General features: G+C 59.1%; 62 protein-coding genes and 3 pseudogenes (1 of these 65 only partly in view). 21 read left to right on the forward strand and 44 right to left on the reverse strand.

All coding sequences use genetic code 11. The features are described 5' to 3' along the window. Positions 1–268 precede the first annotated feature (268 nt). The 8 genes from ACMV5O_RS16505 to ACMV5O_RS16540 form a co-directional block, all read right to left on the reverse strand. The gene (locus ACMV5O_RS16505) at positions 269–952 is read right to left on the reverse strand and encodes an SOS response-associated peptidase (protein ID WP_416164489.1); all 684 of its coding nucleotides are present in this window, start codon (positions 950–952) and stop codon (positions 269–271) included. A 22-nt stretch (positions 953–974) separates the two neighbouring features. After that, positions 975–1505 carry a hypothetical protein gene (locus tag ACMV5O_RS16510; RefSeq protein ID WP_416164490.1) on the reverse strand — a complete coding sequence of 177 codons (531 nt, stop codon included), beginning with the start codon at positions 1503–1505 and terminating at the stop codon, positions 975–977. A gap of 19 nt (positions 1506–1524) precedes the next feature. Continuing rightward, positions 1525–2604, reverse strand: a complete 1080-nt coding sequence (locus tag ACMV5O_RS16515) for a tetratricopeptide repeat protein (protein WP_416164491.1) — start codon at positions 2602–2604, stop codon at positions 1525–1527. Positions 2605–3258: 654 nt separating this feature from the next. Further along, entirely contained in the window at positions 3259–4275 is a 1017-nt protein-coding gene (locus ACMV5O_RS16520) for a tyrosine-type recombinase/integrase (RefSeq protein ID WP_416164492.1), read from the reverse strand. Further along, entirely contained in the window at positions 4265–5239 is a 975-nt protein-coding gene (locus tag ACMV5O_RS16525) for a tyrosine-type recombinase/integrase (RefSeq protein ID WP_416164493.1), read from the reverse strand. Before ACMV5O_RS16525 ends, ACMV5O_RS16520 begins: the two co-directional genes overlap by 11 nt. Continuing rightward, entirely contained in the window at positions 5236–6192 is a 957-nt protein-coding gene (locus ACMV5O_RS16530; RefSeq protein ID WP_416164494.1) for a site-specific integrase, read from the reverse strand. Before ACMV5O_RS16530 ends, ACMV5O_RS16525 begins: the two co-directional genes overlap by 4 nt. 270 nt (positions 6193–6462) lie before the next feature. Continuing rightward, complete coding sequence (locus tag ACMV5O_RS16535; RefSeq protein WP_416164495.1) at positions 6463–7185, reverse strand: hypothetical protein; 723 nt, start codon at positions 7183–7185, stop codon at positions 6463–6465. Further along, on the reverse strand, positions 7182–8162 hold the full coding sequence (locus ACMV5O_RS16540; protein WP_416164496.1) for an AAA family ATPase: 981 nt from the start codon (positions 8160–8162) through the stop codon (positions 7182–7184). Before ACMV5O_RS16540 ends, ACMV5O_RS16535 begins: the two co-directional genes overlap by 4 nt. A gap of 762 nt (positions 8163–8924) precedes the next feature. On the opposite strand from ACMV5O_RS16540, the pseudogene ACMV5O_RS16545 reads away from it, so the two are divergent. Continuing rightward, positions 8925–9839, forward strand: a pseudogene (locus ACMV5O_RS16545) (IS1634 family transposase); the annotation flags it as partial. 155 nt (positions 9840–9994) lie between these two features. Here the strand turns inward: ACMV5O_RS16545 and ACMV5O_RS16550 are convergent. Continuing rightward, positions 9995–10846, reverse strand: coding sequence for a hypothetical protein (locus ACMV5O_RS16550; RefSeq protein ID WP_416164497.1), 852 nt, complete (start codon positions 10844–10846; stop codon positions 9995–9997). 206 nt (positions 10847–11052) lie between these two features. Here ACMV5O_RS16550 and ACMV5O_RS16555 point away from each other — a divergent pair, with 206 nt between their 5' ends. Beyond that, entirely contained in the window at positions 11053–11187 is a 135-nt protein-coding gene (locus tag ACMV5O_RS16555) for a hypothetical protein (protein ID WP_416164591.1), read from the forward strand. Positions 11188–11712: 525 nt separating this feature from the next. Further along, positions 11713–12369, forward strand: coding sequence for a hypothetical protein (locus ACMV5O_RS16560; protein ID WP_416164498.1), 657 nt, complete (start codon positions 11713–11715; stop codon positions 12367–12369). A gap of 254 nt (positions 12370–12623) precedes the next feature. Here the strand turns inward: ACMV5O_RS16560 and ACMV5O_RS16565 are convergent, their stop codons facing one another. Beyond that, on the reverse strand, positions 12624–13244 hold the full coding sequence (locus ACMV5O_RS16565; RefSeq protein ID WP_416164499.1) for a hypothetical protein: 621 nt from the start codon (positions 13242–13244) through the stop codon (positions 12624–12626). 33 nt (positions 13245–13277) lie between these two features. Between ACMV5O_RS16565 and ACMV5O_RS16570 the strand changes: the two genes are divergently transcribed. From ACMV5O_RS16570 to ACMV5O_RS16580, 3 genes are read left to right on the forward strand one after another with little or no spacing between them, the layout of a single operon-like run. Then, positions 13278–14417 carry a hypothetical protein gene (locus ACMV5O_RS16570; RefSeq protein WP_416164500.1) on the forward strand — a complete coding sequence of 380 codons (1140 nt, stop codon included), beginning with the start codon at positions 13278–13280 and terminating at the stop codon, positions 14415–14417. A 27-nt stretch (positions 14418–14444) separates the two neighbouring features. Beyond that, on the forward strand, positions 14445–15467 hold the full coding sequence (locus tag ACMV5O_RS16575; RefSeq protein ID WP_416164501.1) for an ATP-binding protein: 1023 nt from the start codon (positions 14445–14447) through the stop codon (positions 15465–15467). A gap of 12 nt (positions 15468–15479) precedes the next feature. Beyond that, positions 15480–16796: a hypothetical protein gene (locus ACMV5O_RS16580; RefSeq protein ID WP_416164502.1), complete on the forward strand. Its 1317-nt coding sequence runs from the start codon at positions 15480–15482 to the stop codon at positions 16794–16796. 167 nt (positions 16797–16963) lie between these two features. On the opposite strand, the pseudogene ACMV5O_RS16585 reads toward ACMV5O_RS16580, so the two are convergent. After that, a pseudogene (locus ACMV5O_RS16585) lies at positions 16964–17733 on the reverse strand (IS5 family transposase); the annotation flags it as partial. 302 nt (positions 17734–18035) lie between these two features. Here ACMV5O_RS16585 and ACMV5O_RS16590 point away from each other — a divergent pair. The 5 genes from ACMV5O_RS16590 to ACMV5O_RS16610 all read left to right on the forward strand — a co-directional run bounded on the left by ACMV5O_RS16590 (position 18036) and on the right by ACMV5O_RS16610 (position 21444). Continuing rightward, positions 18036–18683 (forward strand): RNA ligase family protein, encoded by a 648-nt coding sequence (locus ACMV5O_RS16590; RefSeq protein ID WP_416164503.1) that lies wholly within the window; start codon positions 18036–18038, stop codon positions 18681–18683. Between the two features lie 61 nt (positions 18684–18744). Then, a complete protein-coding gene (locus tag ACMV5O_RS16595; RefSeq protein WP_416164504.1) occupies positions 18745–19878 on the forward strand; it encodes a DNA-binding protein in 1134 nt (377 codons plus the stop codon). 68 nt (positions 19879–19946) lie between these two features. Beyond that, positions 19947–20111 (forward strand): hypothetical protein, encoded by a 165-nt coding sequence (locus ACMV5O_RS16600; RefSeq protein ID WP_416164505.1) that lies wholly within the window; start codon positions 19947–19949, stop codon positions 20109–20111. 97 nt (positions 20112–20208) lie between these two features. After that, positions 20209–20529 (forward strand): hypothetical protein, encoded by a 321-nt coding sequence (locus ACMV5O_RS16605; protein WP_416164506.1) that lies wholly within the window; start codon positions 20209–20211, stop codon positions 20527–20529. Between the two features lie 369 nt (positions 20530–20898). Further along, entirely contained in the window at positions 20899–21444 is a 546-nt protein-coding gene (locus ACMV5O_RS16610; RefSeq protein ID WP_416164507.1) for a hypothetical protein, read from the forward strand. Here the strand turns inward: ACMV5O_RS16610 and ACMV5O_RS16615 are convergent. From ACMV5O_RS16615 to ACMV5O_RS16625, 3 genes are all read right to left on the reverse strand, one after another. Continuing rightward, complete coding sequence (locus ACMV5O_RS16615) at positions 21416–21784, reverse strand: hypothetical protein (RefSeq protein WP_416164508.1); 369 nt, start codon at positions 21782–21784, stop codon at positions 21416–21418. The genes ACMV5O_RS16610 and ACMV5O_RS16615 overlap by 29 nt on opposite strands. Before the next feature lie 178 nt (positions 21785–21962). After that, the gene (locus ACMV5O_RS16620) at positions 21963–22145 is read right to left on the reverse strand and encodes a hypothetical protein (protein ID WP_416164509.1); all 183 of its coding nucleotides are present in this window, start codon (positions 22143–22145) and stop codon (positions 21963–21965) included. Between the two features lie 45 nt (positions 22146–22190). After that, positions 22191–22733, reverse strand: coding sequence for a hypothetical protein (locus tag ACMV5O_RS16625; RefSeq protein WP_416164510.1), 543 nt, complete (start codon positions 22731–22733; stop codon positions 22191–22193). 172 nt (positions 22734–22905) lie between these two features. Here ACMV5O_RS16625 and ACMV5O_RS16630 point away from each other — a divergent pair, with 172 nt between their 5' ends. Together ACMV5O_RS16630 and ACMV5O_RS16635 are read left to right on the forward strand one after the other, a co-directional pair. Continuing rightward, a complete protein-coding gene (locus tag ACMV5O_RS16630; RefSeq protein ID WP_416164511.1) occupies positions 22906–23151 on the forward strand; it encodes a hypothetical protein in 246 nt (81 codons plus the stop codon). Then, positions 23148–23705: a hypothetical protein gene (locus ACMV5O_RS16635; protein ID WP_416164512.1), complete on the forward strand. Its 558-nt coding sequence runs from the start codon at positions 23148–23150 to the stop codon at positions 23703–23705. Before ACMV5O_RS16630 ends, ACMV5O_RS16635 begins: the two co-directional genes overlap by 4 nt. Before the next feature lie 136 nt (positions 23706–23841). Here the strand turns inward: ACMV5O_RS16635 and ACMV5O_RS16640 are convergent, their stop codons facing one another. From ACMV5O_RS16640 to ACMV5O_RS16685, 10 genes are all read right to left on the reverse strand, one after another. Continuing rightward, a complete protein-coding gene (locus tag ACMV5O_RS16640) occupies positions 23842–24549 on the reverse strand; it encodes a hypothetical protein (protein ID WP_416164513.1) in 708 nt (235 codons plus the stop codon). Between the two features lie 2 nt (positions 24550–24551). Then, the gene (locus ACMV5O_RS16645; RefSeq protein WP_416164514.1) at positions 24552–24926 is read right to left on the reverse strand and encodes a hypothetical protein; all 375 of its coding nucleotides are present in this window, start codon (positions 24924–24926) and stop codon (positions 24552–24554) included. Positions 24927–25064: 138 nt separating this feature from the next. Further along, entirely contained in the window at positions 25065–25424 is a 360-nt protein-coding gene (locus ACMV5O_RS16650) for a hypothetical protein (RefSeq protein WP_416164515.1), read from the reverse strand. Next, complete coding sequence (locus tag ACMV5O_RS16655) at positions 25421–25699, reverse strand: hypothetical protein (protein ID WP_416164516.1); 279 nt, start codon at positions 25697–25699, stop codon at positions 25421–25423. Before ACMV5O_RS16655 ends, ACMV5O_RS16650 begins: the two co-directional genes overlap by 4 nt. A 2-nt stretch (positions 25700–25701) precedes the next feature. Then, positions 25702–26631, reverse strand: coding sequence for a DUF4326 domain-containing protein (locus ACMV5O_RS16660; protein ID WP_416164517.1), 930 nt, complete (start codon positions 26629–26631; stop codon positions 25702–25704). A 74-nt stretch (positions 26632–26705) separates the two neighbouring features. Then, positions 26706–27053 (reverse strand): hypothetical protein, encoded by a 348-nt coding sequence (locus tag ACMV5O_RS16665; RefSeq protein ID WP_416164518.1) that lies wholly within the window; start codon positions 27051–27053, stop codon positions 26706–26708. An 8-nt stretch (positions 27054–27061) separates the two neighbouring features. Further along, a complete protein-coding gene (locus tag ACMV5O_RS16670) occupies positions 27062–27286 on the reverse strand; it encodes a hypothetical protein (RefSeq protein WP_416164519.1) in 225 nt (74 codons plus the stop codon). A 158-nt stretch (positions 27287–27444) separates the two neighbouring features. Continuing rightward, positions 27445–27948 (reverse strand): HD domain-containing protein, encoded by a 504-nt coding sequence (locus ACMV5O_RS16675; RefSeq protein WP_416164520.1) that lies wholly within the window; start codon positions 27946–27948, stop codon positions 27445–27447. Between the two features lies 1 nt (position 27949). After that, complete coding sequence (locus ACMV5O_RS16680) at positions 27950–28852, reverse strand: hypothetical protein (protein WP_416164521.1); 903 nt, start codon at positions 28850–28852, stop codon at positions 27950–27952. A 17-nt stretch (positions 28853–28869) separates the two neighbouring features. Beyond that, a complete protein-coding gene (locus ACMV5O_RS16685; RefSeq protein WP_416164522.1) occupies positions 28870–29091 on the reverse strand; it encodes a hypothetical protein in 222 nt (73 codons plus the stop codon). On the opposite strand from ACMV5O_RS16685, the gene ACMV5O_RS16690 reads away from it, so the two are divergent. Next, positions 29083–30123, forward strand: a complete 1041-nt coding sequence (locus ACMV5O_RS16690; RefSeq protein WP_416164523.1) for a hypothetical protein — start codon at positions 29083–29085, stop codon at positions 30121–30123. The two genes, ACMV5O_RS16685 and ACMV5O_RS16690, sit on opposite strands and share 9 nt — an antisense overlap. 94 nt (positions 30124–30217) lie before the next feature. Here the strand turns inward: ACMV5O_RS16690 and ACMV5O_RS16695 are convergent, their stop codons facing one another. Together ACMV5O_RS16695 and ACMV5O_RS16700 are read right to left on the reverse strand one after the other, a co-directional pair. Further along, positions 30218–31654, reverse strand: a complete 1437-nt coding sequence (locus ACMV5O_RS16695; RefSeq protein WP_416164524.1) for a PhoH family protein — start codon at positions 31652–31654, stop codon at positions 30218–30220. A gap of 138 nt (positions 31655–31792) precedes the next feature. Then, positions 31793–31993, reverse strand: a complete 201-nt coding sequence (locus tag ACMV5O_RS16700; RefSeq protein ID WP_416164525.1) for a hypothetical protein — start codon at positions 31991–31993, stop codon at positions 31793–31795. A gap of 54 nt (positions 31994–32047) precedes the next feature. On the opposite strand from ACMV5O_RS16700, the gene ACMV5O_RS16705 reads away from it, so the two are divergent. Then, positions 32048–32353 (forward strand): hypothetical protein, encoded by a 306-nt coding sequence (locus tag ACMV5O_RS16705; RefSeq protein WP_416164526.1) that lies wholly within the window; start codon positions 32048–32050, stop codon positions 32351–32353. On the opposite strand, the gene ACMV5O_RS16710 is transcribed toward ACMV5O_RS16705, so the two are convergent. The 3 genes from ACMV5O_RS16710 to ACMV5O_RS16720 are packed head-to-tail and all read right to left on the reverse strand — an operon-like array spanning position 32343 to position 33784. Continuing rightward, positions 32343–32846 carry a hypothetical protein gene (locus ACMV5O_RS16710; protein ID WP_416164527.1) on the reverse strand — a complete coding sequence of 168 codons (504 nt, stop codon included), beginning with the start codon at positions 32844–32846 and terminating at the stop codon, positions 32343–32345. The genes ACMV5O_RS16705 and ACMV5O_RS16710 overlap by 11 nt on opposite strands. A gap of 31 nt (positions 32847–32877) precedes the next feature. Beyond that, positions 32878–33261, reverse strand: a complete 384-nt coding sequence (locus ACMV5O_RS16715) for a hypothetical protein (protein ID WP_416164528.1) — start codon at positions 33259–33261, stop codon at positions 32878–32880. Continuing rightward, positions 33254–33784, reverse strand: coding sequence for a hypothetical protein (locus ACMV5O_RS16720; protein ID WP_416164529.1), 531 nt, complete (start codon positions 33782–33784; stop codon positions 33254–33256). The genes ACMV5O_RS16715 and ACMV5O_RS16720 overlap by 8 nt, the downstream gene beginning before the upstream one ends. A 218-nt stretch (positions 33785–34002) precedes the next feature. Between ACMV5O_RS16720 and ACMV5O_RS16725 the strand changes: the two genes are divergently transcribed. Genes ACMV5O_RS16725 through ACMV5O_RS16740 form a run of 4 tightly spaced genes read left to right on the forward strand, consistent with a single transcriptional unit; the run spans position 34003 to position 37158 of the window. Further along, on the forward strand, positions 34003–34284 hold the full coding sequence (locus ACMV5O_RS16725; protein ID WP_416164530.1) for a helix-turn-helix domain-containing protein: 282 nt from the start codon (positions 34003–34005) through the stop codon (positions 34282–34284). Further along, the gene (locus ACMV5O_RS16730; protein ID WP_416164531.1) at positions 34271–35329 is read left to right on the forward strand and encodes a tetratricopeptide repeat protein; all 1059 of its coding nucleotides are present in this window, start codon (positions 34271–34273) and stop codon (positions 35327–35329) included. Before ACMV5O_RS16725 ends, ACMV5O_RS16730 begins: the two co-directional genes overlap by 14 nt. A 23-nt stretch (positions 35330–35352) precedes the next feature. Beyond that, positions 35353–36396: an AcrVA2 family anti-CRISPR protein gene (locus tag ACMV5O_RS16735; protein WP_416164532.1), complete on the forward strand. Its 1044-nt coding sequence runs from the start codon at positions 35353–35355 to the stop codon at positions 36394–36396. A 3-nt stretch (positions 36397–36399) separates the two neighbouring features. Further along, complete coding sequence (locus tag ACMV5O_RS16740; protein WP_416164533.1) at positions 36400–37158, forward strand: hypothetical protein; 759 nt, start codon at positions 36400–36402, stop codon at positions 37156–37158. Positions 37159–37186: 28 nt separating this feature from the next. On the opposite strand, the gene ACMV5O_RS16745 is transcribed toward ACMV5O_RS16740, so the two are convergent. The 9 genes and pseudogenes from ACMV5O_RS16745 to ACMV5O_RS16785 form a co-directional block, all read right to left on the reverse strand. Beyond that, on the reverse strand, positions 37187–37435 hold the full coding sequence (locus tag ACMV5O_RS16745) for a helix-turn-helix domain-containing protein (protein ID WP_416164534.1): 249 nt from the start codon (positions 37433–37435) through the stop codon (positions 37187–37189). 82 nt (positions 37436–37517) lie between these two features. Continuing rightward, positions 37518–37727: pseudogene (locus ACMV5O_RS16750) on the reverse strand (helix-turn-helix domain-containing protein); the annotation flags it as partial. A 63-nt stretch (positions 37728–37790) separates the two neighbouring features. After that, the gene (locus tag ACMV5O_RS16755; RefSeq protein ID WP_416164535.1) at positions 37791–38030 is read right to left on the reverse strand and encodes a helix-turn-helix domain-containing protein; all 240 of its coding nucleotides are present in this window, start codon (positions 38028–38030) and stop codon (positions 37791–37793) included. Between the two features lie 184 nt (positions 38031–38214). Beyond that, a complete protein-coding gene (locus tag ACMV5O_RS16760) occupies positions 38215–38829 on the reverse strand; it encodes a hypothetical protein (protein WP_416164536.1) in 615 nt (204 codons plus the stop codon). Between the two features lie 99 nt (positions 38830–38928). Beyond that, on the reverse strand, positions 38929–39474 hold the full coding sequence (locus ACMV5O_RS16765) for a hypothetical protein (protein ID WP_416164537.1): 546 nt from the start codon (positions 39472–39474) through the stop codon (positions 38929–38931). An 11-nt stretch (positions 39475–39485) separates the two neighbouring features. Further along, positions 39486–39830, reverse strand: coding sequence for a hypothetical protein (locus tag ACMV5O_RS16770; protein ID WP_416164538.1), 345 nt, complete (start codon positions 39828–39830; stop codon positions 39486–39488). Further along, a complete protein-coding gene (locus ACMV5O_RS16775) occupies positions 39827–40270 on the reverse strand; it encodes a hypothetical protein (RefSeq protein ID WP_416164539.1) in 444 nt (147 codons plus the stop codon). The genes ACMV5O_RS16770 and ACMV5O_RS16775 overlap by 4 nt, the downstream gene beginning before the upstream one ends. 49 nt (positions 40271–40319) lie before the next feature. Beyond that, entirely contained in the window at positions 40320–41339 is a 1020-nt protein-coding gene (locus ACMV5O_RS16780) for a hypothetical protein (protein WP_416164540.1), read from the reverse strand. A gap of 234 nt (positions 41340–41573) precedes the next feature. Continuing rightward, positions 41574–42725 carry a hypothetical protein gene (locus tag ACMV5O_RS16785; RefSeq protein WP_416164541.1) on the reverse strand — a complete coding sequence of 384 codons (1152 nt, stop codon included), beginning with the start codon at positions 42723–42725 and terminating at the stop codon, positions 41574–41576. 475 nt (positions 42726–43200) lie between these two features. Here ACMV5O_RS16785 and ACMV5O_RS16790 point away from each other — a divergent pair, with 475 nt between their 5' ends. After that, positions 43201–43626 carry a helix-turn-helix transcriptional regulator gene (locus ACMV5O_RS16790; RefSeq protein ID WP_416164542.1) on the forward strand — a complete coding sequence of 142 codons (426 nt, stop codon included), beginning with the start codon at positions 43201–43203 and terminating at the stop codon, positions 43624–43626. Between the two features lie 76 nt (positions 43627–43702). Here the strand turns inward: ACMV5O_RS16790 and ACMV5O_RS16795 are convergent, their stop codons facing one another. Further along, positions 43703–43948, reverse strand: a complete 246-nt coding sequence (locus ACMV5O_RS16795) for a hypothetical protein (RefSeq protein ID WP_416164543.1) — start codon at positions 43946–43948, stop codon at positions 43703–43705. Between the two features lie 142 nt (positions 43949–44090). Here ACMV5O_RS16795 and ACMV5O_RS16800 point away from each other — a divergent pair, with 142 nt between their 5' ends. Then, entirely contained in the window at positions 44091–44492 is a 402-nt protein-coding gene (locus ACMV5O_RS16800; RefSeq protein WP_416164544.1) for a hypothetical protein, read from the forward strand. 4 nt (positions 44493–44496) lie between these two features. Here the strand turns inward: ACMV5O_RS16800 and ACMV5O_RS16805 are convergent, their stop codons facing one another. The 5 genes from ACMV5O_RS16805 to ACMV5O_RS16825 all read right to left on the reverse strand — a co-directional run. Beyond that, positions 44497–45393, reverse strand: coding sequence for a hypothetical protein (locus ACMV5O_RS16805; RefSeq protein WP_416164545.1), 897 nt, complete (start codon positions 45391–45393; stop codon positions 44497–44499). 9 nt (positions 45394–45402) lie between these two features. After that, positions 45403–45711 carry a hypothetical protein gene (locus tag ACMV5O_RS16810; RefSeq protein WP_416164546.1) on the reverse strand — a complete coding sequence of 103 codons (309 nt, stop codon included), beginning with the start codon at positions 45709–45711 and terminating at the stop codon, positions 45403–45405. Positions 45712–45778: 67 nt separating this feature from the next. Next, complete coding sequence (locus ACMV5O_RS16815; protein ID WP_416164547.1) at positions 45779–50590, reverse strand: DEAD/DEAH box helicase; 4812 nt, start codon at positions 50588–50590, stop codon at positions 45779–45781. 235 nt (positions 50591–50825) lie between these two features. Continuing rightward, a complete protein-coding gene (locus ACMV5O_RS16820) occupies positions 50826–51398 on the reverse strand; it encodes a hypothetical protein (RefSeq protein WP_416164548.1) in 573 nt (190 codons plus the stop codon). A gap of 28 nt (positions 51399–51426) precedes the next feature. After that, a protein-coding gene (locus tag ACMV5O_RS16825) for a hypothetical protein (RefSeq protein ID WP_416164549.1) crosses the window boundary here: on the reverse strand, positions 51427–52065 show its 3' portion. 105 nt of this gene lie beyond the right edge of the window; the window shows 639 of its 744 coding nt (coding positions 106–744); its start codon lies off the right edge, out of view — the gene reads right to left on this strand; the stop codon is at positions 51427–51429.

The following is a 52065-nucleotide window of genomic DNA, read 5'->3' on the forward strand; positions in this document are numbered from 1 at the left end:
TGGAAGACCTCGTAACCGCCAGGCAGCGACTGCTGCAGACGGTCCAGAACATCAAGCTCGCGGTACAGGCCGGCATCATGCCGGAGGGTCTCCAGAGCCGGGGATATTTGCGCCATCGGGTGTGCTTGTTGTTGAGGATGACGGCATGGATTCTCCCACAATGAGAACGCGCCGACGGCAGCTCGGCTGCCGCGTGACTGGCGGCCTGGATGGGGCCATTGATACTCGATAATCACGCGCAACTTGCGAGCGACGGAAAGCAGAGCAGCTAGACGAGCGGCTGGATTAACCCGGCGCCTTCGTTGCGCACGTTGCCGACCGCCCTACCCACCGCATACACCGCCAGCGCCGCCTCGGGACACGGCCGCACCAGCCCCTGCACCTGCTCGGCCGCAGTCGCCCCGTTCAACCAAGCCCACCAATCCCCCGGCGCCAGGATCACCGGTATGCGGTCATGCAACGGCCGCATCGCCGCGTTGGCCTCGGTGGTGACGATCGTGAACGTGTCGAGCTCCTCCCCGTCGGCCGGCCTCGTCCAGCGCTCCCACAGCCCGGCGAGCGCGAAGAACTCACCCCCGACCGGATGGATGTAGAACGGCTGCTTGCCGCCACCCTGCCGGTCACTGAGCTGCTGCCATTCATAGAAGCCGTTCGCCGGCACGATGCAGCGCCGGCGGCGGAACGCCTCCCGGAACGAAGGTTTCTCGGCGACCGACTCGCCGCGCGCGTTGATCAACCTGGTGGCGATCGCCTCGTCCTTCGCCCACGACGGCACCAGGCCCCAGCGCAGGCGGTGGATCACCCGCTCGCCGTTCGCCCGCTGGCGCACCACCGGCAGCCACTGCATCGGCGCCGCGTTCCAGCGCGGATCGAAGTCGAAGCCTTCGGGCACCGCGTCGAACGCCTCGCGCAGGCGGGACACCGGACCGTAGAGGGCGTAACGACCACACATGCGCGCGCCCTCCCCGGTGGCCTCAGTGTAGGGTGCCGGAAGGCCCGCCCTCGCCTTCCTTCACCGGCAGCAGATCCGTGAACCGCCCCTGCACGTCGGTGTAATGCCGGAACTCGGGAACCCCGATCGTGCGCTTCTTCTTGCTGATCCCCTTCGGCCTGATCGGCACCTGGGCGACCCACACGCCGTGGCGGGTCTCGAGCGACAGGCTCACCACGTCGATCCGCCAGCTCGCCGGGCAGTCGGCCAGCGAGCCGTACTCGTCGAGGATCTCCTCGTAGCGGGCAACCTTGTCGGCACGCAGGCTGTAGGCCTCGATCAGCACGAAGACGAAGTCGGCGTCGAGCTGCTCGGCGAGCATCTTCACCGCGCGCGCCGCTGCGTCCTTGTCGCCCGGCGAGCGCATGACGAGCGCCGTGGGGATCGTGGCCCCGGTGGTGAAGTTGCCGACGAAGGCCATCGGCACGAGTTCCTCGCCCTGCTCGAGGAGTTCGCGCGCCTTGTCGATCAGCGGCGCGATCGCCGCCCGGTAGCGTTCGGGGAGCTGGCTCATGTCGGGGTCCTCGCCGGGTTCAGCGCTCGCGGCGCATCTTCACCGCCGCCTCGTATTCGCGATCGAGCCCGGTCCCGGCGTCGCCCTTCGGGTCGAACATCCGAAAGCCCACGTGCATGTACGCCAGCAGCGCCAGGCCGGAGAACTCGCCTTCGAGGTTCTGCAGCGTGTAGCGCACCGCCGGCTTGTTGATCTCGAGCCCGTTGCGGCCGAGCAGCGCGATCTCCATCACGATCTGCCCGACCTTCGCCTGGTCGAGCTTGGCGAAGCGGTCCTGCGCTGCCTGCATGTACATCACCGCATCCATGCGCAGCCCGCCGTCGACCGCCGCGCGCAGCTCGTCGTGACCGATGCGCGTGAGCGCCTCCTCGGCCATCTCGCCCGCCTGGTGATCGGGGAAGCGCTTCACCACCGCCTTGTACTGCTCGGCCGCCTCCTTCACGTGCGACGGCCCGAGCGCCTCCAGGCACTGCGCAAGCCCGAGCTGCGCCCCCGGATCGGCCGGCGCCAGACTGGCCGCCTGGCGGAAGAACGGCAGCGCCTCGGTCGCCCGACCGGAGCGCATCAGCACCGCCGCCAGGTTGCGCTTCGCGAAGGCGTTCTCCGGCTCGACCTTGACCGCGTCGCGCAACGCGTTGACCGCCTCATCGGCGCGCCCGGTGCGCGCGAACGCTACCCCGAGCGCGATGAACGCGTTCGCGTGCGTGGGGTCGAGTTCGAGCGCCCGCTGCAGCGGGGCGACCGCCTCTGCCGGTCGCCCCAGTTCGGACAAACACAGCCCGTGGCTGTAGGCGATCTCGGCGTCGTCCAGCATGCCGTCGAGCGCCTCGAGCACCGGCAGCGCATCCTCCAGGAAGCCGTTTTGCAGCAGCCCCAGCACGTAGGCCTTGGGCTCGACCCCGCGCTCGGGGACCGCGACCACGCGCACGAACGCATCGTTGACTGCCACCACGGCCTGCCAGCCGCGCGCCGCGTAGTCGAGCGCGTAGCGCCCGATCACCGCCTGCTCGAACTCGGCCGTGCAGCGCGGCGGCAGGCCCGCCGGGTCGAGGTCGTCGAGCGGGATCTGGAAGATTTCGGGGGCTTGGCGGGTGGTCATGACGATTCAATCAACGTGCGAGGGAAATTCGGTGGCCGATTGTCGCACAGGAGGGCCAAGCGTTCCGGCCCGACGGGCCTTCTGCAATCCCTACGCTCCATCTACAGGGTAACTGCCTCAGGAATAGGCAAGCATGTAGATCTGGCTTGCCACTTGGCCTGCCATCGCTTATCCACAGGATCTCCCACATCCCTTTCCCCAGCGGTTGGGGACAAGCAAGCCCAAGAAAGCTGTGCCTGCCGCCTGGCGCGGTGAGATGACTCGAAAACTGGGACGGTCGTGCGGGACGGGCATATGGCTGAAGTTCATTCGATCCTGCACCCGGGGCCAGAACGGCCAGGGTGCAGGTTTCCGAACCGAGGTCAGCTACCGATGGGAGGGAGGCATGTAGTCGCCACCCCTGATTGCCAAGTGCAAGTCGACCGTGTCGATGCCCCGTGCCTAGGCGCGATGGATCGGCAGGCTCCCAGATCAGTTCCTCCATTCGGTAGTTCTGTCGGCCCCCAGATTTGGATGGATGGCTCCTCGTCGGCCTTATGTGGAGATCCACATAAGGCCGATTATGTAGATGCCTCGATTATGTTGAGCCGCCATGGGCGTCGTGCGCCAACCGCCCGACTGGGGCGGCAGGCGCGGATTTTGATCTCCACATAATCATAGCGTCCGCAGGAAGTCGATCAGCGAGTCGGGTGCCCGATAGCGCCTGAGCTTGGCCTCTGGCTCGTGAAGCCGGGCCAGCGCCCTCTCCTTCATCGCCAGATCAGCCTCGACGTACTGGTGCGTCGTTGCCGGGCTCTCATGGCCGAGCCAAAGCGCAATGACGCTGACGTCGACACCGGCCTGCAGCAGGTGCATTGCTGTCGTATGGCGAATCATGTGAGGCGAGATGTGACGTGCCGCCAAGTCGGGGCACGATTTCGCGGCCGCCTGGACGGCGCGCTCCAGTCGCTGCATCACGGTCCATCGCGACATCGCTTGGCCATCGCGATTTGGCAACAACGGCGAGTTCGAATCGAGCGGCGGATTTCGCCGAAGCCAAGCCCTGATCGCCCTGATGGTTGAGCGCCACAGCGGCACGCTGCGCTGCTTGCGCCCCTTGCCATGCAGATGAACACAAGCGGCGGCATCGTCGAGTACGACATCGCCGACCTTCACGCCGACGATCTCTGAAACCCGCGCACCGGTGTTGTAGAGCATCAGTAGCAACACATGATCCCGTTGGCTGAACCACGTCCCATCTGGCGTTCCGATCACCGCCAGCATCTCTTCCCGGGACAGATAGCCGAGCATCGGGCGCTCGAACCGTTTTGACGGAACGCCGAGCGCATGTTCAATCACCTGCAGCGATGACACGTCGCGGTGCGCCGCGAACTTCAGGAACGAACGCAGCGCCGCGAGACGGGCATTGCGGCTACGCACGCAGTTGTGCCGATCGCGTTCCAGATGGTCGAGGAAGGCCATAATCAGATCGGGCGTCATGTCGGGCAGCGTGAGTTGCGCTGGCGACCGGCCAAGGCGCACTTCGGCAAAGCCCAGGAAGAGCATGAAGGCATCCCGGTAAGCGGCCACAGTGCGCGGGCTGAGGGCGCGTTGTTGTGTCAGGTGCTCGACGAAGAAGGCTTGTACGAGCGCGGGAAACGATGGCGGTGGTTTGGCTTGCCTACGCATCATCGTCTCCCGCGAGATCGGCGAATTGCTCGAACCGCCCGGCTGTGATCGCCATCAACTCGGGAACGCCGGTGAGGTACCAGTACGTGTAGAAGATCTCGGCATGGCCCATGTAGGTCGCCAGGGCCAGCATCTTCTGGTCGATCTCGGCACCGTCGGCATACCAGCGGATCAACCGCCTGACGGCAAAGGTGTGGCGCAAGTCGTGCAAGCGGGGCGCCTCGTGTCCGCCACGATTGATCCAGCCGAGGCTGTCGCGCAGGCCCGTAAAGACGCGATGTGCCTGTCGATCGCCGAGCGGAAGCCCCAGTCGGCGGCCGCGACTGCTGATCAGGAACGGCATGCCGGCCGTCGTCGGAAGATGCCTCTCGCGCTGTCTTCGGTAGCAAGCCAGCGCCTTGACCGTGCTCGGATGGATCGGCAGTTGCCGGGACTTGGCGAACTTGGTCTGCCGGATCGTCAGCATCCCGCGCTTGAGGTCGACATCCGCATCGCGCAGGTGAATGGCTTCGGAAACGCGCAGTCCGGTCGAAGCCATCAGACCGAACAGGGTTTCGTAGGTGAAGGGCCGAATGCTGCCAGTGGGGCCGAGTGTGCGTGCTGCCGCGAGCAACTCGACGATCTCGTCGTCATAGTAGATGTGGGGTGCAACGCGGCCGGGTTCCGGACCGAAGAGCGATGCCTCGGGCACCTCGGTATCCGGCTCGAACTGCTGCAGGTAACAGATGAAGTGCCGCAGTCGTCCCCAGCTGCGCGCCCAGGTGCCTGCATCGCCATTGCCATCCTTGGCGGTACGCACCCATTCGGCCATGAGTTCGGCCGTCAGCGGACCACGATGGCGTTTGGCCGCCACGAAGCGGGCAAACCTGGAGAGGAAGGCGTCACCGGAGCGCAGACGGAAACCCTGACGACGGCGTTCGGCCAGATAGTCGTCGATTCTGGCCTGCAGGCTTCGGCGTCGGCTCATGATTCACTCCCCGGCCAGGGCAGCGCAACGTCGGCGAGATTTGGCGTGTCGAGCTTCGCGTAGATCCGGGAGGTTTCCAGAGACCGGTGCCGCAAGACATCAGCAACTTCCTTGAGTGAGCCGCCGTTCTCGACGAGGCGACACGCCAGCGTATGCCGCAGAACGTGCGATCCTGTACCAGGCAAGCCGGCCCGTTGGCACGCCCGGCGGATCACGTTCTGAATCGCATAGGTTGTGACCGGAACGTCCCGCGAGTCGCGGCGGCAAAGGAAGATTGCCCGGCTTGGGGTTGCCGGGCGCTCATGCTGCAAATAGTCCGCCAAGGCTTGCCCGGTGGTCATCGGCAGCGGCAGGACGTCCCGCCGTCGCGACTTCGTCCCCTTCAGCGTGACCGTGCCTTCTCGCCAGTCGATGTCGTCGATCGACAGGTTCGCGATCTCGCCAGCGCGTAGCCCCATGTCCAGTGCGCAGCGGACGATGGCATAACCTCGCCGGGGCTTGCGTCCATAAGGGAGTGCGGCGAGCAGCCGTTGAACTTCGTCCGGCTTGAGGGCGCGGGGCAGCACTGCAAGGTTCCACTGCACCGGTGAGGAGATGACTGCGCTCAGACCGGCAACCGAGTCGCCGCAGATCGTCCGATAGCGGAGGTAGCTTCGCAAGGCGGTTGCGACTTGCGCAGCGGCAGAATGCGAGGGGCTGTCTCCCAGTTGCCGAGCGATGAAGCGCTGAACATCGGCTGCGTGCAGCCTGGCCATGTCGATGACGCCGCCGGCAAACTTCTTCTGCAACAACAGACCAACGATGCGGCAATGGTTGCGGCGTGTGCTTGCCGCAAGGCCACGGACGTCATGCAAGTGGTCGTCGTACCGCCGCAGTTCGTCGGCGATGGCATCGGAGAGGGCTGCGCCTGGGCACGCAGGTTGCGTGCGCCGGGATTGGGCGGATGGGTTCATGAGCGTCTCCTGGAGTAGAAACTCCACTTCAGGAGAGCGCTGAAATTATGTCGAGCTCAGACTCCTATCCCGGCAAGCAAAAGCTCGAGCACACTGGGATCTACGGCTTGCTACCCCGGACGCTCAACATAATCGAGGCATCTACATAATCGGCCATTGCAGCCGTTCAGCCCCTCACTCATGAACGTCTGTAGTAGGTCACAGAGTTGACTGCGCAGTTTCTACACAACTCGGGCCAGTTCATATTGCCCGCTCTAATGCCCTTTCAGGTTATGGGGATGGCAAGTTTCGACGGTGCCGCAATACCCTCGCAAGCACTGCAGCAACCTCCTTTGCCTTATGTTGTTCCAGTTCTGAAATAAATCCCACTAATATTGACAGCATTCCACCTCTGGTCGCCAAACGCTCGAAGAGTGCCCTGCGCTCAATCTGAGCGAGCGCATTCAGACTTACTCCTCGAATGGTTCGACTTCCTTTGAGTGTTTTCCCAACAAATATCCACCCCTTTTCAATCTGAATGTTTTCCGAGTATTTATCCAAGTGCGGGTGCACCCAGCGATAATGCTGCGGATCGCTTGGCAAAGTAGCATTTGGCGAAAGCTCTTGGGCTAACGTCGGACAACGTGACAAGGGCGCTTTGCCTTGCCGCTCTGCTCTTTTCTTTATCAATGACAAAAGCAATTTGTTATTGCCATTCTTCTGTGTATTGCAGGTGCCACATGAAAGTGCGAGATTCCTTATCTCAAACGTGAACAAGGGGTAATGGGCCTTCTCGATAAAGTGCTCGATATGAGTAGAAATATCATCGAATAGTATCCGTCGGCAATAGCAGCACCTACCCAATTGGGCAGTACGCAGATCCGCTTTTAGAGCCGTTTTAAACTGCAATACCACCCCAGCTTTACTGCTCCAGTCGTAGGATGATAGCTGAGCCGCATTTATGCCCAATGGGTACTTTGGGGTAGGAGAAATCTTATCGAAACCAATGTTCATCGGAGATCGTCCTCACCCAACAATGCATTGATGACGTCAACGAGCGGGTCGCCAGGCCTCAACGCCAGTCGAATAGTTTTGAGCTCTGGCGTGATCGTCTCAAGTTCTGGGTTATTAAAGCCCCCGCGCTCCACAATCGACACAGCGCGTTGGACAGTGTCCACGACGACGCGATTGCGACTGGACCCAACACCGAACTGCGAAAATAGGACTTCGTCTGAAGAGGCTCCAAAGGAGGTAACCTCAATCGAAGGAACTTCGTCGGTCAAGTCAACAATAGTGCTTCCATCTAACGCGGCACTCACTATCAATGGAGAATGCGTGCAGACCAAGATATGGCCATTTTTTAGGGCTTGCGAACCGATCCCAAAAACCGAATCCATGAACTCCTGCTGCCAATGCGGATGGAGGCTATTCTCGGGTTCATCTATAAGAACGACAGAAGAACTACGCATCCCAAACCCAAGCCCAAGAATGCTGGTGTACATGTGATACTCACCAGAACTGAGGTCAAATATAGAGAATTCTGAGGAATTTAAACGGGACCGCACCTTAGCATCTGTAAGGCTTAACATGTCAGTCAAAATCCCTAGGCGGATAGCGGCAATTGATGCGGTCTCGCAAATTGCTCCATTTCCGCCAAGCAACAGGCGTATTCTTTTCCTCTTGCTGGCGAGAAGGCGTTCAAGCTCATTGAAATCTTCGTAATGAAATTCGCCCAATAGCCAATCCGCCATGGCTTTAGATACATCAGGCCAAGGTCTTTCTCGGGGAAAATCATTCCCTTTTGCTATCGCCTGAATAGTGCCCAATATATCGAGCCATTCGTTGTTGTTTTTGGATGAACCTCGCCGCGGGAGGAATTCATACTCAACATGCGGCCTAATTCCGGCAAATTTGTGAGCGCCATCGAAAAAATCCCATGAGAATCTACTTGCCTTGTCTTCGCCCAAAGCAAATGTAAGGAAGGTCTCCAATGGCCTCTTTTTGCTCAGGAGATTTGGGCCGACCCGCTGTCCAAGGTATACATAATTGGGTACGTCAAACTCCGAATGGCCTCTCCCTGGAAGCTCTTTGGAAGGGAATCTGTCAGCAACCGAACCCGATGTGCAGACTACATGAACGGGAACATCACTCCTGCCTAAGAATTGAATCGAAGACTCGTTATCTGGAATCGTCAATGCAGCAACGAGTTCTCTGAGCAGAGTGCTTTTGTGGGATCCGTTCCGTCCCGTGATAATGGTCGTTTGAAACTCTCGGGGAGATGCTTCCGTCTCCTTTGTGATGAACCTAATCACCCTAGAACGCCCATTCAGGTCCTTGAATGTCAATGATTCCAGCATTGCCATGCGTAGTTATTCCCGACCAATTTCGGAGGTTAATAGTTCACAGCGTGCCGATCGCAGGCTGGATAAGTGTCAGCATTCTGGACAATTCCGGTCATTTTGCATAGAAAACACCAACGGCAGCTGAGGCCGACAACCAGAAGTTCGCACCACCCTCGCCCTCGCCCGCTGAACTCGAGAAATCGTCAAAGCACTCGATTTTTCCTCACAACTTGTAGCTTTCGTGGCGCTCGAGTCGAAAAGCGTGAAACCCTAGCGTACCTCGGAGCCGTCCTCCAGCGTGAGCTCAAAAGACTCCCGCACCACGTCTTCAACACGGTCCAGCACGTGTGGCGGTCAGTGACACCCGGTCGGCAGCAGCCCCGAGTGCGTCAGCACGTGGTGGATGAGAACCCCCTGTTGCCCACGCTCACCAAGAGGTGCTTGAGCGCTTCCTATCGGCGCAGCGCCTGGTGCTGGTCGCCGACCGCAGGCTGGTCAGCCTGGATCACCTCGAGGCGCTGAAGGCCGTGCGGCTAGCCAGCGACGAGTCGCTCGAATTCATCGATGCGGCGCCGGGCCGGGGCTACAGCGAGTTCGAACCCTTCTACGAACAACGGCACCACCGCCCACCCAGGAAGTGATCGCGGAGCACCCCTGGAGCGGGCTGCGGTTGGTGGTCGCGCACGATCCAATGGCTTCGGCCACCAAGGCCGAGCAGCGCAATGCGCGTCTCGACCGCTGAGCCGCTAGGCAGACCAATGGTCGGGCTAGCTCACCGAGAGCAGGACGAAGGTGTGACGCTCCGCGGGCGCGGCACTCGGACAGCGGCTCCAAGGCGCGCTTCTACCACGCGATCAGCGAAGCACACCGGTCGCTCATTCTCAAGGTTGATCTGGGCTAAGAACTCTTCAGCTACCACATCGACGATAGGGCGAAGCGTCTTACCGAAATGATGGACGGCAAGTTGCTGCTGTTGATCAACGGCGAGGGCATGTCCGCGCAGAACGTGCTTCAGTGCTACAGGTTGCTGGCCGACATCGAGCGCGGATTCAGGGTGCTCAAGTCCGAGATCGAGATCGGCCCGGTGTATCACCGCATACCCGAGCGGATCCGCGGGCATGCGTTGGTCTGTTTCATGGCGCTAATCCATGATCGGGTCATAGTATTCGACTCAAGGGAGCGGACGCGGGATGCACGTCCGAGCGGGCAATAGAGTAAGTACTACAGTGCATCCAGCAGCACCGGGTGCCCCTGAACAGCGGCGAACCGGTGGTCGGGGCGTCGACGCTCAGCACGGAGCAGGGCGAGGTGCCTCATGGATTATGACTCGAGAACCCAGCGGCGCCGGAGCAGTTGGCGCTGTTGTAGTGGAACTTTTTTGAAGGTGCCCTCTAGCGAAAAAAATCACTTGCGCGCGTGACTGTCGAACTCGGGTGACACTATTCATCAAGAAGCAAACGGATGTTACCCAGGGCCTCTACCTACCCTGCCCCAGAACTTCGTGTCTTGATGAACAACTCGAGTTCAGGATCATTGGCCGGCAAGAGAATTCCAATTGGCCGACCGGGCAATCGCTGAGGGGCATATGGATTCATCGCACGGCTCGCATCACCCGCCTCCTTCCCGTAGAGCACGCGGCCCACCACGAAATCAAGGAAGCCGTCTTGTAGGCCATCCAGGCGTGGATTGGAAACATACTCCTCCAACAGTACCCAGAACCAGGTGCCAAGCTTCTGCGCCGTCTCGAGTTCAAACGTCAAGTACGCTTCCCTGTATAGGGCACCAAGCAAGGCCAAGGTTGCCAACTTGACAGGCCTCTGCCCGAGGAGGGGCGTCAAGGATTGCCACGCGGAGGACACCTCGACAGGTCGGTCCTCGTCCGATGTCGATTGATACTGTTCGGGATGTGCCGACATCCACTCCTCTTCAACGCCAACGGACATTCGAGTCAGGCGAAGATAGGAGAGACAAATTTCGACATATCCCATTGCCTCATCGATTGTCGCGATCGGTGCTGCGACGACCTTGAAAAACGGCGAAATCGAGATATCCGCCATCGCGGCAAATTCAGGATCTCTTGCTAGGCAGTCGACAACGTCCCGCGGGAGGCGCGTCTCCTCGTTGAAGAGTCCTTCGAACGCTTTTCTTCGAGAATATGCTCCTGTTCGAATCCCGCCCCAGCCCAGCGCAAATTTCGTATCCGCGGCAGAAGCTCCGTGCCGCCATCGGCTCTTGAAATAGGCAGCTTCGAGCCGCGCCTGCCATCTGAACGTTTCATTTAGATGGTGTCTACCTCGCCTCGGTAAAACTCCGCTTGCCTCGCCATCCTTCATATAGATCCCCCTCTTCCGGAAAAATCGCCAATTATCCCGCCACCTCAGGGCGCAACAATCGAGTTGAATCGGCGTCGTCAATATCTAGTCCGAGCCCAGTCCAACGATTTCAACGCGCCTTGCCCCCGAGTCGCTCCCAATTTTGGAGCGAGGACGCACACTGCCAAGACCCGGCCGGTTTCGCAGCGGTCGAGCGCATCCGCACCATGGGCGATCACACCAGCGCGCGCGTCTTCTTCATCGACAGCCTGTGCGACGAAGCGGCGAATGATGGCGACGACGATCGACGATCTCCGGGCCGTTCTGCTTTGGATCATGACATGAAGGTTAGAATTTATTGAGAGTACAGGGGTCTTGGTGGGTTGCTGACGGCTCGGCCTACGCTGTCGTTGGCCGCAATCGACGCCTCAAGTTCGCTGGGACAGTCTTGCAACGCTCCCGCTAGGGACGGCATATGGCCTGTTGAAAACAGAACAGCTATCACTCTTTGGCGAGAGCGGTAGTCTCCTTAGCGGAAAATCACAGAGGGTTCTAGGTTGTTGAACCCCGTAGTCTCCTAGTTAAGGTTTCGGAAATCAACTGGTTTTCTTGATCCACTCGCCGCCCCTGTTGGGCTGTCGGCGTTAACTCATGGACTCGCGGAGATCACGGATGAAACATAAAGCATGCTTGTCGGAATTCTTAATCACTTCAGATCTCGGGCGCCGATATGCCCTACTCCGACTCCATGAGCGTGCGATCGGACCCATCGTCCGCTACTCGCCGCCTGCCAAATCGCACAGGTGGTTTTACCGATGAGTACCGCCAAGCCACCCAACGGGCGCGCAGGCCAAGGCCATCGACTCGGCACTCAAATGAGAGGCGAAATGGCACTCGCCTATGAGGCCCGCGGTCAAAGCAGTGCAGACCTTATGCTGCATTACAGTCCGAAAGCACAGAAAGATGTTGTCTTAACTGGGCAACTGCAATTCCTGAACTTTCTGACCTGCGAATTCGACAGCAAGGTCAGGACGGTGAACTACGCACCCTACACATCCATTGCCAGTGCGGCGGGTGAACCGGTCGCATCTTTGATTGATGCCGAGATCAGAATGCGTGACGACACCATGGTTTGGCGGCGATTAATTCACTCTGAACCAGATACTGCTGATCTTGTTGAAGACCTTCGCAAAGCCATCGGGCGAGGCGCGCTTGCTAAGGTTTCGGCGATTGAGGTTTTGACGTTCGATGAACTGACGGTGAATCCGATGCGACTTCGCAACGCGATGCGAGCCATCGCATGGATTGCCGCGGCACGCCACTGGCCCCTTGCGGAGCTAAAGCGCAAGGTATTGGCCCTGTTAGAACGAAGGCGCACGGCCACGTTCGACGAGGTCCTCGCATTGGAAGAAGGACCGAATCGGGCCCTGGTGGGGGCAGCAGTTCTCGATATGCTTTGCAATGGCGTCGTCCGCGCTGATCTCGCCGAAGTTCCTCTGCATGGCTTGACGCAGTTTCATCACGTCGGTGATAAAGAATGTTGAGCGCGCCATCGACCGACGAAGTTAAATCCCCCGATGCTGTGAAGACGTACACCTTCAAGACAATACCCTTCGAGTATCGAGATTGCGAATTGTGGCCCTCTGCCCAAAAACCTACAGCCAAGGAATTGTCCGAGTGGTATCCACACCTATCCCTAGAACAAGCCCAAGAGCGGGCCGCGGAGATCTCCGCGCGATTCGATCGGCTTCAGAAGGGCATCAAGGTCTACCTGAGCGCTGGATCGCTCAGAGATGGGCTAGCCGAAGCAAGATGTACAAAGGAGGTCTTTTATCGACAACTGAACCGTTGCCTTCTGCCGAACCCCCTTACCGGCGAAGGCATCGTAGGTTGGGCTGCGTTGATAAGCCACCTTCGCCTTCACGACTACAAGCGTGTTCGCGATGGCGCGGGGACGGCGGGGCAGTTCCAGCGATGGATTAGTGATAATCAGCCTTGGCGCGAACTGCTTCACCGGATGATCGAGAAGGGAAACGGTGGCGAGAAGATTGCGGGCCGGAAACCCGATGTTCGCGGGGTCGTCCGAAACTTCATCGATGCGTTCACGAAGCCAGTCGGCACGGATAAGCGACCGAGGATACCACGCGGGCAATACCCGCATGACGGAAGGTCGAACGCGCGGCGTGCGATTGAACGCTACGTCACCCGATACGTTGCGACAAACACTCGAACGACCGCCGTTTGGTTCGGGGAGGACATCGCAGATCGTCAGCACCTTGGCACCGGGCCCCAGTCGTTCAATCTTGCCACTGCACCGTTCGACGTCATCGGGACCGACGCGCACACCATGGATTGCCTCGGATTCATCATTTTGAATGGTCCCGCTGGTCCTCAGAAAGTGCCGGTTGTTCGAATCCAAGTCGTTGCAAATCTTTGTCTTAACAAGCGACTCGTGTCCGGCTACTCCATCTGCCTTCAGCGGCAGATTCAGGCGAAACATGTTGAAGAGGCCTACCTCATGGGGAATACGCCCTGGACGCCAAAGAAGATAACCGTTGAAGGGCTGAGTTACGCGACGGGCGCCGGTTTTCCGAATGGCGTCGTTGAAGGAATAACCGATATCAATCCGGCGCTGATCCGCCTGGATAACGCCGCGCAGCACTATGCAAAGGGTATTCGTACGCGGCTGCGCACTTCGCTTGGTACCGGTATTGCTTGGGGCGGCGTTGGACATTGGTGGAGAAACGCCATCACGGAACGACTCTTTGGAACCCTCGAGCGGTATGGGTTTCAGCGTCTGCCGTCCTCGATGGGGAACGGAACCCAAGATCCTCATCGCGCTGAGAACCCGGCCATAGAAGCAACTGGAAAAGGTATTGAATGGGATGAGCTTGTTCAATTGGTCGACGTGCTTCTGGCTAACTACAACTCAAAACCGCACACGAGTTTGGGCGGCCTCAGTCCACTCGACTCCCTTCGGGCGACGATGGCGAGTCGCTTGGGCCTCTGGATTCCCCGGCCAAGCCCGCCATACACAGCCAGTTCGCCCCGACTTGGTGTACTCGTGTTGCGTAAGCGGATTGCTGGTAGCGTACGCGAGAGAGTCGCGCCATACGTTGAGGTTGGCGAAGTCCGATATACCGAGACTTGCCTTTCAACAAAATACGACCTGATCGGCGAACATGTCTACGTCCATATTCCTCAGGATATGCGCACCGTCGAATGCTACCTAGATAACGGTCTTTTCATAGGCACGTTGCGCTGCCTGGATAAGGGTTGGCAATTGTCTGCGCATTCCTACGACGATCGCCAACTCGTCAATGCCCTAATCCGCAAGGGAGAGATGTTCGTTCCGGCCGGTGGTGATCCAGTTGTCGCGCTATTCGGTCATCTCGAAAAGAAAGCGATTGCCGAAGCGAAGAAGGCTGGCAAGCCGAAGGTGTCGGGAAATGCCTCGGCGGCAGCGGACCTTCTGAGGCGTGCCGGAATCAGTTCTCTTGCTTCCCCAACCGAGGCCGTTCAGCCCACCAATAATGATCGCGTCGTACGCAACAAGCTTCTTGGGATAAAGCTTCCCGCTAGTTGGGAATGAGATCAGTCAATTTTTGGAGGTGCAATAATGAATGAGCCTGATGCGCCTGAAAGCAAGAACGAGCAAGCCTTAGCCGACGAGCAAGGGTTCCGTATCGCTTCTCTTAGCGAAGGCCCCGACAGAGAGCGCTATCTTGAATCGCATCCGCTGAATCAACGTCCAGTAAAGGTCCTTACCGTATCAATTAAGGAGGCGTTCCTTTCTGTTGGTGCTGCGATAAAATTCAAGCGCCCTGGATGTGCCTTCTCTGCAAAATTCCGCTCCGGGAAATCCACGGCACTACTGATGATTAGAGACGATTTGCCCAGTGTGATGCAGGCGGTCGCGTTTGGGCTCATCTCGGCGAAGGAACATGATGCCGCGACGGAGCGCGTCTTTTGGGGCGATCTTCTGATTGCGCTTGGAATAGTTACGGACGGCACGGCGCAGGACCGGCAGACTCGCCTGAGGACGGCGATCATCTCCGCTTGCGTTCAGGCTGGCGGGAGACACTTTTGTCTGCTAATCGATGAGGGACAGAATTGGCATACCCGGGAATACACCTTCCTTCGCGACCTAGCGAATCAACTTCGCGAACAAGACGGGTATATATTGACAACGATAATTTTTGGAGATCCGCGTCTCGATGATATGAGCGCTACATTTCGCGAAAAGCGGAAGGATTTGTGGGCGCGCTTTCTCATGCGTCCAGAGCCATTCTTCGGGATTCGCAATGTCAGTGACCTGCGCTCCTTTTTGGCTGAGCACGACAGCGCGAAGCGTTGCGAATATCCAGCAGGTTCGGGCATTAGCTATACAGAGTTCTTTCTTCCGTCGGCTTACGCAAGTGGGTGGAGACTGGCGGATCAAGCCCAACATGTCTGGGACGCGTTTGTGCAGGCCGCCACCGACGTCGGCCAACAGTTCAGCGACATAGGCATGCAATGGGTCGGAGAAACGGTGATTCACTTCTTGACCACCCAGATGGCGAGCGACATCGCTGGGTTCCACGGACAGTCTGGTTGGGATGACGCGGTCAAGAACTCGATGTTTGTCGATTCACTTGTCTAAGGGGGCCGGCGCGTGTCCCCAATACTTCCCGGCTTTGTTTGGGCGTCCGCATGGAGCGGAATCGGTGAGGGTCCCTACACGCTGGCTGCCAAGATAATCTACGCGAACAATCTAAGGACGCGTTACCTCAGAAAAGGAATTCTGTGGCGGCAAGGAAAGGGCGCAAGCCTTCTTGATCCTTGTCCTACTTCCAACGATGAAATGGCATCATCGCTTGGAAATATGCTCTATCAGGCGAGTCTCGCCGCACGGATTCCACGGCTTTATAAAGCGTTGGCAACAGACCGTGAGTTCCGTTATTGTGCCAAATGTATCAGTAGCGGCTTCCAGGCGGCAATCGCTCAAATACCCGGTATTGTCCAATGCCCGATTCACGGAGAGATTCATCGAAATAGCTGCATACATTGCGGAGCCAGTACCCCGCCATACTTCCTGAACAACGATCATCTTCCCAGTTTCTCATGCACTGAATGTGGATCTCCCCTTGGCGGCGAACTCTTGATAGACCGGCGCGTCGATGCCTGGTCAACTCCCGATCGCCTCGATCGCCTCGATCCGATTCATACTTGGCTTGAACGAATAAATACTTCCAAAGACATTCACTGGATGAATGTGTCTGAATGGAGCACCACACTTCAGTCTCCTGAAGGGACGCGAGACCACACTCGGGACGCTGTGTTTGCCGTCCTTCGGTCAAGACTACTTCCAGACAAAACCGTGCCGGAATCGAATCTTGACCAGAAACCAGAGGTGTTTGGTCCATTTGTGCTTACCCAGGGCGCGAAGTCGTCGCCGGACCTAACTGAGGCCGAGTACGGCACTATCCTGCGCAGGATAGCACTGCCCCCCGAACTCCAAAAATACAGAGAACACTTCCGCACGCCAAGCTTCGGCGTTGCTGTGCCTGTTGGCTCTCTGGTGCCACCCCATCTTCACGCTCACCTGATTTGGCGTGCCCAATTTCAAAAGGTCACGTCTATTTATTGCGAGCCGTACTCGCGTTTTGATTTTTGTGCTGTAGCAGTTCCACAACTGTTGAACATGAAAGTGAATCGTTTAGAAGCAAAGATTAGCAACCGACGAATCAGCGATGGAATCTTGGGGGCTACATGGAACGCTTCACTGAAAATTGCCGTCGAATGGCACAAAATGCAGATTAGCTTCCGCGAGGTCCCTCTTCCTGAAGCCGAACGGCGGTGGCTCATTGCGGTCGATCGGTGGGCAAACCGGCTGGGGTGCTGGAGACACCGAAACTATTTCCCGATCGCTGTGATCAAGGTCAAGGATAGGATTACTGGACAAGACCATTTGTATTTCGTGGTCGCCTGACCCCCGCACGGCAAAGGGAGTTGCGACTAAGAGAGGAGCGCCATCTAGGGAACCCCTGATTAATTGACGTTCTGAGTACGCTCAGTCAAGCGAGCCGGTTCCACTGACCCCGCTGATCGATTTTTCCGCTTCGACCGCTGCTTTTCGGGGCACTTTCAGGGCCCGAGCTTGTTCGCCTCGATCAGCGGGTGCTGCTTGCTAGCCTTGAGCGGCACACCCCAGAACAGTCCCGCCTTGCGGGCCGGGCGCTTGAGCTTGTTGTTCATGTAGCCCTCGTCGCCAAACGCTGCCCGATCATCCTCACGCACCAGATGCGGCAACTGGTTGATATCCGAGACGTTGGCAGGCGTAACCGAAACGGTATGCACGAGCCCGGAATTGACGTCGGCGCCCACATGAACCTTCATACCCAAGTACCACTGGTTGCCCTTCTTGGTCTGATGCATCTCAGGGTCACGCTTGCGTTCCTGGCTCTTCGTCGATGGCGGCGCATGGATGATCGTGGCGTCGACCATCGTGCCGTCGTTGAGGAGCAGACCGCGCTCCTCAGGCGTGTCGTTGATGGTGTTCATCATCTGCCCGGTCAGCGCATGCCTCTCGGGCAGGTGGCGGAGCTTTACGATCGTCGTCTCGTTGGGCATCGCGTCGTCGGTGAGGTCCAGACCGGCAAAGCGGCGCATCGACTCGACTTCGTAGAGCGCATCTTCCATCGCCGGATCAACAGCGCATACCACTGCTAGATGAAGTCGATCCGCAGCATCGTCGCTTCCGGCATCGGTGGACGGCCATGCCTGCCCGTCTTCGGGTAGTGCAACTCGACTACTGCCAGCAACGCTGCCCACGGCACGACCTTCTCGATCTCGACCCGGGAGCGCTACGGGCGCGTCTGTTGCTTCTTGCGTTCGAAAGCCTGCGAGGCGAAGGTCCTTTGCTTCATGGTGGCAGCGCGGCTTATGATCTCAGTATGTTACCGGCTCCAAATAGATCAAAGCTTGTCTAGACGATCCTTCGCACCGATCTCTGAAATGGCCTAAGGGACAGGTTTGCAGTAGGTTTTCGAAGTGTGGGGGGCTAGTTTCTGGTATTACTTGGGGTGCGGGATAGAATTGCGGTCACAAACTGAGCCGCAAGAGTATCCCGTGAGAGACTCATAATCTTTTGTTTTCAGTCACTTGGGCCAACGGTTTGCTGGACGTTATTGTGGCACCTGACTGACACAAGTACCCACGCACACCGCACATGCCCTTCTCGCCCGGGGTCACGAAAGACGATCGCGTGCTGCGCACGCTCGAGGCCTTCTCTGGGCGCGATGTGGTTGTCACCTGGAAGATGGACGGCGAGAACACCACGCTGTACCGCAACGGCTTTCATGCCCGCTCACTGGACAGCCGGCATCACCCTTCTCGGGACTGGCTCGCGCGCTTTCATGCCCAGATTGCGCATGAGATTCCGCCAGGCTGGCGGATCTGCGGAGAGAACCTGTATGCGCGGCATACCCTTGCCTATGAGGCGCTGCCGAGCTATTTCATGGGGTTTTCCGTGTGGGATGCCCGCAACGTCGCCCTCGGGTGGGCGGAGACCCTCGACGTTCTGAGCAGGCTCGGGATCACGCCCGTGACAGAAATCCCTGAACTGAGCGGTCCGTTCACTTCCAATGCGCGGGGGGCGCTAGAGCGCTTCGTGCGCCGGATTGACACCACGCTGCACGAAGGCATCGTCATGCGAGTCGCTGATGAGTTTGCGTATGAGGACTTCGGGAGCTCTGTGGCGAAGTGGGTGCGTAAGGAACACGTCGGCACGTCGAGGCACTGGATGTATGCCCAGGTCGTACCGAATGGGCTGGCGCAAACTCACTCTTGCGCTGGGGCGTCGCATCCTCGCGGGTGACCAGCCCTCCTCCGCTCTCCTCTCCTCCAGCCCGTTCCTTTTCAACGTATGGACATAAGACATGGCACGACCGACCAGTATCGAGTTTAAAGACGTGCAGAAGGCCTGCGAGGACGCACTCGCTGCAGACGAGCCGATTACCTTTGCGAACGTGTACGAGCGAATGGGCCGCAAGGGCGGCGCTGCGGTCGTGCAACGCATGATCGCGCAGTTCAGGAGCGAGCGCGGTGTGGCGGCCGATGGCAGGGTGCGGGACTACGAGGCGCCTGAGGATTTTGTCGCGCACATCGCCCGTCCTTTCTTCGATCGTTGCTGGAAACGGGCGGTGGCCTTCAACGAGGAGTTCCATCTAGGAAAGCTCGAAGAAGCGAAGCGCGAATACAGCGCCTTGGAGGCCCGTCTCGAGGATGCCAAGTCGCAAACGCAGGCGGCGAACACCCTGGTAACGATCCTGCAGGCAGACCTGAATGCAACGAGCACCGATCGGTCACGCCTCCAGGACCAGGTCACACAGCTTCAGAGCGGCCTGGCGGATACGGCTCGAGCGCGCGATCAGTTTGCATCACGATGCAGCGAGCTCGAGAAGGCTGTCGAGCAGTTGAATAACACGTTGAGGGAAGAGTTGGAGAAAGGGGCGCGTCTTTTGGCAAAGACGAAGGATGAGTGCGCCGCGCAGCTCACGACAGAGCGTGAGCGCGGCGATGGCGAGCGGCGCATGCTGATGGAGCAGACCGACCGGTTACGCCAGGAGGCCAGCGCACAGGTCGCTGAGCTCAAGCGCAACCTTGCCGCAAGGGAGAAAATGGAAGGGGAGCATCGCGTCCGCGCGGAGAAGGCGACACAGGAGGTGAAGGAGGCACAAGGCAGGCTTCGCGAGCTCGAGGTGGCGCTCGCCGCGTCGCGGGATCGTGCCGATCGTGCTCAGGCACGCGCAGACGAGCTGCAGGCGGCCTCGTCGCGCAGTGCTGCCGCGATCGCCGCGGCGGAAAGCCGTGCGAAGGCGACGCAGGAGCGGTTTGAGGATGAGCGGCGGCGGAGCGATGCGCTGCAGGCGCGCGTCGAGGAGATAGGAGGCGAATTGGAGAGTCTGCGTGCAAAGATGCTGTATGCAGAGCCGTGCAAGAATGAGCAGGAAGAGTCAGGGGGCAAGCAATCCGGGATAAAGAAGCGCAAAGCTGTCACAAGAGACGCATAGGCATTTTGATCGGTCCCTGCCCGCACGCATAAAGCAACAATGCTTCAAGCCATGTGGATGCACAGGGCATGCTGGTTCGTCAAGGGATCGGGCGTCTAGTCCGCAGTCCGGAGACGCCTCCAAACCGGCGCATCCACTGGCTGGACGCGCGCATCCATCAACCGACGACGGCTGGCATGCTCAACCCGGTCAAGCGGGTGTTTGCGAAATACAAGCAGATCACAGTGGGGTGACTGGCTAATGAGCGCTTCGGGGGATAGGCGTTTTCGGGACTCTAGCGTGAGTTGGCGCTAAGCTCTCTGAGACCAACTGGGTTCGTTGGGATCAACGATGGCACATGAAATGGTTTCAATCGTCGAGAAGACATGGGTCGCGCAGTATGCGCACGAGGGTGACCGACGGCCGCAGCTCGGCCAGATCAAGGACGTGTATCCAGACCCCTGCGGAGACGGCCTATTGCTGGACGTCGTGCTGTTCGCGCACGACGGGCGCAAGCTCGGACGCGCGTCACCGCCGATGGGTGGCCCCCGCGGATTTGAACCTGCGTGCGCCGCGGAGCGCTGGACGCCGATTGAAGCGCCCGACTTCGAAGCGATGAGCGCGCTCTACTTCTATGGTGACGCCCTCAAACCGATCGGGGGTTCTGCGTGAGGATTGGGACGTTGCTGCAGGACAATGACCCGAGGCGACCGGGTCGAATCCTCGAGGTCACGGGGCATGGCGTAACGACAGCCATGGGGCTCGATCATGTGCACGCCCGCCCTGTGGGCGGCGGCCGGGAGGTGGCCATCGCCTGCCGGCGTATCTACGCAGACGCACGCCCCCGCTCGCGCGGTTTCTCGGTCGTCGACGAGGCGATGCCGCCTGCGCGGGAAGACCCCTTGAGAGCGCACATCGGCAAGCCTGTATGGCTGCTGCGGGGCGCTCGGGGAAGAGATTCGGGTCCCGGCCACTTCAGGCGCGTGCGAGCGATCCTGGATGGCGTGGTCGGGGACCTTGTCCATGCAACCTTGCTCGAAGATGATGCCGAAGCAACCGTCGAGCCGTTCAAGACAGGGGAGCGAGGTATCTGGCACGGGCGATCCTTCGTCGAACCGCTGCCCGATCAAGCTGAAGGAGTACGCGATGATTAGGGAAGAGCTTCTCCTCAAGGGAGCGCATATCAGCGGAACATTTTCGGTTCACACCGCGAGGGGCCTGGCCGGCGCTTATGGCGTCGACGTCTTCGTGACCGGCGAGGACACTGCGGTTTTCGTGCTGACCGAGATCCCGGGGAATCCTGGCGTGAGCGTGACCGACGTGATTGAGGATCTGCACGCGAAGGTACGGGAAACGTTCTTGCCTGACCGAGAGCTCGACCAGATCCTCTGGGTCGAGCGGTTCATTGAAGGCGTAGTGTTCAAGGCAGGCAAGGTGGTACGCGCTGAAACCTTCGATCTCACGTACTTCAGGAAGGGCAAGGCGTACCGGATGCCGATTGGCGATCGCTCCGAAAGGGCGTTCTGGGAAACGCTCTTTGGGGCCCAGCCAAAAGGACTCAGGCTGACGCGCTTTTGCTTGAAGTGAGGACGTCGTCGCCTAAAAAAGGGGGCGCATGCGCATTGAAGCGCTCAAGGTGCGGTGCGCTTCCGTCGCCAAGGGTCTTCGGCAGAGAAGCCCGAACCTGTTGGGCGTGCGCTTCCTGGATGCCCTTCTCAGTGAGCTTCCAGTCCGAGAACCCTCCCCCCGTCCGAGCGATGTAGCCCAAGAGATAAAGCTGGTACACGGCCACATGTAGCCGGTCATATTTGGGGTCCGAGATGCTGAAGCGCGCATCGCTGTTCAAGGCTGCTGACAAGACCTGGCGGCACTGCTTCTCGAGATTGCCCTGAACTGCATGCGTCAACGGGTTCGGGGCCGTTGCCATGCCAACACCCTCCTGCGCCAAGCATTCTGCCTGGTGTCATCGCGTAAAATGCCCTCGTCGTTAGACGCGCATTCCGCCATGCTACCGCTTATGAGAGTGTGTTGTCAGGCTTGAAAAGGCCTGGGTGTGACAAGTTGCATGAAAAAATCCCGGCAGCGAGGCTGTCGGGATTTGGGGGTCAGTCAATGACAGAACGGGGGATCGTTCCGTCGAGGATGTTCTCGCGCAGAGCATCGCGCAGTTCATCCGTTGATTCGCGGTCGTAGCAAGCGAAGCCGTAGGCTTCAAGAATCTCCACGATTTTTGGGCGCTCGAGCCAGTTCACGTCTCTGGCAAGATCGCCCTCCCAAGCATGCGGCATGATTGCTCCTTGATGAGGTGCGTCAGATGACGCGTAAGAAAAATGTCACCCGTCCGAGCGCAAGCCCATCGAACGCATCACCGATCGAGGCGATGGATTCAGTGCTGCAATCTCCATCAGCATCGCCTTGGTTCTCATTTTCCGAAGCCACGGTTCTGTGCGGGCAAAGTCACGGAACGCACCTGCGGCCGGCGTGATGAAACCGTCGGCAAGCGCGTTGCGAAAAGCCTCCAGAGGAGAAGGTTTGATCGAGTGACCGCTGATGCCGGACTTGTCGAACCAAACCAGCCGCCCGGAGTTGTCCTTTTGTCTTACGACAAGGACGTAGGACCCGGAGCCGTTCGTGAGCTCGAGCCCGTCGGGCGTACCTCCGTTCAGTGACAGTAGGTCGTTTTCGCGATCCACGGTGTTGCGATCGTCCCAGTGAAGTTGCAGAGTCGCGCGAGCAGTCGTCCCGGGGGACGCAGTTGCTGCGTTGCCTTCTGCAGAAGGGGTTAAGAAAAGGCGAACACCCCTGTTCGGAGTTTCGAAGAGGGGGGATGCCACACTATGCGTCACATTCTGCCTCAAGTTCATCGTCAGGGTCATGAGCATCTCCAGGCCACCAGGGCAAAGTCCTTGTGGCTGCAATGGCGTGACGGGCTGCCATACGCGAGCACTCACAAGCGCTTGAGTGCGGCGACGGTGGGGCAGTGGTTTGTTTGGGCCGCGCCCGACCACTCGGTAGACTCAAATTAAACGTTTTCAGAAGAGGTTCGCTTTGAAGGCTGTCGACCTGCATGAGTTCCGACTGCTGCTCGAGAACACCGCGATCAAACAGATTCGCGCACAGAAAGTGCCCATGAGCAAGGCGTGGAATCTCGTATTCCAGTGCCCGGGCGGGGAATATGCCTTGCGCCAGAGCCCTGGCGAACCGCAAGCCTTTGAGGATCTACACGATGCTCTCAACCTGCTGGAACAGGAGGGCCTCAAGATCGACACCTTGCACTTTGGAGTTCGGACATGAACCCGAGTCACATTCAAATCGGCCGCAGCAAGGTGCCCTGCAGGGTCAGATCGGGTGAGGTGACCGTTTGCTTCGAACACACGTCAGGCGGCTCGATGCTCGAGATCGACCAAGGCGCCGCCTACGAGCAGTTCAAGCTCGAACGTCGCAGGACGTTCAACGAAGGCGAGTACGTGAGCGTGATCGAGTGCGACCCGCACGGGAGGGGCCAGTGGCGCGTCGTTGCTATCGCGCGGCACGAGAGCCGAACCTGGGCGTTCGATGTCGAGCCCTCCTCCTTTCTCAAGGCGCACAATCTGATCCGCGACCGCCTCGAACCCAAGGACTTCACGATTGCCGCCACCGCCGGGCTTGGAACGCTCGCACTTGTGGCATCGGGCGTGACGGTGCTGCTGTTCACGCCGATCCTGGTGCCGATGCTGTGGATCGAGGCGAAGAAATTCATGCTTCGCCGCAGTCGCGTGGCCAGCAGCATGAGGCTTCTCTCCCACGTGGACTTCATCTCTCAGGCCGTGATCGGCTCTCGTGCATCGCGCACGCTCGATGCGCGGTGAGTCCCTTCCCCCGCTGATGGCGATCGCTGAAGACTCACTTGGCGGGTAACGCCATTGCGTTAATGGAACGGCGTTAATCACGGCCAGCAATAGAAAACCCCGGCTAGGCGATGCTAGCGCGGGGTGGGTGGGGAGATTACTGCAGCGTGTTCAGCAGCCCCTGGTGGAGGGCTTTACCGAAGCGCACGTTGAGGAGCGCGATACGCTCCGATTCGATGACGTCGGCCGACGCCCTACACATGATTGCGTCCTGCAAGGCCGCCTTACGCCGTTTTGCCAGCTCGATCTCCGACAAGAGGTCAGCGAACGAGAAGGCATCCTCGAGGCTTGGGCCGCCAACATGCTCTACCTCATGGGCGAAGATATCTGGAAACGGGAGGGTCGCGTGAGGCAAGCCTGCCCAGGCTGAATAGAAGGCACCCCCGGCAAACGCAGAGCGTAAGTACAGGTGTGAAGCCTGGGCCTCAAAGTCGGCAACTGCCAGATGGTGGGGTCGATAAGACGCTTTCACGAGACGGTCGCGCCCGCGCCCATTGAGTCTTACGCGAGTCAGATCACGCCCGAGAGTCACTTCGCCGTACAAGGCCCAAAGGTCGCGGTTGGCAAAGATCGGGAACCGCCTGGCGTCCTCAGCCGACAGTTGCCAGGTGAAGGTGTCAAGCCCGAGCCCGGTGATCCTCCCGCGGACGAGCTGGTGGCCCATCAAACAGTACATGTCGGTCGTCGGGAGCTCGATCTGAAGCAGGGCAGGCTCTTGGTCGAATGCGTACTGGGAGACAAGACCGTTGGGCACTTGCATCAGCGATGCCCGCGGCTCCTTGAGGTCGAAGAACGGGACTTCCATGATTAATCCTCCTGACGCAGAAGATCGATCAAGACAACCTCGTCGGCGCCGAAGAACTGCGTCGCCGGTTCGCCGCCGTTGCCGTAGTCCAGGAGAACGCGCAGATCGTCCAGCCGGCCGGTCGTGATCCCCACGACCCGCTGATTCTGCCGCTCGTTGGCGTACGAAAGCCACATGCCGGGTTTGAGATCCTTTGCCTTGATGGAGGCAATGGTGTGCTCACGCAAGGCCCGTACCGCCTCCGAGTGCACGCGGCCGACCTCAGCAGCGGCCAGATCGCGCCCTTGGTCGTCAAGGTGGTGCTGCCAGGCCGAGAGAAAGCCCAGCGAGTCTTGCAGGGCTCGGCCCAAAGCCTGAATGGCTGCCTTTTCATTCATGAGAATTTGCTCCTGTCGAGTTGAGTGTTCGCTTCAGTCACGAAGCGATCGCGTTGCAGCATGGTAGGCAGACAGCCGGCCATAAGCATGAAAAAGCCCGAATCGACGATCCGGGCTTTGGGGTAAAAAGAGGTGGCTTCAGGATAGAAACCGCATGGCGAAGCTACTTTGAATTGCGCGCTCGGCCTTTTTGAGAAAAGCTGACATCGTGGCATCCAACGTGGCGGACGACGGATTCGGATCCATCAGCAGGCCGCTACAGAGGGCAAGCGCATTCTTGCCTTCGGAGATGTACTCACCCTCAAGTCGGTATTGCCGCGTATCCATATTGATGTAAAGCCAGAGCTCTGCTTGATTTGGGCCATAGATCTTGGTCACTGAATTCTTGATAATGCGATCGGGCTTCCAGCCGGCACTCACCAACCAGGCGATAATCGCGTTGCAGGTGTCATCCTTACCCGAGCAAAGACGCTCATAGGCTTCCTTCCAGGTGGTCATGCCGCACCGCCTTTCGTCTCAGCGAAACGCGCCGCGATATCGGAGAGCCATTTCGACTGCTTCTCCGTAAGGGGAAGCCAACGCCCCGTTCGCATACGGCAACTCAGAACGAATTCGCGCTCCTTCTGCGGTAGCGAGTCGTAGTTGTCGAGACAGCGATCAATCTGCTCGCGTTGGAGCGCGTCGAGCGCTTCGCGAGCCTTGTCTTCTGCTTCACGTGCGGCCCTTTGTTCAGCCTGGTAGGCCGGGTCTCTCAGCTTCTTGAAATCGATCATTGCTATTCCTTTGGGTTGAGGTTGGTTTCATCGCCCTCGATGTAGGCTTTCAAGTGATCGGCATGGCAAGGCAGCGGAGCGCACCAACACGCCAAAGCGATGTGCCCGCCTGCTTTCACCCGAGCCTTGATGTCCTCGAGCGCCCGGTAGATCGGCCCCTGCGCAGCGAGATCGGGCAGAAGCACCTCCTTGCGATACCGCTCGATCACATTGTGTCTGCCGGCTGGGTTTCGCCAGTCGCGAAGATGGAAAGGGTTGCCCAGCACAGGGTTGGTGCGATCTGCGCTGATCACGGTCTGGTTTGCGTCAGGCTTAACACCCCCTGCGCGCTTGCTGACCACCTGGATCGAGCCGGCGAGAGGCTCCGGTTCGGCTTGTGGAAGGTTGCTTTGCTTCAGTCGTTCGACCCCTGACTCGATCTGGCGGCGGACGGACTGTGCATCCTGGGTGAAGTCCTTGTTGTCCGCGCCGCGCTGCAAGAAGCCCTTCGGAAGCAGTGCAATCGCCGGAATGTCCAATATGCACGCCGCTGTCACACCGGCAAGGTCAATGCCCGTCTGACCGCCCGAGCGGATGGAGTCGAGCTTCCAGTGCTTCGAACAAGTCGCAAGGACATCCAAGACGAACTGGTCGGCGCGAGCTTGTGTCCAGCCGCGACCAAGAAGCGTAGGCAGGCTGTTGCCGGCCACATTGAGCGTAGTGGCCTGGAATCGCCGCAAAGCCGCATACAGGATCCGTGCCGCTTCAATCGGATCGCTATCGAGACTGATGGCCACGTAACGCGTACCGGCCGCCTTCCTTGTAAGTCGTTCCCCATGCGTGTCGAAATCGACTGCAAACGCCACGGTAAGGTCGGCCTTCGCGGCATTTTCGCGGGTGCGCGGCGGATAACTGGCCAAACCGTGCTCAATGACTGCGAGTGACTCGATCACTGCGCAACCTCCCTGCCTTCAACGAAGGCGCGAATGCGGTAGTAGTGAGGCATGAAAAAACTCCTTGAACGGGGTCAATTGAAGAAATTGGTTTGTTGGTCGTAGTGCTGGTAATCAACATCGAACACCCAGTACGATCGACTATAACCAACGATGTGACTGCTCCGGGAATAGGGTCTGTATTCGCGGATGGGGTCCGGTCCAAAGCACTCCCGGAGATGCGCTTTTTCGGGCAAAGCCTTCCTGACGAGCGCACGAAGCCGCAGCGTCGTGGAGCGATCGTGATGCCGAGGCGTGACAAAGAGCTGAAAGTTGCCAAACCGTCCCCAGTCATCGATGTAGGCAGACTCGATCGACGGATCAGCGGCAAGCCGCTTTGCCATCGCTTTCATCTCTTCGATTTGAGATTGCGTAGTAGGCATGATGTCGTCTACTCCTTGTCTGCATCTTCGAACTGAAGAAACCCATTGTCGTCTTCGTCAAGTCCATAGCCGCGAATGTGCTTGCACACCTCGTGAACCTTGACGGGGCTAAGCGGCCCTTCGGTATGCAGAAGCAGGTTTTGCCTGCCACAGAAGGGGCATGGCGCTTGTGCCGCGAGATAGGGGCCGATCATGTCGATCGCGGTTGATTCGGGGACACGTTGTATCGTCATTTGCTTTCACCTCAGGCGCTGAGTGGTAAGAGTCGCCGCGCATGTGCTGCAGCGAAGATCGTTGCATCAGAGGTGGCCGCACGTGCCGATGTAAGCAGCCAAAGAAAAACCCGCAGAGGCGATGCCTGTGCGGGTTGGGTTGATGAATGAGTCAGGGCTCAGCGAGCGTTATTGACGATCGCGTAGGCCTGGCTCCAGAGCGTCGGGTCTCCGTCCTTGAGAACCTCGAGCAAAAGGCGTTTTTCCTCCAGATAGACCGCCGCGAACTTGGGGTCGTGCTGAAGAATCGATCGGCTGTTGGAAATCAGGTCCGCGAGTTTGATGGTCTTGGCAGCAGGCGATGCTTTCGCGAGATGTTCGCGATCGATCGCCTTGCGCACCGCTCGGTTCCCATCTTCGGGCTTACTGACGTCGGTGAGCATCTCGACCAGGCTTGCGACTTCCGCTCCGAGGAGCGCTTCGATCTCGGTGATCGTCGCTTCTGTGTCCTCCAGTGTGTCATGGCACCAAGCCGCCAGAATCATCGCCTCGGTGTGAGGAACGCTTCTGACCAGTTCGACCACTTCGGCCGGATGGACGATGTACGGCTCACCGGTGTACTTGCGGCGTTGCCCGACTTCCTCGTGCGCGAGAGAGGCGAATCGTCTTGCGAGTTCTTCCATTTCAAGCAGCCTTCTTGCGTGACTTGGTTTTCGGCGCAGCGTCCAGATCCGCGACGCGCACCAGGGCTGCCGCGATCGCACCGATAGCGTCACCCAAGCGGACATCATAGAGCCCAGAGCGCTCATGGATCACCTGGCCAGCACGCACGTAGCGAACCAGAAGCTCATCCACCCCGTCGATACCGACCTCCAGCACATCACCACAAGGCAAATCGATGGGGATCAATCCCCGCGGGAAGGCACTGGTCTCATCGGCCTTGAGATCCAGCTCGAGATGGCAGGACGCATGAAGCACGCCCAGCCCGCTGTTGACGATGAAGTAGACGGCCTTCTCGACGATGCCACCATACTCGGTGCTGACAGGGGTCCTGGTCGACTCGGCCGAGATCGGGCGAAGCCAGCCGCTGCTAAGCGTCACGCTCGTGCGATAGCCGTTCTCGGGCTCAGGCTGCACCTTGACCGCGCCGCTGTTGAAGCCGGCATGCAGATCGATCACCGTGGTCGTGCAGTAGTCGGGCGGCGAAACGGTGACCTCCACACGCTCCTGCGTTTCGTCGAACGGAACGTAGAGGCAGCGCAATCCAGCCAACTCCCGTTGCAGTGCCTGGGCACGGTTTCGGCTCGCCTCTTCGACCAACGCAAGGCCACGCCTGACGTCCATCAGGTCCGCAAGCTTGATTGCACGCGGATCCTCCTCGGCGGCCGGCGCGAACCCTTGTTCGGCGAAGAACCGCTTGACACCTACGCCTTGGATTCGCGCTCCTTCGAGATATCCGGAGCGACCCGAGGCGTAGAGAAGATACGTTTTCTTCTCGCCTTTTTGCGGCAGGCAGATTGCGACTGCCGTACCGCGGGAGAGCTCAAGGCCGTCATTGTGGGTAGGAACAACAATTTCGTACGTCATGGTAAGGCTCCGTTTTGTCAAAGAATGTCGCCGTCTTCACTGAGACCGACGTTGAAGCGGGTAATCCACCCGCGGGAAAATGCATTGGCGATATAGGCGGAAAGGAACTCCGTCGAACACACATGCTGGATTCGCTTTGCGGCCTGTTCTTCTGTCATCCGGCCCAGATAGAGCTCCTGAAAAACGCGCTTGAGTGCGTCGTCCTGACGTCTCCAGGCATCATCATTGGCATGACTCATGGTTCTCTCCTTGAAAGTCAGGGTGGTATTCACGTGGACGTTGCAAGGGTTTTGGAGAACGCGGGCTTATATGAAAAAGCTGCGCTAATCAAAGACAACGCCACAGGAAGCTCCCGCAACTTTCAAAATAAGGAAATCATGAAAATGGACGACGAATTGGAGCGATTAGCTAGTGCACTGGACCGGGAAGCCCCCTTGATCGACTTTGCGGCACTACCCGCTGAGGTCGAAGACGAGAGCGTTCACGTTCTTGTCGCTCGTAATGGGCAGTGCAGAACGATCTGGAAACTCAGCCGCGGCTTGGTGAACCACAACGGGGACGTCAATCTTCAATCCGCATGGAGGAAGCCACTACGACGTTTACTTGAAGCAACGGACGACGGGAAACCGTCTATTTACAACCAACTTATAACGGAGCTTTGCGGTCCGGGTAGCTCAATTGCGAGAAAAGATGGGCAGTTCGGGGTGTTTTACGAAACCCGCTTTCCTTGTGATGACGGGCGTCATCTCTCGCACGACGAAGTTGTGACGCACCTTATCCGCGGGTTGCTCGATGTACAGGCGTCTTTTGGTAGAGTGGAGTTCGCAATACCATCGCGTTTGAGCTGCCCTGAGGGTGCCGTCTCCGTTTGGGCTTTCATCCCGCCTGGTCGCCTCGACCGCTTTGGTCGACAGACGATGATGTTGGCACTTAGCCGCCTTTATGACGACGGTTCGGCTCAATGGAAAGAGCTTTGGTCAGAAGTCGGCGTCAGCGACTGTTTCGCGAAGTTCGAGCAGGTGATCGAGGACAAAGGCAGAAAGGTCAAGTTCACGATCCGTATTGAACCAAGGATTAACAGTCGTAGCTTTGGAAAGGCAGAGCTTTTCTGTGAGGAAACAGCTCAGTGGAAACCGTTGGCATCCATAGGCTTTGGATCGCTGACAGCATCAGAAGAGGCCCTCAAAGCGCCGTCGAATACCCTGGCCAAATGGCATTTCCTATCGGACCGCGACGAGTTGCTTCGCCGCAGCAGAGCGCTTTTGGAGTAGCGCAAGTACAAAAAGCAAAGGCCAGACTTCGTCTGGCCTTTTTTTACCTTCCGCTCGCTTTCTCCGTGGCATCGAAAGGCTAGCACTCCGGCCGCTATAGGACCTCGTTCGCGCGATCAGCAAGCCGCGAGCGCTCCCCGTGCGCCAACGTGACGTGGCCGGCATGCGGCCAATTCCGGAAGCGATCAACCGCTGCCGCAAGCCCCGAGCTCGCTTCGGTCAGGAACGGTGAATCGATCTGCGCCATATTGCCGAGGCACACCATCTTGGTCCCCGGCCCCGCTCGCGTAATCAACGTCTTCATCTGCTTGGGCGTGAGGTTCTGTGCTTCGTCGATGATGACGAACTTGTTGAGGAAGGTGCGCCCGCGCATGAAGTTCAGACTTTTGACCTTGATCCGGGCTTTCACAAGATCGCGAGTGGCCTTTTGACCCCAAGCATTCTCATCCTCTCCCCCAAGCAGTACATCGAGCGTGTCATCAAGAAATTCCATCCACGGCCCCATCTTCTCTTCCTCGGTTCCCGGGAGGAAGCCAATATCCTCGCCGACCGGCACCGTGACCCTCGTCACGATGATTTCCGAGTAGCGCTTCATTTCGAGAGTCTGCGTAAGCGCTGCGGCAAGGGTGAGCAAGGTCTTGCCCGATCCAGCCTGCCCCAGGAGCGTCACCAGATCGACCTCCGGATCCATGAGAAGATTGAGTGCGTAATTCTGCTCGACGTTACGCGCCTGGATGCCCCACACGTTGAGCTTCGCGTGCGCATAGTCCAGGACTGACTCGAGCACGACCACCGGCCCATCCTTTTCCTTTACTCGAGCATGGAAAGGCGGATCAGCCGCGACGGTCACGAAGTGGTTCAGCGCGAGGTCCCTGGCCAAAGGCCCGCTCACGGCATAGTAGACCCGGCCGTCGTCCTTCCACGACTTGAGGCCCCGTGCATGCGTTTCCCAGAAGTCGGCCGGCAAGGTCCGGTAGCCGGGATCAAGCAGCTCCCTGTCATCGAGAACCTTGTCGTTGAAATAGTCTTGCGCGGCCTGCCCCAGCGCACGGGCCTTGATCCGCATGTTGATGTCCTTCGACACCAACACGACCTCACGGCTCTGGACGGTCGTTTTCCCAAGATGAATGAGCACCGCGAGAATCTGGTTGTCCCCACGTGCGCGGGGCAGACTTTCAGGCAGCGTCTCGTCGATCGATTCCGACTGGAAGAAAAGACGCCCCGTTGCAAGCCCCTTGGACGCTGCCTTGAGCTCAATGCCTTTGTCGATCCCATTCGGAGACGTCTGAACGATGTCATCCAGAAGCCGGCTGACCTGGCGGGCATTTCGCGCCACATCGCTAGTTCCCTTCTTGTTGTGATCGAGCTCTTCGAGCACCACCATTGGGATGTAGATGTCGTGTTCCTCGAATCGGTGCAGCGAAGTGGGGTCATGCAGCAGCACGTTGGTATCGAGGACGAAGAGCTTCGAGCGTTTGCGCTTGGCGGTGGCCACTGTGTGTGCTCCAGGTGATTGAGGGTCTCGATTCATGCTTGCACACCGTGTCTCCAAAACGAAACGAACCGCGCCTTACGCCGCAAAATGAAAAAGCCCGCGCATCTCGAAGAGACGGCGGGCTGGGGGTTTATTGAGTACGCGATCGCGTTTCAGTGGTGAGCGCCTCGTGAATCAGGTGATCCCGTAACGCGCTTCCTCATTTGCGATCTTGTAGGCTGCACGCAGCGTTTTGAGCCGCCGGGCGCTGTGCTTGACGGGCTCGAAGTCCGTTTGGCCAGATGCATAGAGCGCAGTCAGCTCATGATGATTTCGGAGCGCTTCGCGATGAGCTGCGGCAATCTCCTTGGGGGATTTGTAAAGAACAGGTTCCATGGGGCACCTTGAAGGTGAGTGGCTGGAGGCCCAGGTGCGCTAGAGGTGCGCCACATGGGCATGACAGAAGGACCGCAACCCGCACCGCTGCAGTTCCCGGCGCTTGTTACGTTTGATGGCGCTGTAAGGGCCACGCCACGGCGCATATTGGACTGCAGCGAACACCTTGAGGCCTGCTCGACGGTTGATGCGTTCGTCGATCGTGCCCTGCAAGAGGCTCGCAAACCACAAGCTTCTGCAGCCCTCGTAGTTGATGAGGTGATCACCGACGAAGCACCAATTACGCCGCGGCGCTCGTTGCAGAAAATCCCGGATCTCGTTTTGAAGCAGGATTGTCATCGTCTGGCCCTCAAACCGTGATCACGGGGTGCCCGGAATCCAGGACTGACAGCATGGCACCACTGGCATCCTGACGCTCGATGGGACCGAACCCCTGGATCGGTTTGCATTCACCGGCTTCACGATCGAACACCGTGACCGCATCGGCACGATGCTCGAGGGGCATTCGATCGATGAGCTCGTAGAGTTGCTGGTAGCTCATCAAGCCCTCTGCGTTGGACCGAAGACGGCACAGGTGATCCGACGCAACCTGTCCGTACCAGATCGAAAGTGCCTGCTCCTGTTCGACTTCGATGTAGGTGTCGTGCCCCTGCCTTCGAATGACGAGAAAGTGGTCGGCCAGTGGGGCTGACTCCAGATCGAGCCAGACCTCATGGGTCTGGATGTGCTCGATGATGGCGCTCACCGGCAAGTCAGCACCCATGACGCCGAGTCCTGAAACCACGGTGTGAACGGCGCCTTCCTGGGGAAGCAGTGACAGCGCTTCACGCGCTGAGATGAGTTTGCGGTGCATGATTTTTTGCCTCGTTTGAATTGGATGGCGCCTAGTTCCAGCGTCGCTGGTCTTCGACGGCCTTGATGCGGAAGGCCTTCGGCAGCAGGCAGGGATCGCTCATGATGAGTTCGGCCCCCGACGGCAGCGCGAACTCCTGAACGAAACCGACGATGTCTTTTTCCTGGTGGCTGCGGCTGTAGTCGTCGTAGGCGTCCTCATAGAGCTTGAGCGTCTGAGCGACAGCCCGGCGCAACCAGGCCTCGTCCGGATCCACCTGCTGGAGCCTCGCTTCTTGCGCCAGCGTGCGTTTCAGGGTGGAGAGGTTGTCTTCACCGATCTCCTGGTAGACCATCGCGCCCCTGCCCTGGCCGCCTGGGCGGTTCCCGGCGATCACAACGGGAATGAAGACCCGTGTCCGGTTGTGCTCACGCATGACGCACCTCCATCTGCGACGGGCCGGACTTGTTGCCGACCAGCGCCTGGATGATGGCCTTGCCGTCTCGCACGTAAGGCGCGAGCAAGCGCAAGCTCAGGTCGACGACTTGATCGCGAAGTTCGTTGGGGAACATTCGCGCATCGGCTTCGCTGATCTTCGTCATCGGCGCCATGAGCGCGATGAGTACGTACTGTGCTTGACGCAACGTCGACTCGGCCTCGAGAAGCGGACAATTGCCCGGTTTGGATACCCTCAGCCCGGCATTGATGCGCTCTTCTTCACAACGTGTTACGTAGGTCTGAAAGGCCTGCTCGTCGAGAAACCAGCTCTTAGAGGGATCGTCGATCGTCTCGTGGATGCCGGCATCGCGTAGCTTGGAAGCGACTGGCCATTGGCCTTCGACAAGGATCCGTGTCTGGTAAGCCTTCACGATCGACTCGACGGTGTCGTGAAGGGCTTGTGCTGTAAAAACATTCTCCGCAGCACGGATCATGTCTGGGGTGGGTTGAAACGATTTCATTGAAAACTCCTTTCGAATGGATTGCGCAGTGGCGCAAATGAGGCCGGGACCGCGAGGTCGGGGCCGGACAAGAGACCCTTGCGCAAAGCGGCAAGGTCAGGCGTTGCAAGCGATTAGTGCGACGTGGCGCGATAAGGTCACGAGATGGGTTATCTTGGCGCGACGATTTCATGCCATGGCATGATAAACACTCTACTTTCATGGTTAAGATGACAAGCATGACGCGAAGCCTTCCAGCACTACTGCGCCAATACAGAAACAAGCGTGAATGGTCGCTCAGTATCGTGGCAGATCAATCAGGGACGTCGGCGCAACACCTTTCCGAGATCGAGAGCGGCAAGGTCGATGCCCGGCTATCAAGCATTGAACGCATTGCTAAGACACTTGGGTTGGAAGTGATGCTTGTGCCGGTGGAACACGTCGTTGCAATACGGACGCACATCAAGAATGGCAGATCCATTCAATTGCTAACTCATGGAGAGCGTTATGAAGACGAATAAGCTCAGCTTCTCGGTGCGTGAGGAGTTCGACCACAATGACAAGCCGATTCAGACCGGCGTGTTCAGCCGTGATTGGGAGTCCGAGGAGCTTTCAGACGAAATCATGGACGGCGTCGAAGCCGGCGCACTCGAGGCTGAGGAGGCGATGGAGCAGCTCGAGGAGATCATCGAACAAGATCCGGAAAATCTCGAGACCTACAACGCGCTGTGCTCGCTCTATTGGGAAAACGAGCTCAAGCCTGTTGCGAGCGAGTTCTATGAGAAGGCTTACAAGCTTGCTTCGGCGCTCATCCCTCGCGGGTTCAAGGGCCAGATCCCGTGGTCTAACCTCGATAATCGTGCGTTTTTGCGCGTCGCATACGGCCGGCTTCTGTGCCTGATAGAAGAAGAAAATGGACGAGCTGCACAAGCGCTCGCAAACAAGTTGCTACGATGGAGCCCGATGGATAGCCTTGGGGTTCGGCTCTTGATGGGCGACATAAAGCTCATTCAGTTCGATTACGCTGGCGCGATGAAGCACTACCTCAAGTACGCTGACGAGCAGCCAGTACACTGGTACCAGGCCGCCTTGATCGCATTCAGGGACAATGACTTCGTATCCGCGTGCACATACCTTCGTCGAGGCATCGCACATAATCCTTATGTAGCCGAAGGTATTCTTGGTCGAACGGTGTTTTTCGATCATCTTTACTGGCACAGCACCACCTTTGGAACTACAGAAGCTGCGGTCGAGTACCTTCAAAGCTGGCCTCGCTTGTGGTCTGACGAAGAAGTCAATTTTGTAGATTGGGTGTTCAACCACTCCAGCGTCTTGAGAGAGCGCTCGGAGATCACCAAGATCCTTGAAGACAGCTCAAATGAGCGAGATGCTAAAGAGAGGGATGCGCTCTGGTACAAGAAACAAAGCTTTTTGAGCAACATCGACAGCACGCTTTCCGAGAAGATGGTTCGTCCAATCATGAATCGTTGGCAAGAAGAAATTCTTCCGTGGGATCGCTTGGGTCACATGATGCCCGCCGCAGCGCGCAATGAGCCGGTGCACTGAAACGCCATCGCTGGAGACGTCCGTTGAAAACCAATACTGGCTCATCAAACGCGCGCCCTCGCGATCACTTGATCGCCGCCGGCAAGCTCTACCCTGGCGCGTGGAAATACGCAGATGAGTGCCGTGCGGACCGCGGCGACGGGCTTCCGGACTGGCCCGACTGGTGTTACCTACCCCTGGCGGCAGCCTATGCCATCGTGAGCGGCGGCGGTCCGAACCGCGTATCGCTCAACCAGGCGGGCGACGTCGGGCGCCTGGGCGCTTTGATGGCGTGGCGGGTCACACAAGGCATCTACCGATTCGATCCCGCGCTTTTCGAGCGCCTGATCGAGACGCCTGTAAGCGGTGACATTCCGCACGAGATCCTCTATCGGCTCCCGGAATGGGCCGTCTATGTTGAGACGCCCGGGCTGCGGTACCGCGATTCGCCCCTTTACGGCGTCTTCGCGCACCTGGAGTTCGACATCAACCACCAGCGACCGGAGCTGCGGCTGCTACTCGACGCGGAGATCGCGCTCGAGCCCTTCCCGCTGCATCTGGGGCCATGGTCGCTGGAAGAGTCGATCAGACGGATGACCGATGTGGCGAAGGTGCAAGGGCTCGCCGTCGGGGCCTCGATCCCGGCTGGCGAGCTGGTCTCCGAGGCACGACCCATCGTCGAACCGATCCTATCCTTGCTGCTCTATCTGTGCGCCGAGAATGCCGAGATCGGGGATGGCCAGGCCCGTCCGGCAAATCCGACGCCCAAACGCACCAAGTCCGGCCCGAGGCTCTTTGCGCCCGACCGGCCCACAACCTGGGATGTCGGCGTGCGCCTCGGTGCGGCCCTGCGCCGCGCCTATCACGCGAGCGAAACCGCGGGAGACGGGACGCATGCGGGCCCACGTCCGCACGTGCGCCGGGCGCATTGGCACGGGTTCAGAAGCGGCGCCATGAAGCGTGAGGATGGATCTCCGATCGCAGCGGGCGATCGCGAATTCAAGCTGCGATGGCTACCGCCGATCCCGGTGAATCTGGATGATATGTCGGAGTTGCCGGCGACGATCCGGCCGTTGAAAGGCAGATAAGGCATGCAACCGATCGAAATGCAGGAGATGTCCAGGGCCTTCTTTGGGTGCTGGCAGGCAGCCGGCGAGCACCTGGATCGTCAGGTCGACAGCGGCATCAGGTCTTGGCTGCGAGCTCATCCCTATCCGCCCTTCCTCGAGCACCTGTCGTTTCGCCTGGGTAATCAGTTGTTCTTTGTCCGCGTTGAGGATGTCGACGGCAACGTGGAAGGCCCCGGGAGCCTGCGGGGGCTGAAGAGCGTCGCCAGGCAAGCCAATGGCCATGCCTGTGTCTTGCCGATGCGGCGAAGCGCTCGGGGCCAAGATTGGATTGCGGAGTATCCGGGCTGGGGGCTCCTTGATGCGGAAAGCCAACGCCCCATCGACCCGGTCGCGATGATCACAGATGAACGGATCGCGATGACGGCATGGGAGGAGCACGGCGTGGCCGTTCAGGTGGTGCGCGAGTACCTGCAGCAGGAAGGCTTCAAGCTCATGTCCTGGCAGAGCGACCCCGATGTGGATCCGTCCATCTGGTTCGTCGGTCGCACCGGGCAACCGGAATGGGTGGTTGTGCGCGCTTCCCGAGTCGCGGACCGCCAGGCGCCGCGACCGGCGAACTGGCTCGAGATCGCCGCGGGCTGTTCGAACCTGAGCAGCACGGGGCATTTTGCATCGGTCGCGCTGGCGAGCGCCGAGCAGGCGTTCGAAGCCGCGGCGGACCCAGCTATGCCGCTGTGGCGCGGGCACGAACTGGCCGTGGTGTTTTGCGGGCTGACGTGAAAACACCCTGAACGATGACAACTACGGCCTAGGGAGTGGGTTGCTGTTCGCCCGCTCGAGGCACAAGCAAGGTGTGCGTCGGCAAGTCGAACGCACGGGCGAGCTTCTCAAGACTGCCGAGCGAGATGTTCCGGGCCTTTCGTTCGACATGGGCGATGAAGGACCGATCGAGTCCGCTCTGGAACGACAGTTCTTCCTGTGACCAGCCCCTCTGCGCCCGGAAGGCGACCATGTTTGCAGCGAGCGTCGCCCGCACGGAGGAGATCGTTTCTTCCATCTTGGCCCCTAGCATCATTGACCCAACATGCGCCCGCATCGGACTGGCGCAGCTTTCCCTTTCTCTCTTCTTCCGGGACAAGCAGGGCATGAATCGGCACACCTAACGTGCGAGCGATCTTCTCGACATTGTCCAGCGAGATGTTCCTGATTTGCCGCTCCACGTGCCCAATGAACGTGCGATGGAGGCCAGCTTGAGCAGCAAGCTCCTCTTGTGACCAGCCTTGCTCCTTGCGCAGCTTTACCACATTGGCTGCGAGGATTGCTCGTGCTGAAAGGCTGATTTGATTCATCTCCGACTCCACGATGCGCAGGGGGAGCCTCACCCAGCGCCCCCACGTTGAGTTTTGAGCCCCCTACTTCGCCTTCGGGTGCCCGAACTTCCAAAGCTCCTCGAACAAGCCGCGCGCTTTCGTTTCCGAACCGAATGCCAGGTTGAGCAGGATCTGGATGGGGTTGGGGATCTCACGACCGGATTCGTACCGACTCCCGCCGGACTGGGTGACCTTGAATCGCGCCCAGAAATCGGTCTGATTGAGACCTAGTTTTTCGCGCAGAGCGCGGAGCTCTTCGCCCGTGTACAGTTTGAGTTTCATGACGGCCTCTTTATGGGATATGGGTATATTCTAACGACCTATGCTTTGTGAGTCACCCAAAAGACCATGATGCTTTGCGGTACCTCCAATGAAAAAGCCCTGGACTCGAGGAGTCTCAGGGCTGGGAGGTTATAGCTTACCGATAGTCACAAGGACGCTCGGCGATCTGCGAGGATGAGCTCGCTTAGGTTTCGAGTTGAGCGGCATAGCGCTGGAGCAAAGACTCACCCCCGCCGCTCTTCGGCGCCATTGTTCGTGCCAACGAGGCAGGCAGCCTCGCGTTGCTCAGGCCTGCACGCAGGATGACCCCTCCGGTTGCACGAATCAACGCGCCGCATCGGTCGAAAAACGCCTCAGTTGTACTCGACTCACCGGCGGCCAGGGAACCGAACACAGGCCACTGATACAGATACGTCCTGTATTGGTAGAGGTGGGAGCCGTAGACCTTTGCGAGCCTGCGTTGCTTTTCGACCCATATCTCGATCTCTTTGAAGATTTGCTCGGCCTCCTCTATATTTCGAATGACCTGACGTCGCTGTAACCGTTCGCCAAGGTCTCGAAGATGCAATCCTTGTTCTGTCGAAGGGTGCACGATGTAGCAGTGCGAGGCATCATCATCGAACCGCGTTGTGGAGATGACTGTTGCCAACCACCGACCAAGTTCGGTTCTGCAGTTTTCAGGGGCGATCGAGAAATCCGCAGACATGATCCCGGGTTTCGCACATGCTCTAGACGTTCGAGCATCGGGGAAGTAGTGCTGAATCATCGCTTCCGTAGCGACTAGATTGACAGTGCGCATTTTCATCCTCCTCGGAAAAACCCGACCTTCTCGGCCGGGGCGCAGTTAGAGCCAAGTGGGCTCCATTTGAGAGCAAGCCTAGCAGGCGGTCCAAATGGATCAGCCAAACTCAAGGGTTTCGACACAATCGAAGCGCCGCCATCCGTGTCCCGGAAAGAACGCGAGAATAGGCCCCGCTACGGCCGGATCCCTGCAGGTTGCACGCAGGCCAGCCTGGATCTGGATGGGCCTGCCCAAACGCATGTCGGGCTTGAGCGCGAAGCCCGGGCCCGGCTGAGTCGTTGGCTCGATCCCGACCGACGATTTGATCTCGGTCCAGGGACCGAACACGAAACCCGCCAGTCGTTGCTCAGCCCAGACCTCGTGCGTGACCGGTCGTGATTGGTGCGTTAGGACCTTCTGACGCGGAATGCCGCCTGCTGTGTTACGGGTACTCCAGTCCCCGTGGACGCATCGCGCATCAGTCCGAACGGCTCCGGGCTCCCAAGAGAGCACGACAAGCTCGCAAACGAAGGGGTCCGCGAGGAGCCAGTCGATGGTGACGCGTGCCTCCTGGAGGGTATCGTGCGTTGTACTCCAGCGCTGCTGGAACCCGAGCGTCATGTCCTTTACTTCGACGCCTAAAACATCGATGAGGTATTGCATGCTGCACTCCTTCAGGCAGAGGGAATGATGATGGGGGTAACCGGCGCCACGTCGGAGATGCGCCCGTAGAGCTTGCCGGCGTAGCCGCTGATGCTGATGCACCGGTTGATCTCCTCGATCGGGAGACGCCCGGAGATGACCACCAACTGCGCTGCCATGTCGTGGTAGCCATGGGTCCGGAATTTCATGCGGGCAGCCTTGCACCACTTCTCGACGTATTCCGGCGATCCGTGCTTGTGCAGCGTGCCGCTGTCCTTGTCGAGTGCGATCGCGACTTCATCGAGCGGCTGACCGATCGGCTCGCCTTCGTCATGGAGCACGTACTTCTCATTGATGAACCGATATTCGTAGTTCATTCTTCGACCTCGAGCGCACTTGCCCGGAAATCGCTCACAGTCCCGCTGAATTGGCACGCGGGACATTCGCACGGGCTGTTGTCCTCCCATTCGACGTCGCCATTGAAATCGCAGGTGCCGTCGTCGTAGGCGTGTGCCCAGCCGGTCTTCGTGGCCAGGATCTTGAACGGTCCGTATGCGCCGCATTGCGGGCAGCACATGCCTTGGAGCACGTTCTCGTTGGGCGAAGCCAACGCACGCGCCTTGAGCCAGGTCATCCACTCAGCGTCCTTGCCCACGGACATCGGCAAGGTGCAGCCGTCGGCGAGCTCTTCGCGCGAAAACACCGTTGCGCTCTCGAGATCCCCCCAGCCGTCTTCGTTCGACCAGAACAGGGGCTCGTCTTCATCACCTTCGGATCGAGAAACGATCACGAAGCCTTCACGTTGGTTGTGAGTCATTTGATGCTCCTTCAGGTGGGGCCTCGATCACGAGGCCCAGATTGAAAACTCAGGCTGCCTGCTTCTGTTGATCGACAGCCCATGAAACGTAGATCGGGTCCAGCCAGTGCAGCTCGTTGACCGCATCGTGACGAAAAACTTTGAGCAATGTGGTCGTGAAGCGGTCCGGGAGTGTTTGCGCCTGCTGGTCGATCGTTGCCCGATAGAGCTTGAGCGCATTCTCGGTCGCCCACACCTGGTCGGCCGGCGGACGGGCGACGGTCAAGATGGTCGTGTCGACATCGGCCGGAACGGCATCCCTTACGATGGCGCGATAGACCGGCAGCGCCACCTTGAGAAAGCCCGGGGCCTGGAGCTCCGACTTCATCAGGTGCTCACTCAGGAGTTCGGGGATCACGTCGGATGCCCAGCCTCCGCGAGCGCTGATGTATGGGGCGCCCTCGAAGCTGTACAGCGCCATCTCGCCATCGAGCTTGCGAACCTGGAGTTCGGGGAGCGTCCGAGGATCGGGCGTCTGCAGCACGATGTTCCGCGCGAGCGTCTCCTCGACCTCATAGCCTTCAGCCATCCGGGCCCAATTCGCGTCAAGCGCACGCCAGGCGGGAAAGACGCCACCGAGGCCGAACAGGGCAGAGATTTCGTCGGACTCCAGGTACAGCGAGAGCCCGATGCCAAGTGGCGCACCTTCGGCTGAGAGCAGATCCTCACGGCGGATCGCTCGGAGTGCGTTGCAGACCTCAGCGTACTTCTCGCTGGTAGGCCAGAAGGTCACCGATACAGTGCATTCGGGCTGCAGCCGCGGCTGGCGGAATGCTTCGTACCAGTCCGCAAGATGCTCCTCCGGGGTGATCCACCCCAAAGGTCCCTGCAGCATGCCGTTCTCGCAGGATGACAGGTCCCGGAAGATCCGGTCGAGCACATCCTCGAAGCGGCCAATCGCCCGGCAGCTCCAGGTCGGAACGTGGGGGAACACGTTCTTTTCGTAATCCTTCGTCCACGCGATGTAGCGCGGCCCCTGGCTCGATTCGAACGCGGTGATCATTTGACGGGTGGTTACGGTGGAACCCATGGTGTTCTCCAGAAGTGAGCGCGCACGTGGGCGCGACAGGTGGGAAAGCGGGCTTGCGCCCACAGACGTTGCTTCTGGGTGGATTTCCGTTGCCGAATATGGACTGACCTTTACCTCGCATGGCATAGGGTTCAGGTGAGCGTACGCATGGGCGAAAAAAAAACCGAGTCAGACTCGGCTTTTGAGAGCGAATCGCACGCACGCTGAGTAGGACACGTCTTCGCTTCGAAGTCCCTAGTGGCGAGTTGTTCCATCGCCCGGACCTCCAACCGCGTAGATATGCCCTGGCATGTCGTCATGAGGTCTGTCCGCATTGACCATCGTTGGGCGAATCCAACGCCGCTCGATCTGCGAGCGCCCCGTGCCTACCCGCTGCTGCCGCCAATGCCCACGGCGCCAATGCGTCTTGACGGTACCGCCAACTCGAGCAGCCCCAAGCGGCGCTAGCTCTTTCCCCAGCATTCGGACGATCACGTAGCCCTCGCTCGTAAGCCGGCTGCGCAATTTGGCGCGTTTCTGCGGTTGTGCATGCCACGCTACAACCTGCTCTGGAGGCGTGTCGCGTCCAGGTTCGACGGCGACTTCGTTGCCCTTGTTATTGATCGACTCGATGTAGAAGAGTGCGTTTACAAGCAGTGATACTGCTTGCTTCATAAGATCCAGTCCCTCTTCGAGCATGTCCTTGCGGTATGCGGTGACGGCCGCCGTAGCAACATCTTCCCCAGGTGAGGACATACTTGCGACGCGACGGGCGATGGACGCCTCAATTCCAGCGAGGATGGGCAACTTCTGTTCGCTGGGCGTCAGGTCAAGGAACTGCCCCGGCATCTGTACGCCACTCCCGTCCTTGTGAACGGTTGCGAATCCAAACTTGATGCGCCTGTCGCCGGGCTCGTCTCCCCATGGCGTCACGGCAACAAAGGCTCCATCCAAATATTCGAAATCATCTTCAAACGGCACTTTCATCCCTTCTTGCTTGCCAAAGCGCACATAGAAAGCATCGTAGGGGGCGTGCCAATCTTCCAGGGTGCAATCGCCAATATCCGTCTGCGACAGCATCTCTGCGAGGTCATCGGTTAGGTCAAAGATTTGGCGGCCACACAGTTCGTACTGTGCAGCCAGAGGAATCCAGTGCCTGTACTCAAGGACCTTCGCCATGACCTGCATGGAGAGCTGCGCCGCTTCCGGATGCCCCGAAAACTCTCGGGCTGCAAGTTGCATTATTGGCTTACACAGCGAGTCCATGATGATATCAGGGAGATTACGGGCGATCTGGCCAGCAGCGGTTACATATCCATGCTGCCCCGCTTCTTGAGCGAAATCCCACCAGGGATGGCCACGATAGCGAACAGGGGCATACGGCGACATCGAGGGGTCTGTCTTCATATCTTTCTCTTTGATCAGACTTGAAGGTAGATGGTCAGTCCGTTGCCCTTACTGACCACCATGAATACGTCATTGCCTTAGTTGTGGCGCTCTTCCCTGACCTCTTAGCGGTCCTCATCACGCCCCACAACCGTGCGACGTGTTCTGACACCGTTGCCGCTTCGTTCCGGATCGCAGATGCGTCGCGCACCACCAGGTCTTCGGCAAGGATTTTAAACACTCATGCAGTGTAGGGCGTTCTCTGCCATCGCAACAAACTTCCCACAGTTCTGGCCGACACACGTGAGGTTAGAATGTGCGAGAAGCCCCATGAACGGTCTCCAGCAATCCCGCCACAGCAAGCCGCTTCGCGGCGAAGGCACGTCGCGTGCTATAGCCGTGCGGAACGTGCTGGCCTGTAACGTTGTGCGAAAATGCGCCCCTTCTCAAGACATACGACAGCGCATTCCCGCAGCGGTACACTCACCAGATCAAAATGAGCCCCTTCAGCAGACTCTTATCCGAACTTCGACGCCGTCACGGGCTACTCCAGAAGGATCTCGCCGAACTCGTCGGAATCGAGCAGACCTATTTGTCGGCTCTCGAAACAGGAATCAAAGGGCCGCCAACCCCTGACTTCGTCGCTCGGCTCCAGAAGGCACTTAATCTCGACGCCAACGCAATCAAGGCGCTCGAGGAGGCGGTCGACAACTCACAACGGAAGATGAGTTTGAGCGCGGATGCTCCCGAGGAAGTCTTCGAAGTCTTCAATGAGTTCCGCCGCCAACTCGATACGATTCACCCATCTCAACTTCAGCTTTTCAGAATGGCCCTTGCACTCAAGGGAGACTTGAATGAAGGTCAGTTCAACGAGATTCCGCGCATCAAACGGCGATCCAAGAAGAACATCGAGGACGTGTGAACGGAAAAGCATCCTGAGCGAGGCTCGAGGATGCTTGGGGTGAGGCAAGAGGCGCCGCGTTGCGGTGCCGGGCAGCTCAACAAAGGTTGAGGCTGCAATCGAGGTGCTCGTTGAGGGCAAGGAGCCGACCGTTCGGGACGATCGCGGGGTTGTAACACTTGGCCCAGAGGGCTTTGCTTTGTTCCAGATCGAAACCGAAGCGTTCGGCGGCTGCGCGAACATTGTTCAGAGAGCGATCAAAGCCAGCACTTTCCGCGTCGCGGAAATAGGTGCGAACCTGACCGTGGAACATGCGGAACTGTGCGTGGGTGCGGATGGCCATGATGTTTCTCCAGGTGGTTCGGGCGTTGCCCGAAACGATGACGTTGTGTCGACTATGGAGAGACGTCGGTCGATATGCAGGACAGCGTTCCTGGGTATCACGCCCGTTTTGATCTCGAGCCCGGGTCAGGCAAGCTGCTTGAATGGATGCCCTACCGTACTTACCCGGCTTGGATGCCACCTCGGCGCGGGTCATCGCTCTGTATGCCGCCGCCGCGGTGAGCTCGGTTTGGCTGGGGATCGATTTCCTTCGCCGTGTTCAACATCCCCGCCCAGGCGCGCTCAGGCGTTTCCCGTTCGAGGGGCTGTCCAAATGGGTTGTCTGGGGCTGGCTCGTTCTCAGCGTCGCGGGCCTGCTGTTGCGCCTGCCGCCCACTCCGATCTTCTGGCTTGTCATTGTGGCGCTGCTCTCAGTCGCGTCGATCCTCGGAGAAGTTGCCTTTGCCCGCAAGGTGCGCGCTGCACGTCAAGCCCAGGCAGCCCCCAGCGGCAGTCCACAGGAGCAGAGGCCTCCCGATGAGAAAGGAGTCCTCTCGACGCCATGAGGGCTCAGCGCCGAGTTTTCATGAAGAATCCGAACAGATCCGGGTGTTGCGCATGGAGGTCCTTGCGCTTCTGGATCATCTCGACCTGAAGGCCTTTGCGCTCAAGGATGAGCAGATCGAAAATGGTCCGAAAGCAGCGTTCGGGCGGCGAGTCTGCGCCCTTCGAGGTGGCAAGCACCAAGTGCAGACTGGGGTACGCGATCAAGCTCCACGCGGGGAACCAGGCATAGTCGGTCACGGTGGAGTGAAACTCTCGCTCGAAGACGGCCTGCAGCCGGTGTAGACCTGGCGCAGGAAGTTCCGGCGCGAGTTGAGCAAACCTCACGGGCGCAACCCAAGCCAGTTCGGCCAAGAGCGGCCAGGCAGCGTCGAGGCCTTCCAGGTGGCAGCGGCACTTCGCAACCCACGACAACGGGGCCGCAATGCGGCGCCAACTAGGGACGCGAAGCGCGCGCGCCAGTGCCTCCTCCCACCTCGACAGCATGCACAGCAACGCAGTCGAATGGATCTCTGGCCAGCGGCCGTCGAATTCCAACCCGGCGATCCGCTCAGCCATGGCAACCCAGTCGGCGCGGATCCACTCCGCTGCAGACGACGCACCAAAGAGATAGTCCGCGGCAGGAAGAATCGTTTCCCGCAGACGCTGTAACTCGGATGCAGCCGAGGCATGCTCCGCGATCGTCTGGGATGGTGCGATCAGGTGCGCGTGGAGGACAGATGCTGGGCCAAGAATCGAGTCGGTCGGAAGCGCCGCCCGGAGCGCCTCGATCGCAGCGCCTGCCTGCAGCGCATCTCTCCTTAGCAAGGCAGCAACCACTGTGTTCCGCCGGCCGACGTCCTCGCTATCGGCAAAGAGATCGAGCTGATGCTCGTCGACGGGGGGCCTCTTCCTCGGTGCCATAACGCATTCTCAAACCAGCCCGAGCATCAAGCAGGCACGGTCGCTACAGACACGACGCAGTGCCTCTTTGATTTCCTTCCAAGCGACTTGACGCTCTGCCGCGCTTTCGAATCTGGGGCGGCCCCACCAGAAGTCCATCCAACGCTTCAACAGCGCGATGTTCACTTCATCCTCCTTTGTGGCAGCGCGAAACCGCTCACGAACCTTCAGGCCATCCCTGTAAATGACCAATCCTGGCTCGGCAGCGGTCTTGCTCTCCGAGTAAATCCGGATGCGCTCGAGAACGTCGAGCAGTTCGTCACGTAATGTGCCATCCATTGCAGATTCTCCTTGGTTAGTGCTGCGTCAAGGAGATGCTTTGGGATGAGTGCGAAAGCTCAGCCCCTTATGCGACAAACTCGTTGAGTGGTGGCAGTCCTTGGACGATTCTGCAGCTTTCCAAGCTAACTCTCACAACCCGTTTGAGCAGATCGACGATATACCGCGGGTCATCCGACCACTGGTTCGGATCGTTCTTGATGCCTGAAGCCTTGTCGACCGTGACCTGGTAGCGCTCCATGATCCACTCGATCGCAGGCTTGCCGTTGACCACGTACTCGTAGGCCTCGAGCGGGATGTCACGCAGCACCAGGTGCGGGTTGTAGACGATGACGCTCTTGTCGGGCTTGCCGTCCTTCTTCCCGAAGGTCATCTTCGTAACCAGGTAGTCGTCCGGCTCCATGACCAAGCGCTTGGCTTCCTCGGTCAGCGGGAAGGGTTCGACCGTCTCATAGTTCAGATGCGACTCGCCCAGCTTGCGGCCGGCGTTCAAGAACGCGCGGAAATCCGCGGCGAAGGGAATGCGCGGAAGCATCTTCTTGAGGTCGGCCGCGAAGCGCTGCCGGTACTCGGGCGAGTGCAGGATCCCGTAGACGTACCAGAAGATGTCTTCCTTGCTGATCGCAGCGTCGCCGTAGTGGGCGCGGAAGGCGTCCAGCGCCCAATCGGTGATCGCATCACGGCGGACGTAGCCGTCAGCGTCAGGAGCCGAGGAAGCAGAAAACATCTCGCCCTGGGGCGTGGCGTCAGCATCGGCCTTCTCATACCAGTAGAGGGGGAAGCACTGGCCTTTTTCGATGTTGTCCAGACATGGGACGTAGCTCATTGCCAGCGTAGAAAATGGCTTGTTGGCGCCGATCCCTGATGCGGAGATCACCAGATTCCGATGCCCTTGAGAGGGGAACAGCTTCGGCTGCTGGTAAACCATTTCATTAAAACGTCTGTTGAAGTACAGCCACTGCTTAGTGAATGGCCGGTACATGCTTGGCGTTAGAGAGTCCTTTTCGAAGACATGAGCCTTACCGCGCTTAGCGTCCGCTTTCAGCGCACGTGTCCAGCTAATGCGGCGTGGGTCGGTGTTTATAACTTGCTCTACCTCGGGCCAACTATCCTTGGGCTTGCCTTCACAAGCTCTCAGATAGTCGGAGCGATCCTCGTTGTACGCATCAATCATCCTTCGCATGTTCGACTCAAGTCCGCTGCAACTCATGTTGTATGCCCAAGCGTCCCGGTTGGTTGTCACGCCTAACGAATACATGCCAAAGATCGCTTTGGAGCCTTCAACGTCCTTGTTCCCCAACGGGATAAAGTGTTCGAATGCGGGGTCCCGCTGACTAACCCAGTCACCCTCAGTATTCGGCGCAAGCCCGATCCAAGGCATGGCGTCGATGGAGCCAAAACCCTCAATGATGTCGAGCTTCTCCTGCTGGCTCAGGTAGTCACCGATATCGTGATAGTGAAGTACGCCAAGGCCCGCATGAGCGGGATCCTTCACCATGATGGTGATGGCTACTGGTGTGCGGGAACCCGATCCAAAGATCTTGCCGCCTTCTCGACGTGACTCCTCACCTGACGTCCGCTGGTTTCCCCTCAGGTTGAAAACGTACAGGTGACTGAAGTCCTCGGTCAGGCACTTACGCAGACCATCCATGTTGTTCGCGTCGAGGAAGGAACCATTGGTTACGAAGGCCACGACCCCACGCTCGCCAATCCGGTTGGTGGCCCACCGAATCGCGCGAATGTAGGAGTCGTACAGGTTCTTGAGCAGCTTGGCCGAGGACTGTGCCGCGTAGGACCTACGGATGGACTCGTCGAGCGTCGGATAGGCCAGATTCTTGTTGTTGTCGTTCTCGCTGTCCTGCTGCGCCGAATATGGCGGATTTCCTACGACCACCCGGATCGGCTGCGCCAACTGCCGTTCGGCTCGGGCGTTGTTCTCCGGCAGCACGACCTTGTCGACAAGGTCGTTCTCTTCGGTCATCTGGAAGGTATCGACCAGGATCATTCCATCGAAGGGGCGGTAGTCGCCCGTCACCCCGTGGTAGGCGGTTTCGATGTTGATCGTGGCGATGTAGTAGGCCAGCAGCACGATCTCGTTGGCGTGCAGTTCGTGGTCGAACTTGTGCGGCAGGTGCTCGGGATCGATCAGGCCGGACTGGATGAGTCGTACCAGGAAGGTCCCCGTGCCGGCGAAGGGATCGAGGATCTGCACGCCGGGGCTCGCGAGCGACTCCCCGAAATGCTTGCGTAGCGCGGCATCGGCGCTCCTCAGGATGAAGTCGACGACCTGAACGGGCGTATAGACGATGCCCAGGCGCTCGGCCATCCGAGGGAAAGCGTTGTGGAAGAAGGTATCGTAGAGATTGCGGATGATGTCCTGCTTGGACTTGTCGCTCTTGGCACGGCTGACGCGTTCACGCACGTTCTCATAGAACTTGTCGAGGCCTTCGGTTTCGGAGGCGATCGCCGATTCACCTAGGCGGTCTACGATGCGCTGTAGCGCCTTGCCGACCGCGTTGTGCTCGGGGAAGTTGGTGGCCGCGAAAAGCGCCTGGAACACCGGCAGGGTTAGGACATGCTGGGCTAGCATCTCCACCGCTTCGCCCCGGGTCACCGCCGGATTGAGGGTGTCCTGCAGCCCCTTCAGGAAAACGTCGAACTCAGCGGCGAGCGCCGCATCGCGCGCAAGCAGATCCTCGATGCGGGCGATCAGGCGCTCGGCCACCTGGCCGATGCTCTTGGCCCACTCGCTCCAGTATTCGCGATCGCCGAGCTTCTTAGGGATCGCCGCATAGACGGCCTCGTTGATCGCATCGATGGGCAGATCCGGGAAGTCGAGCGGGAGCATCTCGCTCTCGCCGCTACGTTCATCTCCCGACTTCTCGCCCCCGCCATCGATCACCGCGATCCGGCGCCGGAACTCGGCCTCGTCGACCAGGCTCTCATCGTGCGCCCGCAGCGCCTTGATGACCTTCCAGATGCCTTTGAACTGCGGGTCGCTATCGATGTAGGCGTTGTAGTCCTTCACCTTCTCCGAGGGCATGCACACCGGCAAGATGATGTAGCCGTACTTCTTGCGGCCGGTGCGATCTTTTCGCATGACGCGCCCGACCGACTGGACGATGTCGACGATCGACTCCCGGGTGTCGAAGAAGACCACCGCATCGAGGGTCGGGACGTCGATCCCCTCGGACAGGCAACGCGCGTTCGAGAGGATGCGGCAGTCGCCCGCCTCGAGGTCGGCCTTGAGCCAGTCGAGGGCGCGTTTGCGCGTGAGCGCGTTCATCGTGCCGTCGACGTGGTCGAGGTCGCAGCGCACCATGCCGGTCGGCTCGGCGCCGTCGTGGGCCTGCTGATAAACGGCGACCAGGTCCTTGAAGATGTCCGTCGTCTGCTTCGAGAGCTTGATCGACTTCGAGAAGGCCACCGCCCGGCGCATCGGCTCGACGTCTTCGGTGAGCGTCTCTTCCTGGCCGTCCTCGCCGACTGCCACCAGACCCCGCTTGGAGAGGCCCTTCCAACTCCCGATGATCTTGGTCGCGAAGTTGATGTCGATCGCCTTCTTCTCGTCCAGGCGGTAGGCGTTGTTGAAGTTGTTGGCGAGCTTGGCCATCTCGTTTTCACGGACGGCGACGATCAGCACCTTGTACTCGGAGAGCAGATCGAGCTCGACGGCCTTGCCAAAGCCGAGCCGGTAGAACGCGGGACCGAAGGTCTCCTCGTCATCCATCGAGAAGAGCACCGCATCGGAGTTGTTAGCCTTTGTCTTCGATGCCTCGGCGTAGATCCGCGGCGTGGCCGTCATATACAGCCGCTTGACGCCGACGATGTTCTCGTTGTGATGGACCTTCACGAACTCGGACGGGCTCTCGCCCGGCAGCGTTAGGCCGGTCGTGCGGTGGGCCTCGTCACAGATGATCAGATCGAACGCCCCCAAACCTTGGCGCTGGGCGTCGGCCACCACCTGGATGGACTGGTAGGTGGAGAACACGACCGTGCGCCGATCGGGCGAGAGCACGCTCGCCGCTAGGGCGACTTTGCGGGCATCGGTGGTCGCGGGGTACGCCAGGTCGTGCGTGCTGATGTCCTCCTCGTCCTTGCCGACTTTCGTGTCCGAGCACACGACAAAGGCGTGGAACGGCTCGATCGCCTCCGACGACCACTCCCGAAGCGTCTGGCCGACTAGCGAGATCGAGGGCGCCAGGAACAGCACTCGGCCCGTTGCCGGCGTCGCCTGCTCCATCAGCCGCAGCGAGGTGAAGGTTTTTCCGGTACCGCAAGCCATGATGAGCTTGCCGCGATCGACCTCTTTGAAGCCCTCGAGGATGTTGCCCACCGCTTCTTCCTGGTGGGGCATGAGCGTTTTCTTCTCGCGTAGGCGAATGTCCTGGATGCGTTCAAGGCTGAACTGGCTCCAGTCGATCGGGCTCTCGGCCAGATCCTTGAACCACAGGCGCGAGACCGGAATGGTCTGGTTCTCGAGCGCTTTCTCGGCGTTGCTGCTCCACTTGTCGGTCGTGGAGACGATCACCCGGTGTGCAAAAGAGCGCTCGCCCTGGCTGGTCGCAAAGCGCTTCCCCGAGGCCGTGAAGAAGGAGTCGATGTCTGCCTTCTGCAGGGCGTAGTCCGGATCGTAGAACTTGCACTGGATCGCCCAGTAGTCGCCTGTTCCACGCTCACGGGCGACCAGATCGATGCCTACATCCATGCCGCTACGGTCCGGCCACTCCGACCACAGCCAAACCTCGGCGAGCCGGTCAGCGTACTGCGGGTCTGTCAGCAGATAGTTGGCGATGAGACGCTCGAACTTGTCGCCCATCTCGCGATTGGACCGGGCCGCTTCGCGGAACTCGGTGAGGATTGTTTCAAGTGTGGTCATGAATTTATTCAGTTCACATGGAATGCATGCATTATCTGCCGCGCAGTAAAACCTCGTCCACTTCGACCTGTTTTCGCAGCAATCGCTCGCTGTAGCAGACCGGATTGAGCGGGATATAAGGCGAAGCCGTGACTAGATTTCCGGGTCGATGCGCTGAGAGGGCATCTAGTCACGGTCACGAAGTTCCCCTCCTTCCAAGAATGAGTCCTATAGTTTCCAGAAAGCCGGCCTGCCATTATTCCCCATGCTTGTCCCAAAAATAATGGAGACTGACCCCCGTCTCCGATCCTTCTGGCGCAATGGAAAAGAACGGAGGCGGATCCATTATGGGCTGAACACCTTCGAAGCTGTAATCCTCATCATCCCATTTCTCTCCACACGCAACCATGCCTTGATAATTTTCACGCGGCAGACTCATGCGCAAGACTTCCGCCTTGCGAACAAAGAAAATCGCGAAAGCGGATGGGGCTTCAATTGGACTTATCCGAACAGCACAGTGCTTTGAGAAATGCCCCTCAATGTTTGCCATAAACGACACCCCACCCCTTGCATCTAGATTGGACAAGAGAACCCCAGTCGGCGGGGGCTTGTAATCAACTCTCGTCGCCATTCTTTCTTGGTCGCCATAAGCGCTTGAATTCGGCCTCGACTCAAGTTCCAGCGTATAGAAGTACAAGAAAATGAAGCCCAAGAAGCACCCAGCAGCGAGGAGTAGCCACACTCCGGATGTCACAAGCCCTAAAAATCCAGTCAATGAAGTTCGAGTCCCGCGTGACGGGAGTTTGTAGAGATCCGGATCTTCTTGCATTGCGCAATCTCCCTTTACACGAAGCCCTTCATCGCCTATCAGCCAGCCGCAAGGCGATGACTGCCGACAACATTGAATTCACAGCACAAGCAATCGCCTCGTCAGCGCTGCGCAGGCTTCTTTTTCGATATCCCATGAGCGACTTGGGATGGTTTCGTGCAGCGCAGAGAAAAAACAGGACAAGGTTTGCCGTAGCCGCAAACAGAAGAGCCAGCCCGTAAAGCCAGAGCACAATCCCAGCCACAGCTTTGACCGAGATCGTTTCAGTGGACGCTGAAATTACGATCACCGCAATGCGGCGCCAACTGGCGACGCGAAGCGCGAGCGCCAGGGCCTCCTCCCACCTCGAAAGCATGCACAGCAACGCAGACGAATGGATGTCTGGCCACCTTCCATCGAAGTCCAATCCGGCGATCCGCTCAGCCATGGCAACCCAGTCGGCTCGGATCCACTCCGCTGCAGACGACGCACCAAAGAGGTAGTCCGCGGCAGGAAGAATCGTTTCCCGCAGACGCTGTAACTCGGATGCAGCCAAGGCATGGTCCGCGATTGTCTGGGATGGTGCGATCAGGTGCGCGTGGAGGACAGATGCTGGGCCAAGAATCGAGTCGGTCGGAAGCGCCGCCCGGAGCGCCTCGATCGCAGCGCCTGCCTGCAGCGCATCTCT

The organism is Thauera sp. WH-1 (assembly GCF_047806685.1).
In the GTDB taxonomy this organism is placed as follows: Bacteria; Pseudomonadota; Gammaproteobacteria; order Burkholderiales; family Rhodocyclaceae; genus Thauera.

What these genes read in the sequence shown, in the direction of transcription:
- ACMV5O_RS16710 (WP_416164527.1), bottom strand. Translation starts at nt 32,846, where the DNA reads ATGCACCGCAAACTCATCTCAGCGCGTGAAGCGCTGTCACTGCTTCCC.
- ACMV5O_RS16785 (WP_416164541.1), bottom strand. Translation starts at nt 42,725, where the DNA reads ATGAAGACAGACCCCTCGATGTCGCCGTATGCCCCTGTTCGCTATCGT.
- ACMV5O_RS16765 (WP_416164537.1), bottom strand. Translation starts at nt 39,474, where the DNA reads ATGCAATACCTCATCGATGTTTTAGGCGTCGAAGTAAAGGACATGACG.
- ACMV5O_RS16755 (WP_416164535.1), bottom strand. Translation starts at nt 38,030, where the DNA reads ATGAAACTCAAACTGTACACGGGCGAAGAGCTCCGCGCTCTGCGCGAA.
- ACMV5O_RS16620 (WP_416164509.1), bottom strand. Translation starts at nt 22,145, where the DNA reads ATGCCGCATGCTTGGGAGGGCGATCTTGCCAGAGACGTGAACTGGCTC.
- ACMV5O_RS16610 (WP_416164507.1), top strand. Translation starts at nt 20,899, where the DNA reads ATGATGCCGAAGCAACCGTCGAGCCGTTCAAGACAGGGGAGCGAGGTA.
- ACMV5O_RS16775 (WP_416164539.1), bottom strand. Translation starts at nt 40,270, where the DNA reads ATGACTCACAACCAACGTGAAGGCTTCGTGATCGTTTCTCGATCCGAA.
- ACMV5O_RS16695 (WP_416164524.1), bottom strand. Translation starts at nt 31,654, where the DNA reads ATGAATCGAGACCCTCAATCACCTGGAGCACACACAGTGGCCACCGCC.
- ACMV5O_RS16685 (WP_416164522.1), bottom strand. Translation starts at nt 29,091, where the DNA reads ATGAGTCATGCCAATGATGATGCCTGGAGACGTCAGGACGACGCACTC.
- ACMV5O_RS16655 (WP_416164516.1), bottom strand. Translation starts at nt 25,699, where the DNA reads ATGATCGATTTCAAGAAGCTGAGAGACCCGGCCTACCAGGCTGAACAA.
- ACMV5O_RS16705 (WP_416164526.1), top strand. Translation starts at nt 32,048, where the DNA reads ATGGGCATGACAGAAGGACCGCAACCCGCACCGCTGCAGTTCCCGGCG.
- ACMV5O_RS16795 (WP_416164543.1), bottom strand. Translation starts at nt 43,948, where the DNA reads ATGGCCATCCGCACCCACGCACAGTTCCGCATGTTCCACGGTCAGGTT.
- ACMV5O_RS16615 (WP_416164508.1), bottom strand. Translation starts at nt 21,784, where the DNA reads ATGGCAACGGCCCCGAACCCGTTGACGCATGCAGTTCAGGGCAATCTC.
- ACMV5O_RS16680 (WP_416164521.1), bottom strand. Translation starts at nt 28,852, where the DNA reads ATGACGTACGAAATTGTTGTTCCTACCCACAATGACGGCCTTGAGCTC.
- ACMV5O_RS16605 (WP_416164506.1), top strand. Translation starts at nt 20,209, where the DNA reads ATGGCACATGAAATGGTTTCAATCGTCGAGAAGACATGGGTCGCGCAG.
- ACMV5O_RS16520 (WP_416164492.1), bottom strand. Translation starts at nt 4,275, where the DNA reads ATGATGCGTAGGCAAGCCAAACCACCGCCATCGTTTCCCGCGCTCGTA.
- ACMV5O_RS16690 (WP_416164523.1), top strand. Translation starts at nt 29,083, where the DNA reads ATGACTCATGGTTCTCTCCTTGAAAGTCAGGGTGGTATTCACGTGGAC.
- ACMV5O_RS16510 (WP_416164490.1), bottom strand. Translation starts at nt 1,505, where the DNA reads ATGAGCCAGCTCCCCGAACGCTACCGGGCGGCGATCGCGCCGCTGATC.
- ACMV5O_RS16760 (WP_416164536.1), bottom strand. Translation starts at nt 38,829, where the DNA reads ATGCGCACTGTCAATCTAGTCGCTACGGAAGCGATGATTCAGCACTAC.
- ACMV5O_RS16675 (WP_416164520.1), bottom strand. Translation starts at nt 27,948, where the DNA reads ATGGAAGAACTCGCAAGACGATTCGCCTCTCTCGCGCACGAGGAAGTC.
- ACMV5O_RS16600 (WP_416164505.1), top strand. Translation starts at nt 19,947, where the DNA reads ATGCTGGTTCGTCAAGGGATCGGGCGTCTAGTCCGCAGTCCGGAGACG.
- ACMV5O_RS16790 (WP_416164542.1), top strand. Translation starts at nt 43,201, where the DNA reads ATGAGCCCCTTCAGCAGACTCTTATCCGAACTTCGACGCCGTCACGGG.
- ACMV5O_RS16625 (WP_416164510.1), bottom strand. Translation starts at nt 22,733, where the DNA reads ATGACCCTGACGATGAACTTGAGGCAGAATGTGACGCATAGTGTGGCA.
- ACMV5O_RS16810 (WP_416164546.1), bottom strand. Translation starts at nt 45,711, where the DNA reads ATGGATGGCACATTACGTGACGAACTGCTCGACGTTCTCGAGCGCATC.
- ACMV5O_RS16820 (WP_416164548.1), bottom strand. Translation starts at nt 51,398, where the DNA reads ATGCAAGAAGATCCGGATCTCTACAAACTCCCGTCACGCGGGACTCGA.
- ACMV5O_RS16800 (WP_416164544.1), top strand. Translation starts at nt 44,091, where the DNA reads ATGGATGCCCTACCGTACTTACCCGGCTTGGATGCCACCTCGGCGCGG.
- ACMV5O_RS16550 (WP_416164497.1), bottom strand. Translation starts at nt 10,846, where the DNA reads ATGAAGGATGGCGAGGCAAGCGGAGTTTTACCGAGGCGAGGTAGACAC.
- ACMV5O_RS16650 (WP_416164515.1), bottom strand. Translation starts at nt 25,424, where the DNA reads ATGACCACCTGGAAGGAAGCCTATGAGCGTCTTTGCTCGGGTAAGGAT.
- ACMV5O_RS16730 (WP_416164531.1), top strand. Translation starts at nt 34,271, where the DNA reads ATGAAGACGAATAAGCTCAGCTTCTCGGTGCGTGAGGAGTTCGACCAC.
- ACMV5O_RS16560 (WP_416164498.1), top strand. Translation starts at nt 11,713, where the DNA reads ATGGCACTCGCCTATGAGGCCCGCGGTCAAAGCAGTGCAGACCTTATG.
- ACMV5O_RS16635 (WP_416164512.1), top strand. Translation starts at nt 23,148, where the DNA reads ATGAACCCGAGTCACATTCAAATCGGCCGCAGCAAGGTGCCCTGCAGG.
- ACMV5O_RS16815 (WP_416164547.1), bottom strand. Translation starts at nt 50,590, where the DNA reads ATGACCACACTTGAAACAATCCTCACCGAGTTCCGCGAAGCGGCCCGG.
- ACMV5O_RS16640 (WP_416164513.1), bottom strand. Translation starts at nt 24,549, where the DNA reads ATGGAAGTCCCGTTCTTCGACCTCAAGGAGCCGCGGGCATCGCTGATG.
- ACMV5O_RS16770 (WP_416164538.1), bottom strand. Translation starts at nt 39,830, where the DNA reads ATGAACTACGAATATCGGTTCATCAATGAGAAGTACGTGCTCCATGAC.
- ACMV5O_RS16590 (WP_416164503.1), top strand. Translation starts at nt 18,036, where the DNA reads ATGCCCTTCTCGCCCGGGGTCACGAAAGACGATCGCGTGCTGCGCACG.
- ACMV5O_RS16780 (WP_416164540.1), bottom strand. Translation starts at nt 41,339, where the DNA reads ATGGGTTCCACCGTAACCACCCGTCAAATGATCACCGCGTTCGAATCG.
- ACMV5O_RS16700 (WP_416164525.1), bottom strand. Translation starts at nt 31,993, where the DNA reads ATGGAACCTGTTCTTTACAAATCCCCCAAGGAGATTGCCGCAGCTCAT.
- ACMV5O_RS16740 (WP_416164533.1), top strand. Translation starts at nt 36,400, where the DNA reads ATGCAACCGATCGAAATGCAGGAGATGTCCAGGGCCTTCTTTGGGTGC.
- ACMV5O_RS16665 (WP_416164518.1), bottom strand. Translation starts at nt 27,053, where the DNA reads ATGCCTACTACGCAATCTCAAATCGAAGAGATGAAAGCGATGGCAAAG.
- ACMV5O_RS16530 (WP_416164494.1), bottom strand. Translation starts at nt 6,192, where the DNA reads ATGAACCCATCCGCCCAATCCCGGCGCACGCAACCTGCGTGCCCAGGC.
- ACMV5O_RS16715 (WP_416164528.1), bottom strand. Translation starts at nt 33,261, where the DNA reads ATGCGTGAGCACAACCGGACACGGGTCTTCATTCCCGTTGTGATCGCC.
- ACMV5O_RS16725 (WP_416164530.1), top strand. Translation starts at nt 34,003, where the DNA reads ATGACGCGAAGCCTTCCAGCACTACTGCGCCAATACAGAAACAAGCGT.
- ACMV5O_RS16805 (WP_416164545.1), bottom strand. Translation starts at nt 45,393, where the DNA reads ATGGCACCGAGGAAGAGGCCCCCCGTCGACGAGCATCAGCTCGATCTC.
- ACMV5O_RS16745 (WP_416164534.1), bottom strand. Translation starts at nt 37,435, where the DNA reads ATGGAAGAAACGATCTCCTCCGTGCGGGCGACGCTCGCTGCAAACATG.
- ACMV5O_RS16515 (WP_416164491.1), bottom strand. Translation starts at nt 2,604, where the DNA reads ATGACCACCCGCCAAGCCCCCGAAATCTTCCAGATCCCGCTCGACGAC.
- ACMV5O_RS16670 (WP_416164519.1), bottom strand. Translation starts at nt 27,286, where the DNA reads ATGACGATACAACGTGTCCCCGAATCAACCGCGATCGACATGATCGGC.
- ACMV5O_RS16595 (WP_416164504.1), top strand. Translation starts at nt 18,745, where the DNA reads ATGGCACGACCGACCAGTATCGAGTTTAAAGACGTGCAGAAGGCCTGC.
- ACMV5O_RS16645 (WP_416164514.1), bottom strand. Translation starts at nt 24,926, where the DNA reads ATGAATGAAAAGGCAGCCATTCAGGCTTTGGGCCGAGCCCTGCAAGAC.
- ACMV5O_RS16535 (WP_416164495.1), bottom strand. Translation starts at nt 7,185, where the DNA reads ATGAACATTGGTTTCGATAAGATTTCTCCTACCCCAAAGTACCCATTG.
- ACMV5O_RS16555 (WP_416164591.1), top strand. Translation starts at nt 11,053, where the DNA reads ATGGGCGATCACACCAGCGCGCGCGTCTTCTTCATCGACAGCCTGTGC.
- ACMV5O_RS16505 (WP_416164489.1), bottom strand. Translation starts at nt 952, where the DNA reads ATGTGTGGTCGTTACGCCCTCTACGGTCCGGTGTCCCGCCTGCGCGAG.
- ACMV5O_RS16575 (WP_416164501.1), top strand. Translation starts at nt 14,445, where the DNA reads ATGAATGAGCCTGATGCGCCTGAAAGCAAGAACGAGCAAGCCTTAGCC.
- ACMV5O_RS16525 (WP_416164493.1), bottom strand. Translation starts at nt 5,239, where the DNA reads ATGAGCCGACGCCGAAGCCTGCAGGCCAGAATCGACGACTATCTGGCC.
- ACMV5O_RS16720 (WP_416164529.1), bottom strand. Translation starts at nt 33,784, where the DNA reads ATGAAATCGTTTCAACCCACCCCAGACATGATCCGTGCTGCGGAGAAT.